Annotated in this window: 53 protein-coding genes (1 of these 53 running past the window's edge); 7 read left to right on the top strand and 46 right to left on the bottom strand. The window is 42.8% G+C overall.

The window, feature by feature from the left end; all coding sequences use genetic code 11:
• From BUA14_RS08245 to BUA14_RS08160, 17 genes are all read right to left on the bottom strand, one after another.
• On the bottom strand, positions 1 to 3,192 hold a 3,192-nt coding region (locus BUA14_RS08245), incomplete at its 3' end, for an InlB B-repeat-containing protein (RefSeq protein ID WP_143153439.1).
• A gap of 20 nt (positions 3,193 to 3,212) precedes the next feature.
• A complete protein-coding gene (locus tag BUA14_RS08240) occupies positions 3,213 to 3,653 on the bottom strand; it encodes a hypothetical protein (protein WP_072772148.1) in 441 nt (146 codons plus the stop codon).
• Positions 3,654 to 3,884: 231 nt separating this feature from the next.
• Positions 3,885 to 4,109: a hypothetical protein gene (locus BUA14_RS08230; RefSeq protein WP_018213679.1), complete on the bottom strand. Its 225-nt coding sequence runs from the start codon at positions 4,107 to 4,109 to the stop codon at positions 3,885 to 3,887.
• A 43-nt stretch (positions 4,110 to 4,152) separates the two neighbouring features.
• Positions 4,153 to 5,061 carry a hypothetical protein gene (locus BUA14_RS08225; RefSeq protein ID WP_018213680.1) on the bottom strand — a complete coding sequence of 303 codons (909 nt, stop codon included), beginning with the start codon at positions 5,059 to 5,061 and terminating at the stop codon, positions 4,153 to 4,155.
• Between the two features lie 181 nt (positions 5,062 to 5,242).
• Entirely contained in the window at positions 5,243 to 6,136 is an 894-nt protein-coding gene (locus BUA14_RS08220) for a type II secretion system F family protein (protein ID WP_207649539.1), read from the bottom strand.
• Positions 6,130 to 7,707 carry a TadA family conjugal transfer-associated ATPase gene (locus BUA14_RS08215; protein WP_072772146.1) on the bottom strand — a complete coding sequence of 526 codons (1,578 nt, stop codon included), beginning with the start codon at positions 7,705 to 7,707 and terminating at the stop codon, positions 6,130 to 6,132. Before BUA14_RS08215 ends, BUA14_RS08220 begins: the two co-directional genes overlap by 7 nt.
• Before the next feature lie 3 nt (positions 7,708 to 7,710).
• Positions 7,711 to 9,039, bottom strand: coding sequence for a CpaE/TadZ family protein (locus BUA14_RS08210; protein WP_072772145.1), 1,329 nt, complete (start codon positions 9,037 to 9,039; stop codon positions 7,711 to 7,713).
• Positions 9,040 to 9,065: 26 nt separating this feature from the next.
• Positions 9,066 to 10,562, bottom strand: a complete 1,497-nt coding sequence (locus BUA14_RS08205; protein ID WP_072772144.1) for an RcpC/CpaB family pilus assembly protein — start codon at positions 10,560 to 10,562, stop codon at positions 9,066 to 9,068.
• A complete protein-coding gene (locus BUA14_RS08200; protein ID WP_072772143.1) occupies positions 10,562 to 11,086 on the bottom strand; it encodes a hypothetical protein in 525 nt (174 codons plus the stop codon). Before BUA14_RS08200 ends, BUA14_RS08205 begins: the two co-directional genes overlap by 1 nt.
• 27 nt (positions 11,087 to 11,113) lie before the next feature.
• On the bottom strand, positions 11,114 to 12,604 hold the full coding sequence (locus BUA14_RS08195) for a hypothetical protein (RefSeq protein ID WP_207649538.1): 1,491 nt from the start codon (positions 12,602 to 12,604) through the stop codon (positions 11,114 to 11,116).
• Positions 12,601 to 13,755: a hypothetical protein gene (locus BUA14_RS08190; RefSeq protein ID WP_072772141.1), complete on the bottom strand. Its 1,155-nt coding sequence runs from the start codon at positions 13,753 to 13,755 to the stop codon at positions 12,601 to 12,603. The genes BUA14_RS08195 and BUA14_RS08190 overlap by 4 nt, the downstream gene beginning before the upstream one ends.
• Positions 13,756 to 13,957: 202 nt before the next feature.
• On the bottom strand, positions 13,958 to 14,248 hold the full coding sequence (locus BUA14_RS08185; protein WP_018213689.1) for a hypothetical protein: 291 nt from the start codon (positions 14,246 to 14,248) through the stop codon (positions 13,958 to 13,960).
• Between the two features lie 26 nt (positions 14,249 to 14,274).
• Positions 14,275 to 14,757, bottom strand: coding sequence for a hypothetical protein (locus tag BUA14_RS08180; protein ID WP_072772140.1), 483 nt, complete (start codon positions 14,755 to 14,757; stop codon positions 14,275 to 14,277).
• Entirely contained in the window at positions 14,745 to 15,575 is an 831-nt protein-coding gene (locus BUA14_RS08175) for a CpaE/TadZ family protein (RefSeq protein ID WP_018213691.1), read from the bottom strand. Before BUA14_RS08175 ends, BUA14_RS08180 begins: the two co-directional genes overlap by 13 nt.
• A 69-nt stretch (positions 15,576 to 15,644) precedes the next feature.
• Positions 15,645 to 16,673 (bottom strand): RRXRR domain-containing protein, encoded by a 1,029-nt coding sequence (locus BUA14_RS08170; protein ID WP_242954593.1) that lies wholly within the window; start codon positions 16,671 to 16,673, stop codon positions 15,645 to 15,647.
• A 255-nt stretch (positions 16,674 to 16,928) separates the two neighbouring features.
• Entirely contained in the window at positions 16,929 to 18,347 is a 1,419-nt protein-coding gene (locus BUA14_RS08165; RefSeq protein WP_072772139.1) for a CpaE/TadZ family protein, read from the bottom strand.
• A 75-nt stretch (positions 18,348 to 18,422) separates the two neighbouring features.
• Complete coding sequence (locus BUA14_RS08160; protein ID WP_072772138.1) at positions 18,423 to 19,658, bottom strand: ATP-binding protein; 1,236 nt, start codon at positions 19,656 to 19,658, stop codon at positions 18,423 to 18,425.
• Between the two features lie 227 nt (positions 19,659 to 19,885).
• Between BUA14_RS08160 and BUA14_RS08155 the strand changes: the two genes are divergently transcribed.
• Together BUA14_RS08155 and BUA14_RS08150 are read left to right on the top strand one after the other, a co-directional pair.
• Positions 19,886 to 20,233: a type II toxin-antitoxin system RelE/ParE family toxin gene (locus tag BUA14_RS08155; protein ID WP_084078516.1), complete on the top strand. Its 348-nt coding sequence runs from the start codon at positions 19,886 to 19,888 to the stop codon at positions 20,231 to 20,233.
• Positions 20,230 to 20,502 carry a helix-turn-helix domain-containing protein gene (locus BUA14_RS08150; protein ID WP_072772136.1) on the top strand — a complete coding sequence of 91 codons (273 nt, stop codon included), beginning with the start codon at positions 20,230 to 20,232 and terminating at the stop codon, positions 20,500 to 20,502. Before BUA14_RS08155 ends, BUA14_RS08150 begins: the two co-directional genes overlap by 4 nt.
• Positions 20,503 to 20,674: 172 nt before the next feature.
• Here BUA14_RS08150 and BUA14_RS08145 read toward each other — a convergent pair whose 3' ends face one another.
• From BUA14_RS08145 to BUA14_RS08055, 18 genes are all read right to left on the bottom strand, one after another.
• Positions 20,675 to 20,992: a helix-turn-helix domain-containing protein gene (locus tag BUA14_RS08145; RefSeq protein WP_072772167.1), complete on the bottom strand. Its 318-nt coding sequence runs from the start codon at positions 20,990 to 20,992 to the stop codon at positions 20,675 to 20,677.
• Positions 20,993 to 21,637: 645 nt separating this feature from the next.
• Complete coding sequence (locus BUA14_RS08140; protein WP_072772135.1) at positions 21,638 to 22,090, bottom strand: hypothetical protein; 453 nt, start codon at positions 22,088 to 22,090, stop codon at positions 21,638 to 21,640.
• 24 nt (positions 22,091 to 22,114) lie between these two features.
• Positions 22,115 to 23,473 (bottom strand): C39 family peptidase, encoded by a 1,359-nt coding sequence (locus BUA14_RS27185; protein WP_084078512.1) that lies wholly within the window; start codon positions 23,471 to 23,473, stop codon positions 22,115 to 22,117.
• 1 nt (position 23,474) lies between these two features.
• Complete coding sequence (locus BUA14_RS08130) at positions 23,475 to 25,655, bottom strand: hypothetical protein (RefSeq protein WP_072772134.1); 2,181 nt, start codon at positions 25,653 to 25,655, stop codon at positions 23,475 to 23,477.
• Between the two features lie 3 nt (positions 25,656 to 25,658).
• The gene (locus BUA14_RS08125; RefSeq protein WP_072772133.1) at positions 25,659 to 27,698 is read right to left on the bottom strand and encodes a VirB4 family type IV secretion system protein; all 2,040 of its coding nucleotides are present in this window, start codon (positions 27,696 to 27,698) and stop codon (positions 25,659 to 25,661) included.
• A complete protein-coding gene (locus BUA14_RS08120) occupies positions 27,688 to 28,494 on the bottom strand; it encodes a hypothetical protein (protein WP_207649537.1) in 807 nt (268 codons plus the stop codon). Before BUA14_RS08120 ends, BUA14_RS08125 begins: the two co-directional genes overlap by 11 nt.
• Positions 28,495 to 28,540: 46 nt before the next feature.
• Positions 28,541 to 28,894: a hypothetical protein gene (locus BUA14_RS08115; protein WP_072772131.1), complete on the bottom strand. Its 354-nt coding sequence runs from the start codon at positions 28,892 to 28,894 to the stop codon at positions 28,541 to 28,543.
• Between the two features lie 23 nt (positions 28,895 to 28,917).
• The gene (locus BUA14_RS08110; RefSeq protein WP_072772130.1) at positions 28,918 to 29,337 is read right to left on the bottom strand and encodes a TrbC/VirB2 family protein; all 420 of its coding nucleotides are present in this window, start codon (positions 29,335 to 29,337) and stop codon (positions 28,918 to 28,920) included.
• 89 nt (positions 29,338 to 29,426) lie between these two features.
• Positions 29,427 to 29,903, bottom strand: coding sequence for a 3D domain-containing protein (locus BUA14_RS08105; RefSeq protein ID WP_242954592.1), 477 nt, complete (start codon positions 29,901 to 29,903; stop codon positions 29,427 to 29,429).
• Between the two features lie 213 nt (positions 29,904 to 30,116).
• The gene (locus BUA14_RS08100) at positions 30,117 to 31,016 is read right to left on the bottom strand and encodes a DNA adenine methylase (protein WP_072772128.1); all 900 of its coding nucleotides are present in this window, start codon (positions 31,014 to 31,016) and stop codon (positions 30,117 to 30,119) included.
• 45 nt (positions 31,017 to 31,061) lie between these two features.
• Complete coding sequence (locus tag BUA14_RS08095) at positions 31,062 to 31,706, bottom strand: metal-dependent hydrolase (protein WP_072772127.1); 645 nt, start codon at positions 31,704 to 31,706, stop codon at positions 31,062 to 31,064.
• Entirely contained in the window at positions 31,703 to 31,906 is a 204-nt protein-coding gene (locus tag BUA14_RS08090; RefSeq protein ID WP_072772126.1) for a hypothetical protein, read from the bottom strand. Before BUA14_RS08090 ends, BUA14_RS08095 begins: the two co-directional genes overlap by 4 nt.
• Before the next feature lie 89 nt (positions 31,907 to 31,995).
• Positions 31,996 to 33,204 (bottom strand): DnaD domain protein, encoded by a 1,209-nt coding sequence (locus BUA14_RS08085; RefSeq protein WP_072772125.1) that lies wholly within the window; start codon positions 33,202 to 33,204, stop codon positions 31,996 to 31,998.
• Positions 33,205 to 33,451: 247 nt separating this feature from the next.
• Entirely contained in the window at positions 33,452 to 35,752 is a 2,301-nt protein-coding gene (gene recD2, locus BUA14_RS08075; RefSeq protein ID WP_072772124.1) for an SF1B family DNA helicase RecD2, read from the bottom strand.
• Positions 35,740 to 36,474 (bottom strand): transcription termination/antitermination NusG family protein, encoded by a 735-nt coding sequence (locus BUA14_RS08070; protein ID WP_072772123.1) that lies wholly within the window; start codon positions 36,472 to 36,474, stop codon positions 35,740 to 35,742. The genes recD2 and BUA14_RS08070 overlap by 13 nt, the downstream gene beginning before the upstream one ends.
• An 85-nt stretch (positions 36,475 to 36,559) precedes the next feature.
• Entirely contained in the window at positions 36,560 to 37,528 is a 969-nt protein-coding gene (locus tag BUA14_RS08065) for a DUF5131 family protein (RefSeq protein WP_084078519.1), read from the bottom strand.
• A 5-nt stretch (positions 37,529 to 37,533) separates the two neighbouring features.
• Positions 37,534 to 37,740, bottom strand: coding sequence for a transcriptional regulator (locus BUA14_RS08060; protein ID WP_072772121.1), 207 nt, complete (start codon positions 37,738 to 37,740; stop codon positions 37,534 to 37,536).
• Positions 37,741 to 37,843: 103 nt separating this feature from the next.
• On the bottom strand, positions 37,844 to 38,107 hold the full coding sequence (locus tag BUA14_RS08055) for a helix-turn-helix transcriptional regulator (RefSeq protein WP_018213717.1): 264 nt from the start codon (positions 38,105 to 38,107) through the stop codon (positions 37,844 to 37,846).
• Between the two features lie 169 nt (positions 38,108 to 38,276).
• Here BUA14_RS08055 and BUA14_RS08050 point away from each other — a divergent pair, with 169 nt between their 5' ends.
• From BUA14_RS08050 to BUA14_RS08030, 5 genes are all read left to right on the top strand, one after another.
• On the top strand, positions 38,277 to 38,675 hold the full coding sequence (locus BUA14_RS08050) for a helix-turn-helix domain-containing protein (protein WP_072772120.1): 399 nt from the start codon (positions 38,277 to 38,279) through the stop codon (positions 38,673 to 38,675).
• A gap of 88 nt (positions 38,676 to 38,763) precedes the next feature.
• The gene (locus tag BUA14_RS08045; RefSeq protein ID WP_072772119.1) at positions 38,764 to 39,087 is read left to right on the top strand and encodes a hypothetical protein; all 324 of its coding nucleotides are present in this window, start codon (positions 38,764 to 38,766) and stop codon (positions 39,085 to 39,087) included.
• Complete coding sequence (locus BUA14_RS08040) at positions 39,077 to 42,214, top strand: DEAD/DEAH box helicase (protein ID WP_072772118.1); 3,138 nt, start codon at positions 39,077 to 39,079, stop codon at positions 42,212 to 42,214. The genes BUA14_RS08045 and BUA14_RS08040 overlap by 11 nt, the downstream gene beginning before the upstream one ends.
• 94 nt (positions 42,215 to 42,308) lie before the next feature.
• Positions 42,309 to 42,854, top strand: coding sequence for a hypothetical protein (locus tag BUA14_RS08035; RefSeq protein ID WP_072772117.1), 546 nt, complete (start codon positions 42,309 to 42,311; stop codon positions 42,852 to 42,854).
• A 116-nt stretch (positions 42,855 to 42,970) separates the two neighbouring features.
• Positions 42,971 to 44,152 carry a site-specific integrase gene (locus BUA14_RS08030; RefSeq protein WP_072772116.1) on the top strand — a complete coding sequence of 394 codons (1,182 nt, stop codon included), beginning with the start codon at positions 42,971 to 42,973 and terminating at the stop codon, positions 44,150 to 44,152.
• Positions 44,153 to 44,234: 82 nt separating this feature from the next.
• Here the strand turns inward: BUA14_RS08030 and guaA are convergent, their stop codons facing one another.
• The 11 genes from guaA to BUA14_RS28465 form a co-directional block, all read right to left on the bottom strand.
• Complete coding sequence (gene guaA, locus BUA14_RS08025) at positions 44,235 to 45,767, bottom strand: glutamine-hydrolyzing GMP synthase (RefSeq protein ID WP_072772115.1); 1,533 nt, start codon at positions 45,765 to 45,767, stop codon at positions 44,235 to 44,237.
• 111 nt (positions 45,768 to 45,878) lie between these two features.
• Positions 45,879 to 46,424: a hypoxanthine phosphoribosyltransferase gene (gene hpt, locus BUA14_RS08020; RefSeq protein WP_072772114.1), complete on the bottom strand. Its 546-nt coding sequence runs from the start codon at positions 46,422 to 46,424 to the stop codon at positions 45,879 to 45,881.
• Positions 46,425 to 46,644: 220 nt separating this feature from the next.
• Positions 46,645 to 47,310: a hypothetical protein gene (locus BUA14_RS08015; RefSeq protein ID WP_018306674.1), complete on the bottom strand. Its 666-nt coding sequence runs from the start codon at positions 47,308 to 47,310 to the stop codon at positions 46,645 to 46,647.
• A gap of 803 nt (positions 47,311 to 48,113) precedes the next feature.
• Positions 48,114 to 48,653 (bottom strand): DUF3231 family protein, encoded by a 540-nt coding sequence (locus BUA14_RS08005; RefSeq protein ID WP_072772112.1) that lies wholly within the window; start codon positions 48,651 to 48,653, stop codon positions 48,114 to 48,116.
• Between the two features lie 384 nt (positions 48,654 to 49,037).
• The gene (locus BUA14_RS08000) at positions 49,038 to 49,241 is read right to left on the bottom strand and encodes a hypothetical protein (protein WP_015943421.1); all 204 of its coding nucleotides are present in this window, start codon (positions 49,239 to 49,241) and stop codon (positions 49,038 to 49,040) included.
• A gap of 521 nt (positions 49,242 to 49,762) precedes the next feature.
• A complete protein-coding gene (locus BUA14_RS07995) occupies positions 49,763 to 50,113 on the bottom strand; it encodes a hypothetical protein (RefSeq protein WP_072772111.1) in 351 nt (116 codons plus the stop codon).
• 14 nt (positions 50,114 to 50,127) lie between these two features.
• A complete protein-coding gene (locus BUA14_RS07990; RefSeq protein WP_072772110.1) occupies positions 50,128 to 50,829 on the bottom strand; it encodes an N-acetylmuramoyl-L-alanine amidase in 702 nt (233 codons plus the stop codon).
• A gap of 14 nt (positions 50,830 to 50,843) precedes the next feature.
• Positions 50,844 to 51,140 carry a hypothetical protein gene (locus tag BUA14_RS07985; protein WP_015943419.1) on the bottom strand — a complete coding sequence of 99 codons (297 nt, stop codon included), beginning with the start codon at positions 51,138 to 51,140 and terminating at the stop codon, positions 50,844 to 50,846.
• Between the two features lie 129 nt (positions 51,141 to 51,269).
• Positions 51,270 to 51,377: a CD1375 family protein gene (locus BUA14_RS28970; protein ID WP_427846683.1), complete on the bottom strand. Its 108-nt coding sequence runs from the start codon at positions 51,375 to 51,377 to the stop codon at positions 51,270 to 51,272.
• Positions 51,377 to 51,805, bottom strand: coding sequence for a hypothetical protein (locus BUA14_RS07980; protein WP_072772109.1), 429 nt, complete (start codon positions 51,803 to 51,805; stop codon positions 51,377 to 51,379). The genes BUA14_RS28970 and BUA14_RS07980 overlap by 1 nt, the downstream gene beginning before the upstream one ends.
• Before the next feature lie 20 nt (positions 51,806 to 51,825).
• Positions 51,826 to 52,507: the 3' portion of a hypothetical protein gene (locus BUA14_RS28465; RefSeq protein WP_242954591.1), read on the bottom strand. It continues 329 nt past the right edge of the window; the window shows 682 of its 1,011 coding nt (coding positions 330-1,011); the start codon falls outside the window, past its right edge; the stop codon is at positions 51,826 to 51,828.

Genomic DNA, 52,507 nt, shown 5'->3' with positions numbered 1-52,507 from the left:
CTCGACTGCTGCTTTCGCATTACCCTTCCACTTCACCTGGTATGTCCCATATTGGGTTTTCTCAAAGGTCACATCAGTGGGGTTGTTTGCACCGGGGTTTGTCGGTTGGTCCGGCTTATTCTCAGTTTCAATAGTCACCGTCTGGACCTCCACCCCGTCAATGAATAAGTCATAGTCTCCTGGTGCTGTAGTCGCTTGGAATACTGCTTTGTTCAGTGAGCCGTTAGCTTTGTATGCTGTTACTCCGCTCTGCTTTAGCTCGACTGCTGCTTTCGCATTACCCTTCCACTTCACCTGGTATGTCCCATATTGGGTTTTCTCAAAGGTCACATCAGTGGGATTCTTGGTATCGGGTGACTCCCCTTCCCCCGGAACGCTCGTTGAATTTGAAGCGGTTAACATTACGCCAGATCCAATTCCTGAAACAAATATTTCATATGATCCAGAACTAATGCTGCTTGCGAACACCGCCGCATTTAGAAATCCATTTGCTTTATAGGCAATAGCCGCCCCGTTCTGTAGCGTTACGCTCGCGAGCGAAGGTCCCTGCCAAGTCACCCTGTACGTCCCGTATTGGGTCTTTTCCCAGCTTATATTAGTTGGGATATTGGTGGTAGAAGTGAAGTTTGCCTTTAAGGTTATATTTTGTGTTACGGAAAATGTGTATGATGGATCGGTAGATAAAATAATGGTGCCATCACTATTCGTCCAGTTTAAAAAGGCATATCCTGATTTAGGAGTTGCAACTACTGTTGCCTGGGTATTGATACCGAATGTTCCCCCACCCGTTGCTGTTCCGCCTGTAGAAACCTCGACTTTGACAATGTAGCCATTCTTGACGAATTGAGCCGTAATTGTGCGGTTAGAGGTTGCCGTGAAAGTTAAGGAAGGATCTGTTGATAGAGTTGTGCCTCCTTCTACCCATTTTACGAAACTATATTCGGGATCTGGAGTTGCTGTTAAGGTGACTGTATCTCCGGGGTTATAAATTCCTCCTCCGGTTACTGTTCCATTACCGTTTTTGTTTACCGTTATTGAGTAAGAAGTAGGTATACTCCCCCCCACAGTTACCATACAAGAAGCCGTAAAGTTTCCGTCTTGCGTTGTGACCACAATGGTTGTTGTCCCATTACCAACGGCCTCAACTAATCCTGATGTCGAAACCGTTGCTACGCTGGGATTGCTGCTTGAATACGATACATTTCTGTTGCTTGCATCCGCTGGAGTTATTGTTGGAGTTAATTGTTGGGTTTCATCTATTTCTAGCTCTATTGTCGATGGAGCAAGTGCGATTCCAGTAACACCTATATAACTAGAACTAAAACTATCTCCGTATAAAGCCCAAATAGCATTAGCTCCTCCAAGAAAAACATCACCGTTTTGGAGAGTTGTGACAGCATTGATGTTAGCTGTCCCTCCAGGCCATGCCCCACTGGCTACACTCTCACCTGTTGGTGTCAGGACCTGCCAATTACCACTATCTCCTCCCAAAAATATATTGCCATTTGAAAGAGTTGTAGCAGTATTGATGTGAAGTGCCGATCCCGCATACCATACTCCATTTAATTTATTTTCGCCCGTTGGTGTCAGGATCTGCCAGTTGCCCTTATCCCCTCCAAGGAAAATATCGCCATTTTTGAGAGTTGTAGCTGCATTGATGTCATTTGTCCCTCCAGGCCATGTCCCACTGGCTACATTTTCACCGGTTGGTGTCAGGGTCTGCCAGTTGCCATTTGCCCCTCCAAGTAACACATTATTATTTTCGAGAGTTATGGCAACATTGATGGCAGATGCCCCTCCGGGCCATGTCCCACTAGCTACATTCTTACCAGTTGGTGTCAGTATCTGCCAGATTCCTTTGCCTCCTCCAATATACACATTGCCATTTTCGAGAACTGTGGCAGTATAGAGGGTAGACGTCGACCCTCCAGGCCATGTCCCACCAGCTATACTCTCACCAATTAGTGTCATGATCTGCCATTTACCACTACTTCCCACAAGTAACATATTACCATTTTCGAGAGCTGTAGCAGCATTGATGCCATATGTCCCTCCGGGCCATGTCCCACTGGCTATATTCTCACCCGTTGGTGTCAGGACCTGCCATCTGCCGCTGTTCCCTCCAATGAATACATTGCCATTTTCGAGGGTTGTGGCAGCATTGATGGTAGACATCACCCCTCCGGACCATGCACCTATTGACTCACTTGTTGTTTTTGTAATTTGGTATTTGCCGTCGACTCCACCAAAGATTATATTATCATTTTGTAGAGTTGTGATAAATTTGATCTCAACTCCTCCGAACCAAACGCCATTTGATACATTTCCACCAACAAACGTCACAATTTGCCACTTACCACCTGCCCCTCCAAGGAAAATATTACCGTTACCGAGAGTTGTGACAGCATTGATGTCATTTGTCCCTCCCGACCATGTCCCATTCGTTACATTCTCACCTGCTGGTGTCAGGATCTGCCAGTTGCCATTTTTCCCTCCAAGTAACACATTACCATTCTGGAGAGTTGTTACAGCATAAATGTGAGATGTTCCCATATTCCCATTGGTTACATTCTCACCGGTTGGTGTCAGGGTCTGCCAGTAGCCATTAGCCCCTCCAAAAAAAACATTGCCATTCTGGAGAGTTGTGACAGCATAAATGTGAGATGTCCCTCCGGGCCATGTCCCACTGGCTACATTCTCACCTGTTGGTGTAATAATCTGCCATCTGCCACAATACCCTCCAATGAATACATTGCCATTTTCGAGAGTTGTGACAGCATAGATGTGAGATGTTCCACTATTCCCATTGATTACATTTTTACCTGCTGGTGTTAGGATCTGCCAGTTGCCATTTTCTCCTCCAAGAAAAACATCGCCATTTTTGAGGGTTGTAGCTGCATTGATGTCATTTGTCCCTCCCGACCATGCCCCATTGGTTACATTTTCACCGGTTGGTGTCAGGGTCTGCCAGTTGCCATTTGCCCCTCCAAGTAACACATTACCATTCTGGAGAGTTGTTACAGCATTGATGGCAGATGCCGGCCCTCCGGACCACATATTACTCTTCATCCATGATATCGGCTCCTCGGCTGCCTTAGCTATAGGTACATTTACCAACGGAACGATTACATTAATCAATAGAAAGACTATCAAAAATAATGACAATCGACTTGCTTGGGCCTTTCTTTTCATAAATCATTCTCCTTTCAAACTTAGCTCCGTACATAAACCGTTGAGGCATCAACCTTCTTAACAATAACCTTCAGCTTACTAGGAATGAAACTCAGAATATCTGGCATTTGCATTAAATGAATAGTGGTTACCAGATTGACCTCAACCGGCTGCCCGTAGGGAACAAACTCACTCGAGGGGCTTCCATAAATTTCATAGTCACCTATTCCGTAGGTTGCAAACTTCGATTTTAAATCATTGGCAATCGTGCTGTTCATTTGCCCATGCTCAGCGACTTTTTGAATCCCATAACTTGCAATCTGCTGTGTGTGAAAAACATTTTGCCCTATAATGATGATGTTCGGCAGGATAAAGGAAAGAATGATAATCGTAACAATAAGTAGATAGCTCCATTCAATAGACTGAAAACTGCCCGTTTCATCATTTAGGAAACGCTTAATAGAACCTTTCGAGTGCCGCATTGACCTCTACCTCGTTTCCAATTGTCGCATTGCCTATCTTTATATACTCGAATGATGTTAACGCCAAAACAATAGTTCCAACAAACAATGCGAGCACCACACCGCCAATTGTAAGTGTCGATGCTTCAAAAACCTCAAAACCAGACTCATCAAAAAACCAACTTGCTATCTGACGCATAATCATGGCAGCACATTTATGACATTAATGTGCTGCCGCCCCTCCCCCTCGAATTATTGAATCCACCCTTGAGATTGATAATCACCAATGTTAGATGGACTAAAATCGGCAACCCCACCAAGAGAATCCCCCGCTGAACTCCAAAGAGAACTCATAAAGAAAACCCCAACTGCAGTGACCCCAAGGGCTAACAATACACCGCCCTGAGTTAATCCAAACTTTTCAAATACCTCGAATCCATCTTCATTTCTTAACCAGTTACCAACTTTTTTCAACATCTAATTTTCCTCCTTAAGATACCTATTTTTTAATCTTTAGGTTCTACATCAACATCACAAAGCTTGAGCCGATAATCACTGTCATATAAACAGCTATCATACCTACTGAGACGAATACCGGTATCCTTGCCTCGACCTTAAGCCTGTTTATTTTTTCATCAACAACCTGTTCGGACATTTCTGTTAAGGATTCACGTAATCGAAGGTTTAGGGTTGTTTGGTCGCTTCCAGCGTGTTTGATAGCAAGCTGCACGTTATTAACAAACCGATCCACATAAGATTTTTCCATAGTCTTGCCAAGCTCATGCAACGCCCGTGTTGTGCCTTTCGTCTCTATATCAGAGTCGAATTTGTTCAAGTAGTATGATAGTGCCTTAGCTCTGCTAGAGCTATTACTTATTGCCTTTTTTAAGGCTTCATCAGGGGTTAAGTTTCCTGACACTTGCATGAGGTATACCGTTGTAAAACGAGTGAATTCTGCTAGTAACTGCTCATCTTGCTTTTTTTGCTTCGCCTTTAGATTTGATAAAGGAGCACGGTACATATATAGTCCTGCGGCTACCCCTGCAAAAGTTATAATATGCTGTTTATCACCTCCTATTATCAGTCCAATTACCATAAAAAAAAGAGGATAAAGGACTGCGTTAGTTAGTTGCGCGATCTGTACATCCTCTGGACGCGAATCATATTCCCCCGCCTTTATCAACTGGTCCTGGATATCATCATAATGGCTCTTGCTTGTCGGCCTAATTTGTTGAAGCCGAGAATACAAAGGATACATCAATTGATGAACTATGGACTTGCTGATAATCCTGTCAGCTTTAGCCGAAAGCTTTCCTTGCTCTAAGAAATCTCTGGCGGCAAACTCAGTCTTAGGAGGGTTTATAATACGATTGAACATCCAAAAAAGAATACCCGCCAAAACAACGATCAGATACTTTAATTCCGGCATTTTTCTCCTCCTTTGTTTCCATCTCTAAAAATAAAAACAAATAAAAAGGGAACCACAGCAAAACTAAAGCAGACTAATCGGCTTTGGTTTGCACTGTAGTTCCCCTACCTATGCAGACTATGAACTTTGTTCAATATCTACATTATCAAATACTTCCTCTTGTGTCAAGATTAAAATTGTGTTAAAATAAATTTTTTGCCTGTATTTTTTTGAGCGTTGCCCATGTTGTCCAACCACTGATCCCAATGACAGCAATATTTAAGCCTTTTTGTATTATTGTCCCTTTTATCGGAACGGTATCAGGTAGCATAAACGAGAAAGAAGCGACCATAACCAGAACCAGTACAAACATCATTTTCATTTCAGATTTGCTCATCGCAATTTCTCTCTTAAGACGATTAGCCTGTTTCTGTTGCCGCCGAATCGTATCTGAAGCATCAGAAATGATCTCCCGGGCCTTTTCTTCAGTCTCTTCGGCAACCTCTAAAATGATATGAAAATACTCAAGTTGTGCAAGTCCTAATTCTTCCGGTATCCCCTCTAACGCCCGTTTAAGAGGCATTCCGGTCTTTTCAACTTTCTCAGTGACCTTCTCATACTTCTGTCTTAAGGGCTGCTGCATGTATGGCACAGCTTGTTTTAATGCGTCAAATATCGGTATATCGGAATCAATCTGCTGCTCCACAGCTCCAAGGGCTTGATCAGCGCGCGTCGGCAATTCGTCAAAGTACAATTCTTCTTTCTGAGAGAGTTTGTAGTAAGGATAGAACATCCCGGCGGCAATACCAGCAACAAGTGGAACCCAAGTCTTAAAATAGAATGCGGCAACTCCCCCTATAACGACTCCTACCATTAGCATAAACTCAAGATAGTTGCGTCCTACTGTCCAGCCGACCCTCTCTGCTCTCTTGTTAAAGCTGTTTTCTTTTTTAGTTACATCAACTTTCGGCGGGGCATTTTCCTGTCGAGCAACAAGTATTGCGAGTGGAGTCTTTTTGGTCCGTTTATAGATTTCATAGAACACATAAGCCAGTACTATGCCGCCTAATATGAAGAAGATCTGATAGCTCAACACGCTTTATCACCGCCAACTTGTTCAGTATCGTCTTCATCTTCATCAAGTTCAAGCTCGAATTCCCATTTTGGAGGCGTTTCTGGTTTTCTCATAAATCGTTTTACATCTATCGGATTAGCCCCTTCGTCTATACATAATTCGGCAATGTCGCGAGATATTTTGCCTGTCCGATAGTGCCGCCCACGAAACGTTCCGTCCTCATTACGTCCCTCAATAATATACTTAAACAAATAGTTAAATACTGGCTGGCCATCCTTATAATCAATTAATTCAATGATCTCTTTAGTCCGCCGCTTTTTATCGGCATATTCTTTCTGAAACACAATGATGTCAATACTTTCAGCAATCCATCGTCCAATGGCATCCGGAGGCATTTTTGAACCATGTTCTAACACCATGTTAATAAGCCTCTGAACAGCCTTTGGTGCAGAGCGTGAGTGCACAGTAGAAAATACCCTATGTCCTGTATTTGCGCCGTTCAGCATGTCATAAGCGGCCTTATCCCGTACTTCTCCATAGATCATGTAGATTGGCGTTTGACGTAATCCATTAATAGTAAGGCGGGATAAATCAAAGTTTTTACTTTCATCCATTGAGTTGAACTTGCACTCTTCTGTAATAATGTGTTTATGGGGGAATTTATGCCTTAAACGCATTTCTTCGGTATCCTCCATGACAAGGATACGCTTATCATCAGGGATAAAATCCGCATATGCCGTTAAAGCGGTTGTTTTGCCACTACCAGTTGGCCCCACAAATAAAATGTTTAAGCCAGAGCGAACTGCGAGTTGTATAAAAAGGTAGATTTCTTCGTCTATACTGCCTGATCGCAAGAGATCCTTCGGCATGAATGTATCTTTTGGGAAAAGGCGGAAGGAGATATATGGACCTCCTCCGCCTGTTGCGATAGGTTCTCTAACCATGTTCACACGGCCATCAGGGTATCGGACATTCGCCAGAGGTACACTTGTTCCAAACTGCTGGCTTCCGTTTCGTGCAATCTTTGTCGTTATTTCCATAACATGTTCTTGGGAACGAAAAGATATATCGGTCTCTTTGACTGAATCCCCGCCTTTTTTATAATACACATCAATAAGTCCCGTTATAGGGTTCAATCCATTAACCCATATTTCACTGATGCCAGGAACTTTATTTATGAGTTCATCAATAGGACCTAACCCTACGATTTCGTTAAGCATATACTCAGCTAACTGCTCATCTGAATCAAATCCTGAAATAACCCTCTTCTCTTTACGAATATAACTAAGAATGATGGGATAAAGGGTCTTGCGCATATTATGGTCAAACATAGATCCTTTAAGCTCAGTGGAATGATTCTCTGTTAAAAAATTGGCTATATCATCCCGTAGCTTTTCGATTTTTTGACGCTGCAGGTTTTCCTCATATTCGAGTTCATGGTCAGGAATAAGTTCTCGCCGTTTAGCCTCTTCTTCTTTTTGCTGTTGGTAGGCTATCTTATCAATACTGCCGGCCTTATCTTTTACCTGTATGGCTTTCTGAAATGCTTTTTGTCTTAATGCCAATACGTTGTCTTCTAAATCTATTGCCATTTTTTATCCTCTTCCTTTCATGAATAGTAATCCTGATTTTTTCTCTTTTTTCTCTTCGCCAACTAGGCCATATCGCCTAATAAAACTTCGGATTGGCTTCATGTAATCTTCTTGGTACTCCATTTTTAGATCTAATTGCAAAATACCAATGTCGTCACTGTATGGTAAGGCAAGACTGGGGGTTTTATCATAAAACTCTGAAATGTCTTGTGCACTTATAAGTTTTACTTTATTGACAATCAGCTCAAAGCTGTCGGCTGAGAGCTGGATGGCTCCAAAAGCTTGTGTAGCGATCTTAAAAAATCCTGATGTGGCAAAAGAATCATCAACAACCGCAAACCTTTCATCGGCTGCGAGTAGTGTAAGCATCGTATATAAATTATTGGGATTCGAGTTCAGATCCACGATTATGTGTTGGAAGCCAGCTCTTTTGCACTCAAAAAAAAGGCGGTCAATCGCTCTTTCATCAGGCAATTCCGGCTCTTCCTCATAACGTGCCGTAGCCTCTCTACATAAGACAAAAAGATTTGCCGGGACCTTCTTAAGCCGTTGTTTAGCCTGTTTATGCGTGTGTGGCAGATCGTCCTCCGCCATCTTAGCATTGGTAACAAAGTCCTCAATGTTTGCATCTTTCCCCAGCCTGGTAAGGTTTCTTAATAGGTTTTTTAGATTCCGTTCTGAGTGAGTTAAGGCCGTAGTTCTAGCAAGTTTGCTATATTCCCAATCAAATTCGATAAGCAACGTTTTCCGGTTGTGTTTCGCTAGCGTTACGGCTAAAGCACGGGCAAATGTACTGGCTCCGACATTCGGAATAGGTGACCATATTGCTGTTACGGTTGACCTAGAATCATCGACGTATTGGACAGGAACAAGCCCGGCTTTGATGGGCAGATCAAGATCATTGCCATTGGAATTACTGGCAGTAGGGGCGGTTGGAATATCTATATCCATAGCCTTGAGAAGCTTTTCTGATGCCGCCTTGTTATTTTTAGGAACATCCAAGGGATTTTCCTTATCCGCAAACCTAAAAAATCCTTTGTCTAAAAGCTTACGGATCAAAGGAGCATTTGTTTGATAGTCAGTGACATAGATGATGTCAAATGTATCTTTGAGAGCAAGAATTGTATGATAGATTAGTAACTCTAAACGGGCGTTAGTTTTGCCTTCAATATCATCACCTATAATAATTTTCTGGGTACTCGTTTCCCATGCTTTTTCCTCGACATCCTCTATATTCTCGATCTCTAACACTTCATCCGGCGATAGTCCTAGCTGTTCGATAATTTTGTTATTCAATCGTATATCCAATGTCGCAAATAGAACCTTTACCACCTAGTTCACCTCTCAAACTAAATTTGTTATTCCTTTTTTGGAGTTTCGGATTGGCTTTCTGTACCCGCATCAGTATCTTTATTCGCGTTTTTTGTCGATTGATCATTCTGTCCTTTATTCCTGGCCGTTTCGCTTAAAAGTTCTTGAAGTAATGCTTCGTTTTCTTTACTTAAATGACCATTCTTTTCTTTAATGGCTGTGAGCGTTGAAATAACTTCACTCTCAGCATAAAATTTCACCTTCTCATCAATAATTTGAAATAGCTCACCTTTGCTGGTTTGGAAATATTGTGGTTCAATAACCGAGTTTTCTTGGCTTTTTAAGGCTTCGAGCTGTGCGTCTGTCAATTTACCATCTTGTTTGAGCTGGGCAATTTCCTCTGGTGAAAACTGACTTAAAGCATAAATGCTGCCCTCATATTCTGATTTGTCCTTGAAATATCTTATCTGTCCAGTGGGGGCATCATAATAAACAATTTCACCGTTTGCAGTGGCAAGAATCCCGTTCTCTTCAAATAATGATTTAACTGAATAGCTCAGACTATCAATAAGAATCTGAGCAGCATTTTTTTGATACAAGTGACCTTCTTTTGTGGCTGGTTTTTCAAGCAGTGCATTTTGCAAGACATTCATTTGATCTTCAGTCAGCTTGCTACTAACCGCTGAGAGAACATCTTTAATGCTTTGGTCACTAATATCTTGATCTTTAGCAGCTTCCGTTTGGTCAGTTGCATCTGTGGAGTCTGCTGCAGACTCTTCATCCTCAATGCTATCTGCTGCTTTCACATTTTTGGGTAATGCCACAAGGTTTAGTGACCCCATAGCTTGAGCACGAATTAGGTAGCTTACCTGCTCCTCGTTGGCCTCAAAAACGAGAATTGTTGGCACTTGGTTTTTAGGCGTTGTGGCTGTTCCTTTTTTATTATCTTTATCCTCGCTTGAAGAGGCTGCATTTTTATCAATATTTACGACATCAGTACCTGTGCTGCTTCTCAGGGCTAAGATTTTCATCCGGTCGAACAAAACCCCCTCAAAAGGCTGATTAGACGGCGTTTTGGTCGTAAAGAAACGCACTTGCACGTCTTGATTAACTTCCAAGGAGTTTGCTACAGATTTTTCTAAATCAAGTTCTAGTGTAATCCCTAATTGGTTTGGCCCCAGCAGCATAGACACTTTTGTCGGAATATCATCAAGTTCTGAGACGGCCCCTTTCATGAAATATCCATTTTTAAGAATAGTAAACTGAGTGCCAACGTATTTCCCTATGATTTCGTTAGGATCTGTAATGACACCAGGAGGAATACCTTTAATTGGTATTGTTACCATTGCTATATCTGCCTCTTGTATTTGGGTGTGCTGAAACAAGTCTACTTTTGCAATGGGGACGGGTGTCGGCATTACTTCCGCTAACGTCTTCTTTTGTATACCCAGGTAAAACAAAAGTGTCACCAATATTGCTAATACTAGCGGGATGATAAACCCCGGAGCCTTTTTGCGCTTAACCACTGATTGTTTTGAAGCCATTACTTTACCTCCAAAATGGCAATTTTTTCGTTTTGTATTCCGTAATATTCTTCTACTGGGGCAAATTTACTGAGCAAGTTATATAAAAAGTATTGCCGCACGACTGTTGAGCGAATTGCAAGCATTGGGGGAACGCCTCCACGTCCTCCGGGTTGATACCCCGCTATTCCTGTTGGGTACGGAACGGAAAGTTCATTAATCTCCCTGCCGGATTGGCCATCGCCTACGGCAACCGTAATATACCCCTTGGTCCCATCGATTTCCTCAACTTTTCTTGTAACGGATTCGTCGAAAGTGGGCTGAATCGCTTCCGGATTGTATTGCACGACTGCATTATCCCTATAGATATCCAAATCCCGGAGAGAGTTCTTAACAACATTCGCCTTAATGGCAGCCTGTGCTGCGTCCCTTGTTGCTATATCTGCATCAGCAACGACCGTAGCATTAGCCATGTAATCACCTGTTAGCAAAAACAACGGGAACACAATAAATAAAAAAATTAATGACCACTTTACTGCAGCCATCTTAGAGCACCACCTTTGGTATTATGTTTAGCTATTAGAGAAGAAAATCTTATAGAAAAAATTAGAAAGAAGCTGCAGAGGTTTTTGATTTCTCCACTGTTCCAACTTTCGTTGATATCGAATCTCTGATTCGTAATACCAGTCTGTAAGATCCGTAATAAACGCTTCAAACCCTTGCCATTCCGGCGATACTCCTCCGGGAAACGGGTTTCTCGGATCGACCGTACGAACAACGAGATCATCATAAGGACTGCCCATGATAGTAATTTGCTGAGTTATGACATTCCCAAGTCTGCCGGTTACGCCCCCATGAGATGAGAATTTCAAATCAAATTGCTGGTTATCCGGGATATCAAAGCCAAAATACCAACGATTGAGTCCACCAAAAACATATCTGTTATCAATATCTGAAGGGGGCGTTTGGTGCCTGGTCCATCCGTTGGAATCAAATCTTGCATATGGAATAATCCAAGTCTGTCTTACTACCGGGACGTTGTATCCGACATAGAAATACTCTGTCCATGTTGATACGTTACCGTCTGGACTCACAAATACAAATGTTTTTTGGTACGTCTGTTCGTAGTAGTTCTCGTAAGCAACCTCGGTATCTACTAGAACCATATCATCGGTTGCCTGCGTGTTAAACGATTTATAAGCCTTCCAATCATCGGTAAGTGGACCGTCAATGTTCACACCCCTTATTCCAGTTGAGTATCGGCTACCATTCCAGGCTGATGGGTTGTTGTTTTCGTAATAAGTTGTTACTATCACAGAGGTTCCCTGTCCTGCCTTTACTACTTCTGGCTCTGGAATAGTTACGGTCATCCAAGTTCGTTCATAATAAGCTCCGCTATACTCATACCACGTCCAATGCCCGGATATATCCTCACTAATATTCGGAGGAGGCGGCGGTGGGGGCGGTGGTGGAGGAGGAATAAACTGATCCAAGCTCGCATAACGTGTTTTCATGTCTTGGATATCTTTCGAACCAAACCCAATGCTGCCAGCCTTTTGATCGATTACCGGATATATAGTCGTGGGAGTGCTTGATTTATCCCCAAATGTTTCTAAAACATCCCCGGTGTTTGCATTATAGATCTCAATCGTGGCACTAAGGCTTATGCTTTTAAAATTAGACATAAGCAGGCTTGACTCAGAAAAACCCGCATCTAAGAGATCTTGTGCAGTCACTGTATACATATCAATTATTGTTTCCCCTGGTGGAGGAGCAGTCAGGGACGGCTTAAACTGGAAGGTTGCAATAGGGTTTCCAGCTGTATCCCGGAGAGTGATATAGTAAAATGTTGTTCTATACCTGATCCCGCTTGTAGCACCTGTTGACGAGATGAAGTAGTTTATCTCGGTAAGAGATCCGTCTTCAACATAAATCTTTATTGGATCGTCTGGCATCGGGCCGGGCCAAATAACATTGGAAAATGCTATCACTTGAGAAGGGAACCATAAAAAATTAAGCACCCCTAAAAGGAGTGCAAAAATAACTATTGTTTTTTTCATCATTCTTTCCCCCAGCCGCTCAGTATAACAAAGCTGCCAAGAATCGTTCGTGGGATTCTATCTTGCGCGTTATTGGTAAAAAAAGCGACAGTACTTAGTCCAATCTCTGCGTCCCCCTGGTACCAAGTGTTTGGTTCCAGCTTAAAGGGATTATCCGAAGTGCTGTAACGAACCTTAAGCTTACCCCTTATAATAGTCTTCCCGTACAACGATGCAAAGCGGGCGGAATAGCTTGCCGTGGGAGCCGGGGTAAACTCCCACTCGTTTGTCCTTAACTTTCTCTCAATATGCGGCCCCATATTCTCGATGTAGCCATCAACGACTCGCTTAAAAGAGGCATCTTGATCATAGGTTCCTGTTGGCTTCTCTACAATATCGTTAGATTCGACCACATTTGTATATTTGTAACCAATCAGCCGGTCAATATCTGCTTGACTCAAGTTATCTGAAGGATGAATAGTCCCTTCATAAGGCGAGCCATCAGCAATAATGGGGTATGAACTTTCATTTTGCATGGCACCCAAAGCGGGTTGACCAGCTTTTGTGTACTGTAAGGACTCTCCAAAAGAAAGACCTTTTGAACTTGGCGGCGTTACCGCTGGAGTTGAGTTTTGAGGAGGCGGAGTATAAGCCTGTTGTCCTTCACTAGACCCAGAGTTTGCAGATCCGCTATCTGGTTTCTTTTCGTTTGAATTTTGGTTACTCGAAGGCTTATTAGTTGAAGGTGTTGCAGGAGTTTCAGGGCTTTGTTCCGGCGTTTTTTCTTGCCCCGAGGGGTTTTCCTTAACAACGTCATCCTTGACGCTTGTACCATTGTTTTGGGACGTATCATTATTGTTATTCAGAGGTTGGGAAGGCAGGATAATCGGCCCAGGTTTGTATTCGTCTTCCGGTTTCTTATCATTTTTTGTATCTGTTACGGGCGGTTCAGGCTGCTTAATCTCTTCTTGCTTATTTTCTTCCAATCCTTTCTCATCCTTCTCTGATGGAGATGGCTCTGGCGTTGATCCCTCTTCATTCCAGGAATAATTAAGGGTGGCAATATTATTTTTTTGTTGGTATTCCTGGTATTTTAGGATACCAAAGTTCACTGCTACCAAACCAATTACTGATGCCAACACAACAATGCCAATTAGTTTTAGTTTGTTTTGCATTAAGTATTCACTCCTTGATACTTATTCCTCACAATTACGCCGTGGAGATCACTACTTTTTAGGGTAGAAACGGCACTGCTCCCTTTCTGCGATGTGTTTCCCTTGCTCCTCCGACTTAACTGTAGGGGTATGACTTTGACCTACTGCCTGCTTATTTCCATTATTACACAAAAAAAATAGTTATTGAAGAGGCTTTTTCGGCCTAAGAGACAAGTGTGATCTTTTTGCCCCGGTAAGGAACGGCTCTTACAAATCGTTCAACCTCTTCTTGTTTCACTAAATATTCTACTTGCACATTCATCCGGGATTCTTGGGTCTTGCACCACTGCTGGGAAAAAGGCCATTCTTTGTCCAGATCGTCAAGGAATTTTGATATGGCCTCAGGTGGCCCAGCAAGACTATATTCCACGGTCACTCGGGCGATCCTCTTTTTCCCATTGCTTACTTCGTATTTGACGTCTGGGTAATTTACGGCTAATTGGCTAAAAGTCATATCCCCTCCTCCTCTCTGTCACAGCATTAAAGTACGAAAATAACAATTGCAATAACATTACTAATTGCGATAGGCAAGGCTCCAGGCATTCTTCCAATTTCTCCTCCTGCCTTAAGATTTACTAGGTATGCAAGCGGCTTAAATCCACTTTTATAAAAGGTAAAGGCGTGTCCGGCAAACAGGTAGATTATCATGTTAATGCCAAGATAGAAGACTACGAAAAGAGGATTAGCGGAATTCAGGAGAACTGCTGAGAGTAAGCTTGAAGCGATGAATAGCTTAGAGTCTCCAGGAGACCAAGTCCTCAGCTTTTCTGGCAGAATTCCGAAGAAAAATGTGCAGAGAAGATAAATTAAATTTGTCTTTATATCAATTGCCCACAGCATGAGTCCAAGAGCAATTAAAAAGGCCGGTATCGTGACGATGATTTTTATTTTGTTCCACTTTAAATCTGTGTAAATAGTGATCCCGTGTAGGAGAACTATTAAAACAAGTGCTATCTGCTCCATGGTATCAATCCCTTCAACCACCCCACTACGCCAGGCGATGCGGCATTTGTTTTACTCGGCTTTGCTTCTTGTGAAAAAATCGGGTTAGCTAACCCAAGCTTTTGTAGCACTTGGTCTATCCCGCTTCTAAAGCTCGGGCAGTTATTATAAGCAAATCCGTGTGCCTCTCTTATTTGAGCAACCTTCTCATCATAATGAACCTCGGCTACTGTTTGCGTCGAGGAACCTGTCTCACCGAATGTAGTAACAATGTTTTTTACTATCTGGCCAGCGGTCTTTTGCTCTGGAATCATATTGATAAAGAGAAGTAATTTATCTCTGTCAATTCCTAATGAAACCAAGTCTTCTTTGTAACGATAATTGTTTTGTGCAGAAACATGATTCGCTGTAGTTACAATGATAATTTTATCCGATATTTGTAGAGCTGCTTTGGTCGGTTCACTTAGATCAACACCGCTATCAATGATAATAATGTCGTATAGAGTGTTCAGAGAATTGATGATTCTTTGTACAACCTGACCATCCAAGCGGTCAAGGTCGGAAGTGCTTGCTATGGCTGGGATGTAATGAAGGCCGTTCTCTTCATTAACCGCAACAAGGCTCTTTAGTGCTTTTGTGCTAATCGAACGATTTGTTTTAATCCAGTCCGTTACTGAAATTTCTTTTGTCTGCCCTAAGGCTTGAGCTACCCCGCCATATGGAATATCTAGATCTAAAAGAATCACGCTACGCCCTGTTTTTTTTGCTGCAATAGCTAAATTCAAGGCTGTTTCGGTTTTGCCAACTCCGCCTTTCATGCTTGAAATTACTACAATCATCAAACATGGCGCATTCCTCCCCCATCCTCTATAGGAGGGGGAGGAATGCGCCCGTCCCCCCTTTCGTTTTTAAACTACTTTCTTTTGAAACCAATTCTGCACAAATAATGCTCTGCAGTCTTCTGACTTAGCATTCTGAGTGATTCGCCGATTGTCGTAGTCAAAACGGTGCAGACTTAATCGTCCTTTTGTCGTACCGCCGGTGCGATAGAACTTGCCGCGATACTCAACAACCGTGTTTTTCTTGTAGCCCAATGCGACACTGCCTCCGTAAGGTGGTCTGATACCTTCTTTCTGCGGCTCTAACCGGTGCAATTGCCGTCTTGGGTTCTCCGGCCTGCGCCATACGCTGAAGCTGGTTACGCTTTTGTCTTGGGTTCCAAGCGCGGAGATACATAAGGCTAATCCATCTACCGCCTGGGACTCGAAAACATGGGCTTTCTTTTCACCTATCTTGGTTAACCCATATTCTGCCCGCACTTGGGCGGTGTCCTCCGGATCACATAGGCTCAGCTCTGTTTTGCTCTCTAACCAGCGATAGAGCTTTGTTTTCCCTACCATGGCCCAGGTCCAGTATTGACGGCCTTTTTGTCCTTTGAGACGGTTGCCGTCGATTTTGACATCCTCCACAACAGCTTGACTGATTGGATAGATGGCCAGGAGCTGCTTTAGAAACGTTATCCGCATTTCCACCTTAGCTTTAATGCTGGGTGGCAGCCAATCTTTCCGGTTCTTTCGGTTATTAAACCGGGCCGGTCGCCGCCTAGTCTTACGGAACCGTCTGGCTCTTCTCATATTACGCCGCTGTTCCAGTTTCTTCTTGATTCTATTTTCAACCACCAGCATCCCGGATGTTTGCATTTGCTTTTCGCTGGCTACACAAAACCCATCGTATTTAGCTCCGGGGTCATATCCCAATACCAGCGGTTGTGTATGTTTACTGGTTGACGTAGTGAGTTGGATATAGAAGATTCCTATCTTGGTCCATTTCTTGACAGCTCCACCGTTTTGCAATAGCTTCCGGGCTTTGACCGGTGAGCATGGCATCAGCGGGGTGCCGTCTTGATGTATGACCGGTATTTTTGCGCTTATTTGCACGGTATTCGTGCCTCCTTTTACAGAGTTGAGTGTCCCTCGACAAAGCAAGCCAGGCTTAGATTAGGTTAAAACCTATCGTGGCATTTAGCGGTTCTGCCGAATTTCCCCAGGCTGGGACATGTACCTAGGAGGTTCTTTTAGCCCGATTCGCGTAGCCCCCTAAGAGGCTGAGTCTAGTCAACTTGTTACCCTTGCCCCCGCCGGAGCAAGCCCCTAACTTTAGTCAGGGGTTATTGACGCTTGAAATTATTACAATCATCTCATTTTCCTCCTTTTCCTTTTTTCTGTATTTAACACAGAAGTTAAGTTACTAAGTAATCCGCCTGTTTTATTTCTCAGTTTGTCCATGGGGTTTATCGGCGTGGCTGGATCGAGTCCAAATGAACGCATGATCATATTTATCCCTTGAGAAAATTTATGTTCTGGTCTTTCCTCATAAAGGATTGCACTTTTATTCCGGCACTGCCGGACCAGATCATCATAAGGGGCGTATCCGATTATAGGTACTCCTGTTTGGGGGTTATCCTCAAACACTTCGGCTATGTGCTGCTTGGATATATCTTCATGCCCCGGAACCATATTGAGGAAAAGCGACATCTTATCCGGGTTTACTCCATATAATTTGCATAGATCTTCTTTGTAGGCGTGTGTTGCGGAAATACTAACAATGTCATGGGTACAAACAAAAATAACCTCAGAGGCTATAGTTATCGCCGCCAAGGCTGACTCAGTAAAATTTGAAGTATCCACAATAATTATGTCATAGTATTTTCTTAAAGCGTCGAGCATAATTTCCGCTTGCCTTCGCTGAAACTCCAGACCATCTTTAATTTTCAATGCCATAGGAACAAAATCAATGCCATAAGCCTGAACTGTCTTGCTTCTCACAGCTTCTTCGGTAATTACTTTGCTTTGTGTAAGCCAGTCACCCAAGTGGGCATCCGGAGCAATATTCAACATACGGGCTATACCACCATAAGGGAAATCAAAATCCAACAAACATATTTTGGCACTCTGAATATGCTTACGGAAGGCCATTGCCAGGTTAATTGCAATATCTGTCTTACCTATTCCTCCTTTTGAACCACTGATAACTATAATTTTTGCGGCAAATACTCTGTATTCTGTCCGCACTTTTCGCTCCCTGCCATTCCAAGGAGGAGAAGCAAGGGACGCTGATGCTGTCGGTGTTACCCGGTCCGATTCGGTAGACGGCTCAATACCGCTAATCTTTGGTTTTTCTGCTTCATTCAGATTTCCTTTGATATCGTTAACCTCTACATTGTAGTCCGCATAACTTTTCGAAATTCTTAGCCAGTTTTGTAAATCGTCAAGATCGTATTCATCACGGAAATACATATCGTAAATTGATAGTGTCAGCAGTTTAGATATAAAGTTTTCGTCCTTCTCTAAGGGCTTTTGAAAGATAATAATAAGGCGAAGGTTGGGTAAATTCTTTCGGACAACACCAAGTGATTCGATGATTTCTCTTTTTTCCATTACACCGGCTTGCCCATCTACGATGGCCACTTCTGCGTCCGTTTGCTTTTTCTCTGAATAGTCCGCAAACTGAGAAAGCGAATAATCCCATTGCTCAACGGTATGCCCAACGCTTTCTAAAATGTATTTCAACTGTTCGACGTATTCTTGTTCATAAACAAGATGAATTTTCAAGATTGACTGCCCCCTTTCTTTTTCTAACAAAAAAAGCAGTCCATTTCAGACTGCTTTTTTCTCTATTTCTATATTTTAAGGATGCATTGCCATGTCGTTAGTCGCGATCAAGTAATCCTCATGCATTATTTTTTCATCCCGACCGGTGTCTATTGACCGCCTCACTGCTCTTTTAGCTGCGCTATTGGTTAATCCCTCAAGATAAGCGCCGGTTAAGCCTTCAGTTCTTTTAGCAATCTCCCTTAAGTCCACATCCATACCAAGAGGTTTCTTCCTCGCGAAGAATTCCAACAGGTCCAGCCGTTCCTTTCCATTAGGAGCCGTAATTTCGATTTTTACATCAAATCTTCCCGGTCGCAAAAGAGCATCGTCGAGAACATCAAGCCGGTTGGTAGCTGCTAAAACAAAGACCCCTTCGCGTTTTTCAAAACCATCCAGCTCAGTGAGTAGGAGGTTAAGGATTATATCGCTGGGTCTGTTCATATTTCTACCATCTCGCTTAGCTCCGATTGCATCAATTTCATCAAAAAAAATAATTGATGGTGTCTTACTCCGAGCCTTTTTAAAAACGTCTTTTACGGCTGCTTCGGTGGTTCCTACAAATTCTCCGACTAGAGAAGTTGCATTTACCAAGAAAAACTCTGCACCAAAATACGAAGCGGCTGCACGGGCAAGAGCCGTTTTACCTGTTCCGGGTGGACCATAAAGGATTAATCCCGAAGCTGGTTTAAGGTCATATTTCTTAATTTTATCGGGATATATCAAAGGCATTTCAATAGCGTCTCTCAATTCACTTTTAGCTTTTTCCATCCCAACAATGCTATCAAGTGCATTGAGGTCTCTTTTCTTGGTCTTAGAATCCTGGTTAATATGGCTAAAGGCGTTTGAATGTTCGTATGTATCGCCTTGTGCCTGCTTAGCCCTAGCACCTTGAACGCCACTAACTCTGTTATCCTGCTCCTCAGCTATCTTTTTCATTAGCTTGGGATTCTTTCTCTGAATGGGTATCCATGCGAACTTATATATCAAATAGGATAAAACCGTTGCAAGTAAGATTAACTGCCATAGGGGCAAGGCTAAATATTCTCGAACCTGTTGAAAGAAAAGTAGCACATAGGGAAGCAAAAACCAAGGATTAAGGGTAAGTATTTTAGCTAAGGGAGAAATAGCTATTAAAAACATAGATACATAATATAAGATAACCACAGCAATAATGACTTTAATACCAATCGTAAACACTGCAAGTCCAAGATCTAGCGTCCCGAATATAAACTCTTCAGAAGTAAAAAAATCAAAGACCTTATCAAACAACCTTTACCCCTCCTTATACCATATTTTCCCAAATAAAAAGGGTAGGCTTCGCCCACCACTTATTTGTGTTCATTTTAACCTCTATTCTGGGATTAGTCAATATTTGACTTGAAACTTTCTAAAAAATTTTTTTCGCTCAGCTGTGTTCTCCTCCTATTGCCATTAAAACCATTGACAATTATATCATATACGATATAATAAGGATGTGCAAAAGGAGGGTGCGAAGTATGTGGAATATTATCTTTTATGAAAAAGAGGACGGCACAACACCTATTCAGGAATTTTTAGATAAGCTACCCGTAAAACACCACGCTAAAGCTCTCCGTGATATTGACCTATTAGAGAAGTACGGTACTTCGCTTACCGAACCGCATGTAAAGCATATCAAAGACAAGCTTTGGGAACTTCGTATTAAGTCAGCCAGCGACATTTCCCGTATTTTTTACTTTGTACCTGTTGGCAAAAACATCGTCTTGCTTCATGGCTTTGTGAAAAAAACACAAAAAACGCCGAATAGGGAAATTGAGACGGCAAACAATTATTTAGAGGACTACCAAAGGAGGAACAAGCAATGACTTACAAGGAATATAAAAAGGCTGCCCTTGCTGAGAATCCCGAACTCCTCAGGGAGTATGAGGCCCTTGCACCCCAGTATGATATCATTGACGCCGTTATTGCTGCACGTATCGAAAAACAGATGACACAGGCTGAGCTTGCAGAGCGTGCCGACACAAAGCAAAGCAATATCAGTCGTTTTGAAAGCGGAAATTATAACCCATCTGTTGAGTTCTTACGAAAAATAGCCGGGGCACTGGACAAGCAACTTGAAATAACACTTAAGTGACGCTCAGCGGGCCGTTGAAAGGCGGCCCGCTTTAACAAGATGAAATTTTTCCTTTTCCCGCCTTGAGCATGTAACCCGTGACCTTTTTGTTTTCAGTATCGCGTCAGTTTCTAGCACCCAAAAAAGACAGCCTTATAAGCTGCCTTTATGGTTGAATATCCTAACTTAGCACTTACCGTCTTATAATATTAAAACGTTCAGGTAGATTTGGATCAGCCTGTATCATACTCAAAACTCTTCTTGCAGGGCCATCTGGTGTGTTTCTACCACGTTCCCAAGCCTCCACAGTTTTGGGAGACACACCCATAAAACTTGCAAATACTGCTTGAGTCATATCCAGACTTCTTCGAATTGTCCTTATTTCTTCAGCCTTAAAAATCGGAAGTGGAGTTACTGAAAGTTTATTCCTACGAGCGTTAATCTTGCCATCAGTGTAATCAACTGCCTCTTGCAATCCTTTTATGATTCCTTTAGCCCCATTCTCTTCCATCACATTTGCGCCGTGGGGACCCCTGACTTCAGCCATGGGGAGGAAACAGCGCTTCCCCCCTTCTGATTTTAGAGTAGTGGTTTTTAATGCCGGTATACGGCCCGGAACCACTAAAACCGGTTGAGCGTCCCTCGACAAGGCAAGTCGGGCTTAGATAGGCTAAGCCTATCGTGACATTAAGCGGTTCTGTCGAATTTCCCCAGGCTGGGACATGTACCCAGGAGGTTCTTTTAGCCAGATTCGCGTAGCCCTCTAAGGGCTGAGTCTAGTCAACGTGTTTCCCTTGCCTCCGCCAGGACAAGCCCCTGCCTTTAGGCATGGGGTATTGACTCAAGTTTTGAAACAAGAATTTTACGACTGATTCTATTATATCGGAATATTCTACCAAATACTAGGGGTTTTGAATGCCCATAAAGCCATCCCCCGCCTGTGGAGGATGAATCGGCTCTCTACTTACCTCCGATAAACGAAAATAGACCGCTTCCCCTGCAAAAGTGATGCGGTCTATCCATCTAAACTTTTAAACTTTTAAGCCGACCGCTCTTCAAGCGGCTGTTACGAGGAACTATATTGACGCATGGTTCCTCTTTTGATTTTAGTATACCACATTTCTTTTAAAAAATAGCTACTGCCAGAGTTTTTCTATTAATTCACGCCACTTCCTCCCCAGGCTTTTATAGTTATTGCAATTTGCGGCAGGTGATTTAAAAACCAAATCACACCAAAGGAAATGAACACACCGACAATACCTAATCCCAATATCTTCTTACCAAAGAAGATCCCTAACATGATCAATACAAGTGACAAACCTATAGCCCATACAAAAAGCGGAACACTTCCATTAAGAAAAAGGCTATAACTATCGTTACCAAATTTCACAGCCTTTTCCCCTAACGCCTTAAAGTCAATTGGTTCAATTTTTTGTACTCCTGCTCCATTATTCTCTACCAAGGCCGAAAATGGGCCTGATGAAGATTCTGCTTCTGCTGGCCCCTCTGACTGGCTCTGTTCTTCTATTTGTATATCAGCCAATACTGGTAAACCTGTAAGAGTTAGTGAAAGGACAAGTAAGATTGCATATGTGAATTTTTTAAGCATTTTTTTGCACCACCTTTTTGTTTTTTATCGACTGAATGCCCAGAAAGGGCTGCCTTGTACCCCTCCGTTTGTTGATGACTCTCTAAGGATCAAACTTAAGTCCCATTCTTGCTCAGATCTCACGACAGAGATCGGATCATGAACCAATACCTTTCCCGCCTCTGTTATCCCCCTTAGAACGATGAAGTGTCCTCCGTTAGTGAAACTCCCTTTACCCATGCTGGCGACTATAGGACGGCCCTCTGAAAGGGCTTGTGCTATACTTGCGCCATCCATCCGGCTAATCGGTTGGACCCTAAGCCCCCAGTTTACACCGCCTGCTGTCATTAAGGCCCAAGCAGAACCGTTTCCTTCAATGCGATAGCCATTCCTTACAGACCAATTGGCTACGATATCCGGCGTAATGGCTTGCCCTGTCAGTCCGGACACGACCATAGCGAGACTTGTTGGGCCGCAGCCGCTGGAATAAATTGTTCCGACTTTCCCGTAAGGGAGCGATCCCCAACGTTTATCTGCTTGGCTATAGTACGGTATATTGGCATTTCCAGGCGGATATTCTTGCAGATCCCCCATGTCCATCACTGTGTCATAGATCTGAAGGTATTCTTCGGGGGAGTAAGCTATAGCAAGCTGTTGAACTAATTCAAACGTATCCTCGTCTTTTATCCCCCTCTTTTCACGCAAGTAATCCTTTAATGGAATATAGTAAGTATCCGGCGGGGTGGTATCCTTTAGCACCTCGCGGGTTACTGTTGCGTCTCCTGACGTGGTTGTGTCCCATTCGTACACAGGGATGTATGTCCCCTCAAATGTTTCTGCCATGGTAAGCAGTTGGACTTTTTCTTCAGATGTACTGGTTGATACGCCTCCTTTCCCATCAACTGACACAGTTACAGTAGTGATGATTGATTCCCGCCAGTAAAAGATTGGTTTTAAGGAATCAAATACCTTTTGCGGCTGGGGCTGGACATTCTGCTTGCTGTCCCATATCGCTTCGTCATTCACTACACGATCAACGGCCATTAAGATAGTATAAGGGAATTTGTAACGCTGAACCTGCTTCTTTTGTTCATCTGTCAAGCCATTGTCCCACGAGTTCGCTATTTTTTTATACCTAGTAAGCAATTCGGCATCTACCAAGGAACCTTCTTCTGCATAATCTGTTATTGTCAGCCCTAAAAAGGATTGGGTTTTCGCTAACTGCCCAAGTTGAGAGTCTGCGAGTGCTTCTCTTGGCAGCTCAAAGAGGATGATAAATGCAGAGTAGGCCAGAAGCAGGATGATCAATACCGGCACCCATAAGGGTGCCGTAGATTTTAATATCCTTTTTACAACTGCTTTCCCGGCTCTAATTGCCCGCTTTTTAGCATATTTCCCCAGCATCTTAGGCCCTCCCTCTGGACATGGAATATCTCTCTGTATGGGCCTTTAGTTCGGATGGGGTTTTCAATCGAGTTTGGGCAAGATTTAAGTCGGACTCGTGCCTCGAATAAGCTTTTTTAAGGCCTAAGTACTGCTCCTTATGTTCAATCGTCGTTTGAAAATCATCCCCATATTTTGACCGGCTCTGTTCATATTGAGCTTTGGCAAAGTTCATGTCTGGTCTAAGTTCATTCATTTTACTTTGGGTTTCTCTAATTTTCAACTGGTTTTCCTTTACGAAGCTGGGAGCTGCAAACGGTCCTTCGTGCCCCGCCATCCTAAATGCAGTATTTACTTTGTCTTGCATGCCAACGACCGTTTGTGCAAGACCATTGCCTTCTTCTAATGATTGATTCTTTATACGCTGAGTAGCATCAGCAAGTCCTGCTCTAACTCCATGGTTCTCCGATATACTTTGTGCGACCGTTTGAACACCAGAACCGGTAGCGTTTACTAATGAGCCTCCTGCCTTGGACAGCTTGGCTCCTGCGCCATAGCCGATCATCATCCCTGCTGCAGGATTAGTGCCGGTCATAGTTGCGTAAGTCCCACCTGCCGCTATCGTAGTTCCTTTAACAGCTCCTCCGGCCAAGGCCCTGATTACCCTATTTCCTGCGATTGCACTACCTGTATTGAACGCTCCTTGGGCAAACTTCCCAACACCTGACGTTGCTCCCATCAGCTTACCGCCGCCGTGAGACATACTTTCATCACTTGTTCCAGTATCATGCCCACCACTGCCTCCATCAGTGTATCTGCTTGCGCCTGAACGGCGGGCTAACATCATAAAGCCCAAGCTGCCCAGTGAGGATGCTCCTGTTGCACCAGCCATAGCACTGATAGCTCCACCGCGAAATCCACCTTGCAGCCCTAATAGTTCTCGAATTAGATTCGTGATCGTTGGCAGACCGGCCAAATAGGCCAGCATAAGCCAAAAGGCTACCGATTCCCCCATGCCAGGTGCTTGTAAAGCCATAAAAAACACGCCCAAAGCCAAGGCGTGGGCAAGGGGCAATAGTGCATTAGCAACAAATTCTTTCATCCAAACCTGCAAAGCATGGCGATAGGGCGGGAAAACCGAAAGTGTAGTAACAACGGGAAACAGGAGGATTAATCCCCCCATTATGATGAGCCTCATAACATACTGATAATTTAATGCCAAAACCATCAATGCTGCCAGAAGCAACAGTATACCCAGTGGTAATGACCCAAACTGCATGGCAGCGTTAAATCCTGCCTGCCCATCCCCCCATATCATGTTCATAAAAAAGTTGGGGGTTACTCCGTACTTCAACATATTAGCCCAAATGAGCTTTATGAAAAAATGGATGACTGAGATAATCGCTGACCAAATATACGCCCCAAACCGTAAGGAAAGTAGCGCAACGATGAAGGCTTGTGCGTACTCCTTTATCTTTCCTCTACCTTCGACTGTTCCTGAAGTCAGCATAAATATTATAGCTAGCACGACTAGGGCGATAACAAGAGGTATTGGCAGGAGCTTTGTGAATCCGTCATAGAGAAAGGCGATAGCCTTGAAATAATAACCGGGAAACACCCCTAAAACAACTTGACTGGCCTGTGTCGGGTCACTAATTATTGAACCGTATAGACCATTAGCCAAAAATGAATCGCTTTTGTCTGCACGTGCGTCATACCCAAAAATCAGTATCATGGGATCGTCTAACTTGAAGATATGCATTAACCAATTCGTTGCGTTTGTTATGATTTTTGCAATAAACCTTTCTCCATAGCTTGGTGGATTCTCCTCGTTGAGATCCCGAATATCATTGTTGTTCAACAAGGCGTTGTGTGAGGGTAAAGGTTGCGGTTCACTAGGTACCGATGGGACAGTTTGCTGTTCATCAGGTTCGCCAGAGCCATCAGAGGATATAGGCTGTTGATTACCGGGCACTGAATGAACCGGTCCGGGGATATCAGGAAATGGATTGGGTTGCTCTTCATCAAGATAACCAGGAAGAGGCAACGATGATACCTCAAGCTCGTTGCCACCTCCCAGAGCAAATGCAGCTGAGCTGAGAGCTAAAATAAGCATTGCCGATAATAAAACAACGGTAATTCCTTTGCGTTTGCGTTTGCGTTTGCGTTTTTTGGCTAAGGCTTTTGCTAAAAATTGAGGCATTCTCTACACCTCCTCTTGGCCTACGTCCAGCGGCACCATTTGTAGCGACTCTTGGCCCAGCTTGGCTTTTAACATCTCTTTGCGTTGCCAGAAGGCCGGATCGTTGGGGTTGGTCGTAAACATGACGTGTTCAAGATCTGATGCCTGAATATAGACAATGTCCGATTCATCTTCAATCCGCATGATTACCTCCCCCTTTTTGGCTCGTAGGAGAAATCCGGCCTCTCCTTCCGATAGCCGAAGTTCATCTGAGATAACCTGGATATCAATATCTTCTTGCTTACCAATAATCTTAATCGGTGAATTCTTAATTGCCGCTATTCCGGCGTTGGACCGTCTCAAGACTTCTAAGCCTTGCGTAACAGCGCACATTCCGGTATTTGTTGCTCTAAACTCTCGATAGGCAGCCTCAGCAAAGGGGCCGCCTACGTCTGGATCATCAAGAATGTTCTGTGCCTCCTCAATCACAATGATCTTTTCCTGACTGACATCCGCTTTAGCAAAATTCTCATTAAGCCACATAGCGATTGCAGTTAAACCGATAGGTCTCATAATGTCCTTGTCCAGCCGGTTGACTGCGAAACCATACCCAGGGAAGCCTTTAAGCTCAACTGTACTTTGGCCGTCAAAAATGGAGTAAGAAGGGCTGGTTCCGTGATGAGTAAAAGGTTTCAGCAGTTCGGCAGCCTGTCGTACCTCCTCTAAGTCGCTTTGTTCCATGTGTTTGTATAATCCCCCCAGTTCTGGCATAGCCCTTTTCCGCGTTGTAGAAATGTTGGAGCTGCTGATAGCTGCTTGATATAGACTTTTCGGATCTTTGGTAATCCCTGCATCCGCATATTGCTTACGGATAGCCTCCCCGATATATACTTTTACCCGGCCTGTCAATGCCTTACGGTCATACGTCGCAATCATTTTAAACACAAGAGCTTGTACATTATTGGACGCACTTTCAATGTCGATATAACGTGTACCATCCACATCAGTGCTTATCTCTACGTCATAGGGATTGATTCTGTTTGGTGATTTTTCGCTGAATTCGATATAAGGCAAACCGCAGAGCATGAACCATTCCTTATGCTCACCCTTCCAGTCCACTACAGCAATGTGTCGGCCAATGTGCATACTACGGTGCATAATCACTTGGGTTGTATAGGTTTTTCCGGCTCCGCTTCGACCCAGAATAATCATATGCTGGCAAGGTAGTGCTGGATGCCATTGGTCGAAATAGACCGGTCGGCCCAGGCCATCTATGCCCAGGATTACCCCTGTTTTATGCGTAATGCCCCCTTGGGCGAAAGGAAAAAGATCCGCCAAGTTTGATGATTCCAGAGTAACGAAATGCTCCTTATATATCTGCTGTGGTGGTGATATCGGAATAATGGTTTGTAGAGCCTCTAACTGTTTTCCATCAGCTGGACGAAGATAGATGGATTTACCTGCAAACCGCTTAATCAAGGCATTACAATACATTTTAAAGCTTTTAAGATCGGTCCCGCTAGCGATAACCTGAATAGATGTTTTAAATGAGCGTTCAATCTCCCTCCTCAGTTTCTTTTGTCGGATTTTAATATCATTGACTTCATCTCTCATAGTGTCTACTTTAGATGGATCACCTTCTAACGCCATATCTGAGAGCAGCCCTTTTAACCGGCGACCAAGTTCCTGCAACTCTATATCATTTGAAGATGGTCGCACATGGATTGCGATATCTATATCCCCGTCACCGAAATTACCCCTTGCCAGGTCATCCAGCATCCCGGCCCATGTGTTACCACTCATAATCTCAGCGAAAAATGAGCGATAGTATCTCTTGAATGTTGATGTCCCTCCAATCTCGACCATGTATTCACCAACTACTACCCCATCCGAAATATCCGCAGGCAGGAGTTCTTTTACCACTGAAGGGGCAACAAAGTCGATGGGTTCGGGTTTACCATCCCATAACCCCGGTTGTTTTTTGTTGTTTATCGTGCGTTTTTCTTTTTCCGCTGGTTCTTGTGGTGTTTTGGTTTCAGACCGTTCTTTTACCTTAAATGGCATTATCAAAATCCTCCTGTAAATCTTCCGCAAGTGCTCTTGCTGTCTTGCTTTCATAAAAAGTCGTGAACGCCTGGGCTTCACTGGCTTCTTCAGGACTGGAAAAACTGGCATTGTCTTTCATCAGGATTTTATGAGTCAACCCGTAAACTTGGCCACGCTTTAACATCCAACATGAAATCCCCATCTGTTCGGCATAACTTCTTGTTATGTTGATCGCCTCGCTTAGAATCATTCGTGACAAGTTTTTTCGTTCTTCGCTAGACATAGGTTTTTTACCGGAAATTTTATTAATTAATCCATCAAGAGTGGCATTTCCTGTGGCAACTCCGGAGTCAATGGAATCAGATTCCGGGTCGTATTGAAAAACTATATAGCCATGATAGTCCCTGGAATTCTTATCCTCATCCATGCCTTTTATAAAATCTACCACTCCCTGCCCGCTTGCTTGAAGCTCCGGTGTGAGGCGGCCCTTTTCAATCTTCTCTTGATACATTTGGGCATACTCACGGACATCCACAAATTGAGACAACTGAACAAATGAATAGGGCAAACCAATCTCATTAAGATAGCCACGAAACGATATCCATCGTTGCGCCATCTCAGACTCCGACGTGGTTCTCATATTGGCCTGAGTTACGTATAAGCAAGCTCTAAAGATCCCTCCAACCTCAATGATTCCATTTGAGGACACAATAGTGTCTTTGCTCTGACTAAAAAGGGCTTGTGTCGTGATCGGTTCTTTGTTCCTCCCCGTTTTGCCGCCCGTAGACTTATTTTTTGCCTTTGATAGTGCCATGAGAATTAAAAAGACTGCTCCAAGGGTTGCTATTAACATATATACATTAGATATGTCGATCTCCTCCCTTCACCGTGTTAACTTTGCGATAATAAAACACCCTCTGTCTGACTCTGATTTGAATCCATCTGATTGCATATTGCACAAGGGTTTTCCCGGTCGCTGGATGTTTCGCTCGTGCGAAAAAGGCTGCTAAGAGCGTAGGTATAAAATAATGCACATATCCCCATGGAAAAGTTAAAAAACCTATCGGTGGAATATACTCGGTCATTTGATAACTTATTGTCACCCCGGCAGCTATCCATATGGACTCATCCAATGAAAAAGAAAAAGGGCCTAAGGAGAAAAATTTCTCTTTCAGGCCCGATTGATAGGGTAATTCGTGAGTTTCTCTATACATCTAGTCTCCCTGCTTTCCCGGTTCTAAATTGTTATACCAAGCCAATTAAATAAAGTCCCAACAATTTTTTCCGCCATAAAGGCTATGACTATAGCAAGCACCAATGCCCCTACACGCCCTTTCATATCGGCGATGGTCTTGACGTTGGGACTAATCAATAGTCCATAACCAACAAAGATAAACATGATGACGGCGACAACTACAGCTATTATTCTTAACGAAGTAACGACATTATCCCCGGCTTTTGTTACATTTTCTGTCACCGCATCAACAGCACCGGCCCCCTGTGCAGATTTAACATCTGTTAGAATATCCGCAACCATTATCTGACCTGAAACTGGAATTGATTGCTGAGGGACAGCTAGAACCGATAGTGGCATCAGCATCAAGATGGTAAGGACAAGCATACCTAACGCATTGATTTTTCTAAGTGTAAAAAACATAATATTTTCCTCCTCGTTGTGTAAAGTTCTATTGGGTTTTTTAATGATTAATGGATTGGAGATTCTCTTCGAGTGTTTGATCGTTTGTTTTATTGGTTCACATCTCCCCTTTCATACCTAACGACCACTTCAAGCGTCTGTTTTCCGAATTGAAGGGCATCTTCTCGGTTTTCCATAAACAGATCCAGCCTGTTTCCCTTAATGGCTCCGCCTCTATCTGTTACTGTGAGTGTTTTTCCCAGCTCCGGTACATATATCTGTGCCCCAAAAGGTATCTCAGGCGGTGCCGCGATTGTCCTCCCTTCAACGGTCTTTTCGCCGCTCGCTGTTATCCCGAGCCCATCCATGCCGGGATCATGGTTTGTATACGCTGTGATGACCATAACCCGCCGTTCAATTTTGGGGATGTCCCCCCTACTGATTTCGTTTTTTGTATCCGGCTGATGGTAATCTGTGTTTGAGCCTTGTGCTTCAGAAATCATTGCAACAACGATTGAGTCTGACCGGACCTGTTTTGCCGATATATTCGTGGTCATAACCGTTGTAGATGAAAGCAGTAGGACCAAGCACGCTATGGCAGCTATATTGCGATTCAGTTATGACCACCACTTTTCGTGGCTTTTTTCCTGGCAAGACCTACAAGATTTACCCACCTACACAGGTCAAAGACCGGATAGTGACAGGTGTTTTTAGATTTGCAGTTATCGCAAATACACTTTTGCGCCCTACAGACACGGCAATAACACATTCTTCGATCCTTCCTTTCTTTTTGTAATTCTTTAGAAGTTTGTTATAAGTAGTTCGCTTATTTTCCCTCGTCCTGTAGCACTTGAGTTAATCATTCGGGTTGCAGAAATTCTATTAATATTAAACTTGGCGTACAGCTCATCAAAAAAATTATCCTCAGCATTAACATTTTTGGGATCAGAATTACTTACCACGGTTTTTGTTCCTTTACCCACAAGGATACTCACAAACTTAGCCAGCTCTATCTGCTTTTCATCAGGGAAGCCTTCTTCAGTATACGAGTTGAAGTTTGCCGTTTTATTTAAAGGGCGAAAAGGCGGGTCAAAGTACACGAAGGTATTTCCATCAATAAATTGCTCGGACTGCTTATAATCACCACACACTATTGTCACCCTTTTCAGCAATGCACTTGCTTCTCTCAGATTTTCCTCATCACATATTGCAGGATTCTTATACGAACCCATAGGGACATTAAATTCGCCCCTGCGATTAACCCGATATAGGCCATTAAAACAGGTCTTGTTAAGAAATATAAACAGTGCCGCTTTCTCGATATTTGTATGCGTATCACTCTTTACCTTTAGCGCATTAAAGGTTTCTCTTTTTTGATAGAAGTATTTCTTTTGCTCCACTGTACCCCCTGGTGTACTCATGAATTCACCTTTTAAAACCTTGAGACTATCTATTAATTCTTCACAGTTATCACGAGCGACCTTATATGTATTGATCAACTCTGGGTTCATATCGCTAATATATGCCTCTTTAATCCCATCATAGTTGGACAGAATATCGAAGAGTACCGCACCACCCCCTACAAAAGGTTCGGCATATTTTGTAATGCTTTTACCTAATTCCATCGGGTAAGACTTCCTTATTTCTGACAATAATTGGCCTTTTCCACCTGCCCATTTTACAAATGGTTTTGCACCCATACTGCTCTCCCCTTTGTTTTCCTTAATATAAAATATAACGCTCGTTCAGTTACCGAACATCCGAAACGCCGCTCCTAAAAAGGCCATGACACCGATTACTCCATCAAAAATACTACCCGTTTCAATACTAATAGGCGGTTTAATCCTTTTTTCTACAAATGGATATAAAGGTGGTATTCCTCCAGCAACAAAGTCCGCTAAAAGGTGCGACGTATAGCCGATAAGAAATGGCATAACGATAGGGATACCAATGTATTGCTGGTATCCCCCCGTGTTCTCGACAGCAGAAACCATAAGACCCGCAATGGCCACTCCTATTAACGAGTGTGTCACTCCCCTGTGCCTTATAAAGGCCATAATAAGTAAGCTAATTCCTATCAAAATAAGAATTGTGCTCAGTTCTACACTTCCGATTACGCCCTTAGTTTTTCCGCTAAGATAGATTGCCATAGCTCCTCCAAGCATGGCCATGATACGGTTTTTCCCAAATGGACCAGCTATTTGGGTTATTTTGCTACCCGGCTGGTCAATATCGGGAGCAAGGCTCCCTGCAACTACTGCGGTTAGCGAAACTACAAAAGGGAATAGGCTGTTAAATCCCGGCCAATGTAGGACTGTCCCGGATGCCCCAGAAGTCGGTACAAAGGTCGCTGCGAGTAAACCGATGGCAATATGCGTTTTTCCCATCATATGCTTATCCAGTTGGCCGGAACCGCTATCCCGACATATCTTCCGGAATCATTTAATTCATACTGGAACTCGACTCGGTTTGTTTTCACGAAATGAGTGCAGGCAATATCTGTGATCGTGTAAGAATCTCCGCTTTTTTCGTCGCGGATCTTATCTCCGATTTCAAAGGGGCAATGAGCCTTAAATGTCGCATACTGCATATTATTTCTCCTTTCCATCTTCAGAAAATCCTAAAATAAGGAAAAAACACTATTCTTAAACCTCCTCCTTTGGTGCATTTTCACCGGAGTTAACTAAGATAAAAGTCCTCGTATTTCCCGGGCTTAGGCTTGCCATCACCCTGTTTGTCCCCGACCATACCATATACTTTCAGGTGTTGTTTTTGCTTAATGTGTCTGTTTTGACGCCATGCTTCCCGTGCCTGTTTGCGCTCGTTGCGGTATTTTGCGAGGTGAACTGCTATTTTTTCCGGTGTATTGGCCCCGGCCCGAGCTAGATTTTCGATCACGTTATCGATATAGGTTATCGATCTTGCATTATTGCTGGCAGCATAATCAATCACGGCAATCATGAAATCCTTGCCATGCTCTTTGCAATACGTCATCAGCTTATCCAGTGAGACTGGGTTAAGCTGCCCGATGTTATCCTCGTAGAGTTTTACGATCTCGTTATCATCTTGATCTTGAACCTCCTCCGCCCCAGCCGATATTGTGGGATGGAGATTGGCGGCTGGAGGGGAGATACCAGGAGTGATTTTGTCTGACAAAAATTGGCTGTCCCCCGCAAGGGTACTACTACTACTAATCTCAGTATTACTATACTCAGTATTAATAGGGTAAAAATTTTTTACCTCAATTGAGGTTAACTTTTTTAACCTCAGAGTACTTTCTGAGGTTAATTTTTTTGACTTCAGACCCTCTGTTTCTGAAGTCAATTTTTTTGACCTTAGGGCTTCTGTTTCTGAAGTTAATTTTTCTGACTTCAGCTTTTCATTTTCTGAAGTTAATTTTCTTGACTTCAGCTTTTTCTTTTTATCCGATGCATGCAAAATTGCCTCCGTTTCCTCGATCTCTTTAATTGCTTCCTCTTTCGTCATGTATCTCACCTTGCAAACATATATTCTGTTTGCTCTGCGATTCCCCATCCTCCGTTCATAGATTAAACCTACTAAACTTAGTTTCTTAAATGAGGCGACCACAGTAGGCTTAGATATCCCAAGCCTATCCATTACCTCTTCTCTAGAAAAAACAAGGAAGATATATCCATTTTCGTCAACAAAGGTCGGATCTCCGTCAGCGGTTGTTTTTTGGGAGAGAAACATCCTGTCTTTTAAAAAAGAATACAGCTCCCTGTCTGTGGGGGTCAGATACCGCCTATAAAATTCGCACTCATAAAATTGACGTGGTAGCTGCAGAAACTGTTCCTTCAGTTCTTCCTCTTTACGGTAAAATTCAAGGGATCGTTTGCTTAGCTCATCAAAAAAACCGGTATGTTTCATTCTTCCTCAGCCCCTATCCCCTTTCTATCACGGGGTTTGATGTTATTTGATGGTAAAGGTCTGCATCTGGTCCCTCTCCGTACATTTCTCCACATCTCTTTGAATTTGGAACCAAGAATACACAATCGCAACCAGATACAGCACATTGATATCTATTAGTGTCTTCGTCATATGACTCTGCGCAACTACAACCCATCATATCTTTACACCTCCAATTCTTTTGAGAGTTTTTTGAAACAGTGGATCACTAAAAAAGGCTTCCCACAACACCTTTATGCTGCTTTTCCTGCTCTTCTCCAACGCATTTCCGTATTCTTTCCGATAGATAGGTCCGGCGAAGATTCGGAGTATCGTTCTTAATCGCCATTGCCACAGCTTTCTTTTGTCCGACCAAAATCATCATTTCTTCTGCTCTTGTCATGGACGTAAGCAAATTGTTTCTGGTTAACATGATAAAATGATTCGTCAAAATCGGTGAAATAACAACTTTTGCCTGTCCTCCTTGAGATTTGTGAATTGTGATGCTATACCCGGTAGTAAAGTCAAACTCTGTTATGTCTTCCCTTGTCAAAAAAACTTCTTCTCCCCATAAGTCACAAAGCAGTCCTTCCTCCTTGCTCTCTGGATCATCTGGATTGGAACAGATTGCTTTGATTGTTCCCATGGTTCCGTTATATAAATTCTTGGCTACCGAGTTTCGCTGGTTTTGAATGATCACATCCCCAACACGGAAAAGTTTACTACCTATCGCTAGTTCTTTTTTTCTCCTATCTGCCGGGTTCACGAGTGCTCTTGTTGCATCGTTCAAGGCTTCCACCCCTGCCGTTCCTTTCTTTATCGGAGACAGCACGAGTATATCTTCAGGGCGATATCCTTTCTCCAGCAATCTTTTCACACAGGCTAAAATCATTTGCTGCGTTGAAGCAGCATCCGGTCGTTCAATAAATATAAAATCTTTTCGGCTGGAGTCAAGATCTATCATCCGGCCTTCTTTGACTCGATAGGCATTTTCCGTTATTTGACTATTTTTAGCCTGCCGATACACCTCATCAAGATGGACTCGATGAACGCACTGACTGTTTATCATGTCACGTAAAACAGCTCCAGGACCAACGGAAGGGAGTTGATCGGGATCGCCGACTACGAGCACTTTTCCCCCTTTTGGTATAGCACGAAGGGTACTGCTGGCTAATTCAATGTCTGCCATAGACCATTCGTCCACGATTAAGTCCTCTTCAAGAGGATTTAGTTCGTCTTTTAGTGCTTTGTCAGGCGTTATTTCATTCTCAGCTGTGGTCTTAATTCCCCAGTTTAATACACGATGAACTGTTTTCGCTCCAAATCCAGAGGTTTTGTGCAAATTCTGGCTGGCCCGCCCAGTAGGAGCGCAAAGAATAAGTTCTTTATCGTTGGGAAACACTTGCCTATAAATATGGGCTATCGCTTTGATAACAGCCGTTTTTCCCGTTCCGGGACCACCAGTAAGGATCATTATATTCTTAGAGAAAAAGGTATAGATTGCTTCTTGTTGTTTTGCGTTTAGGATAATGCGGTTTTGAGTTTGATACTTTACTATTTCGTGGGCGATTCGTGCTTTGCTTATATTTACAGCAGAGCTTGTAACCATTTCCGCTATTTTCCTAGCCGCTGTACACTCATGATGATAAAGAGCCTTTAGATAAATCCTGTTGAAATCAATAACTATCTTTGAAGCCTTAGAAAGAAAATAAAGAGCGCTCTCAACATCTTCTTTACCAAGGGTTTTTACTAACGAGCGTTTGTTCAATAGGTTGAGAACATCCGTGATTAAATCGCCTTTTTCCGTGTAGCAATGCCCTTCATATTGCCGCAGAACATAGAGTATTGCAGCTTGGCACCGAAATGATGAGTCCTCACTTATTTCCATTTTCTTAGCGATACTGTCTGCTGCATCAAAGCCAACCATACTAAGGTTTGTTAACTCATAGGGATTCGCTTGGATTACAGGAACTGCATTTCCCTTGTAGAGATGATGTAGCTTTATCGCCATCTTTACCGTGACTCCGTATTGCCCCAGGTTTTTGATTATGTTTTGCACATTGAAATTCTCAGAAAGGCTTTCCACGATTCTTGTGGCGTTTTTCTTACCTACGCCCTTAATTGGAAAAAGGCATGCTGCGCCATCTCTCATGATGACTTCAATCGCGTTGTCACCGAGAGTTTCTACGATCAAATTTGCAGTTTTTGGTCCACAGCCTTTAATAATACTTGAACTAAGGAGCGTTATAGCTTGTGCTTTTGTTGTTGGTACGGGCTTTTCCCAGCCGGACAACTCGATTTGTAACCCGTGTTTTTTATCATTCACCCAATGGCCTTCGATGAGCAATTCGTCTTTTTCATGTACTCCGCACATTTTCCCTTTGATTGTTATCTCAATGTCACTTGGCCCGGCAAGAATAGCAATCATAAAATCTGTATCCGGTTTAACTGGCCGGGGAAAAAGTATCTTTTTGATGGTTCCTTTTAATCGAACAGTTTCAGTTTTTTGCGGGCTGCTTAGTACCGCCATGTTTCCACCACCCTTAACAAACCATTTTTAACACCGGCAGCTACAGTTTGAACGATGGTTGGTTTTTTAGCTGATGGACTTTCCGTGTCGGGCGGACTCTCCCGCCGATCTTCAAATAATATTTGGTATAGGCTGAGTGGCATTTTAGTAACCGTCCTGATTGTCCGCACAATAGAGTCAATGGTTTTATTAGCAAGGACATCTTGTGAGACATAAACTGTTTGCTTTTGTCGCTGTTCTTGTGTTTCGTCTTCTTTAACATCGACCTCAAGAGATTCCATCAGCGTGAACTCTCGGAACTCCTTGCCTTTTCCCTTATTTCGGTTTAATTCGGAGTTTTCGTAAACCTCTTCCTTAACCTCTGTGATTTTAACCTCTGGCTCAATATCCTCTATCACGTTAAAGAATGTATCCCAGTCTTTAGGATTAATATAAGCATCTAAAATATTAACCACTAAAGGGATACGCTTGATTAACTGCCATACCTTGTTGGGCATCCGAAGTGCATTAGAATCCTCTACCGTCACAAATATGTATCCCGCCACCTTTGCTTTCCATCGGTGATAAGACTTACCGGTTTGGGATATAGTCTGCTCAAAGGTTTCTAATGCGTGGATTGCCACTATCCCGGGATTTCCCATAGTTTTCATAAGATATATTAGTCCTTCTTTTACTTTCAGCTCACAACCTGATCGGACCTGAATGGCATACGTGTACCCCATCTTTTTTCCTCCTTATAAACCGCTATAAAGAATAAAGAAAGTTCTGTTGAGTGCTAACGAAACCTATTCGTGAGCACAGAATTACCTATTTAGCTTGGGCAAGCTTACTGAAACATTTCGGACATGCGTATCCCAATCGTTTTGCACTTTCACCACGCTTTTTCCGGTAAAGCAAGGCGATCATTTCTTTTTTAGGATTCTCTACTCCACAGAACTTGCAGGTTTCCCACAACTTTTTCTTTAGTTTCAGGCTGGGTTCTTTGCGGAGCAGACCGACAGGAAACTCCTGGAGGAATTCTTCCCCCATCAACTCCCGGAGAGATTCTTTCATGAATACCGGGGTCCCGACTTCCCGGCAATGATTGACGATGTCCCTTATCCACGCTTTTTCCGGGACGACCTTGCCTTCTCGCCTTCCCGTCTCTGCCCCAACAATTACCCAGGGCGAACTAAACTTGAAAGATAGGTCTCCCGATACAGTGAAGCTAATCGGCTCCAAAAGCGGCTCTATCGAGAGGAACGTGTTTATTCCAACTGGCGTGTAGACATCGTCCCCCTCATGCGTGAGCGTAGTCCCGTACCAGAAGTTATCTGCGCTCGGCAACTTCCTGGCCCGTGCAAGCGCGGAGTACCGTTTTGGATTCTTAGTTAGGAAAAGGTAATTATGCTGTGGAAACCTCTCGCAGGCGGTGAAAACCAACTGAATCCACTCATCCGGCACCCAGTATCCGAATAGGTCTGTCATGCTTCCTACAAAGATGTTGGCTCCGTTTTTGACCTTCCCCGGCCAATCAAAACGGTACTCATGCAGCGTAGGCGCGAATCCAAAAGGATAGCTGATAGAACGCTCGTTGCGCGTTATGAATGGCTCATGTAGGATATAAAAGCCTTCTTGGCCTTGATACCGCTCGCAGCGCGGGTCCGCCAAGTTCAGGCGTACATCCCCTGCGAATCGGGCCGATTGCCGTCTCGCATAACAATAGGGGCAAGTATGGTAACAGCCGGTAACTGGATTCCATGTATAATCGGTCCAGTCAATTTTGCTTTTGTTCAAAACAATCACCTCGCAGCCTTTAGCTTCTGTGAATTCTTGCTTGAACCTGAGCAATATAACCTTTCCTCAAAATAAATCTTGGGAACTTTACCATTGATGATTATGTAGCCCTTCGCTTTCAGCTCTTTATTTAGATCTCGAATGATTCCATAAGCCTTTGATTGAGAAATCCCAAGCATTTTCATAACATCGTCGACCTGATAGAATTCCATTTTCCTCCTCCTTTTTATCTGTAACGCGTCCTTTCTTATGTTGAGCATTTGATCATTTGTGCGTAAATCGACAGAGTTCGTGAATAATCTGGTCATCGATGTGTTAAGATATGGACAAGTGTTGATTTTTGTAAGAAGCATTTTCTATTGTTTCTATTCGCTTCATTCTGAAGCAATCCAAATCAAAAAAAATAGACTCCATATTTGCATCAAATAATTCTGATATTTTGCGTGCTAACCCATAACTTGGGTTTCTTGTGCCATTTTCAATGTGTCCATAGAAACTCCGCGAAATACCAACTTTATCTGCGACCTCCTGTTGCGTTATACCTGCTGCTTCTCTTAATTGAATTAATACATTTCGCATCTTTTCACCCCCTGAACAGCTTCATAATGTAGCATTTTTGTTTATATTATATTGCTACGCTATGAAGCTGTCAATAGTTTTTACTACTATTCGTAGCATTAACTTTATTTGCTACATTTTGTAGAGTAGTATAGTAAATACAACAAACCTTATTATTGGTGGTGGTATTGTGACGTTTTCGGAAAGACTGATCTACTTAAGAAAAAGACATGCATTAACGCAAAATGAGTTAGCTGATCTGGTTCAGATTTCAAGATCTGCCTTATCTTTGTACGAGATAGGAAAACGCGAACCTGATTTTGTAACTCTTTCTAGACTATCAGGATATTTCGGCGTTACTACTGATTACCTTCTTGGCAACTCTGACATTCCAAACCCCATCAGCTCGAATGATAAAATTAAAGCCGCCATCACTGACGACCCGGAACTGGCTAATTTTTGGGATGAGCTTTCTGAGCGCGAAGATTTACAGCTCATGTTTAAACAAGTAAAGGACCTCTCGCCACAGTCCATCCGAAAGATTGTTAAGGTTATCAAAGCCATTGAAGACGAAGAGTCCGGAGAATAGAATAGAAAAAAGAACTACTGTCGCTAACCCGATAGTAGTTTTTGTCATTCATAGCATGTTCGACAAAATGAGACAGGAAGTGATGCTTATGAGTCCTTTAGTACAATATGTTTACGAAAGTGATAATCCCGCTGATGCCCTTTTATCCCATAATATCTTGGTACATCAGGTAGAGCTTTGCCCAGAGGTCGCTGCATTTGTCTATAAATCACGTCAGAACATCTATCATATTGTCATTAATTCTAGCTTAAACTGGTCGGCTCAGGTCAGGGTTTTCCTGCATGAGATTAAACATATTGAAAAAGATCTTCCACGGGCCGGATATGTCGTTGGGCTGGATATGCAACATGAAGAAGCTGAAATAAACGCTGATTGGTTTGCCAAAGAAACGGTGAGGGCTTATGGATATTGAAAATAATTCATACAAAGGTAATCAAATATCATCATTACAAATTTTGGACTACTGGTACCAGCTAGAATTTTATAATCCCTGCTGGCCGGTTAAGCCACAAGATATTGACTTATCTAAAAATGCTACACCCTGGCTTCAACCTCAACGCAATCCAAAAATCAGGGCAAGCTATGATATTTATGTTGGTAAAACCTTCTCCCGAGACCTCATTCAATGGATGTTAAAAGAGCTTAACCTTCAATCAAAAAATAACCATGTTGAGCGTGATACTTCGAAATCTTGTCTCTTCGCCCTTAAAGTAGACGAAACCGGGAAATATGTTGTAGGCTCCTTTGCCCTTTCCAGCTTTGTTTGGGCTATCTGCCAGCTAGTTAGTGCAGGATCATTTAATAAAAAATTATCTCTGGCCGAATTAGACACACTACAACAAGAGCTGGATAACAAGCTTTCGCAAGCTTATACAGGTGAAGAGGCTCCACAGATATCAAAAAACTCCTTAATTACACTTTATTCTTCGGTCTGTACAGTGCTTAAGATCAAAGACCATTTGCATACCTCTGCTCTATGGGCACGAAAAAAGATTCAGTACGCCAATCAAAAAGGTGAATTTCCACCACTCGATCCCTCCACTGAATTGCTACCAAGCTTTTTGCTAAATGATATATTAAAAATCCAAAAGTCTCCAACACAAAAAATCAATACTTATGTACAAGCTATGTTGGAAAAAAAAGACTCTGAAACGCAGCGCATACAAATTGATACCGATGTTGAGCAGATGCAACGATGGCTGAGTGCAGATTCTTTTCCACTTGGAGTATGGCCTTCTCCATACACCCCAAGCTTAATGCAGCAGCTAGGAATCAATCTTGCTATCTCCAATGAACAAAATATCTTTTCAATCAATGGCCCTCCTGGGACAGGGAAAACTACCTTAGTCAAAGAAATCGTGGTTTCAAACGTCATCCAAAGAGCTATCTTAATGTCTGAATATGATAACCCCGAAAAAGCATTCAAAAAGGATGTTTTTAAAAACCCTCCTGATCAATATTCTAAAACATTCTATAAGCTTGATAAGAATCTATCTGCCTATGGCATGATCGTAGCATCTCATGGGAACACAGCAGTTGAAAACATCTCTAAAGAGCTGCCTAGGTCCATTGAAAAAGATCGAACCGGACGCTTCTCCAGAACAGGCCCGTGTGCAATTGAGGATACTTATTTTGCCGATATTGCCACCCAATATATGAACGAGCCAGCATGGGGATTGATTTCGGCCAGGTTAGGCAAAAAAGAAAATCTCAAAGAACTTAAGACGCACCTTTGGACAGGGCAAAGGGGCGCAGATAACAATGTGACTCTTAAACAATACTTTGATGAGGCAGCAAAAGGGAAGCGCCCAGATTGGCAAAGTGCTCGACAGAAATTTGCCACGGCATTACAGGCTGTCTATGATGCACAAAAAGATATTGCATGCGCGCAAACGTTGTTAGTCGAAGAAAATAATGCAAGAACGGTTAAAATGGATGCACAAGTTAAGGTGGACAAGGCATCTGTTGAGCATAGCCGCGAAAAGGAGACCTTAGAGGCCCAAAAAGAAGCCTTGACTAAGCTAGAAAAAAAACTGGCTTTGCAGCGACAAAACATTGAAACATTGCAATCCAGTCTATCGTTTTGGAAACGGATACTTTGGAGATTATTTAAAAATAATTCCGTCATCAAGGAATGGTTGAAAACACAACAAAACGCTGACGAAACAATCATTCAGATTACCCGACAAAGAACTCTTTGCCAAACACAAAAGGATGCTGTAGATAAAGCAGGCACACGTCTTAAGTCAGCTGAACATGACTTAAGGCTCGCAAACCAGAGATTACAAGACATCTGTGAATCCATTATCCCCTACAAGTCTCTATTCGGTAAAAATTGGGCGGACATCTTTTTCTGGGAAAACATTACCGAAAATGAATCCTCGCAGATAGCTTGCCCCTGGACTCATGCTGAATACGATAAATTAAGAGAAGAGCTGTTTTATCAAGCACTCATGTTACATAAAGCATTTGTGTTATCCAGCAATTCCGTTAAACAAAATCTGAGGCGGCTTCTTTCTATGTGGGATGGTAATTTTATTAAAAGTGATTGCCAAGCAGCCCATGGAGATCTGCTCAACACATTACTTCTGGTGATTCCAGTCGTTTCAACGACCTTTTCCTCAGTACAAACCTTTTTAGAGGACATCCCAGCTGAAGAACTAGGATTCCTAATCATCGATGAAGCGGGACAAGCTACCCCTCAAAGTGCTTTGGGTGCAATATGGCGGACTCGAAAAGCCATTGTTGTAGGTGATCCGTTACAAATCGAGCCGATTGTTACTATTCCTAAGGAACTGAGCAAACGTTTTGCCGATGAAAATAACATTCCGCCCGACTATCGGATACCAGAGTTGTCGGTGCAAAGTCTGGCAGATCAGTTAAACCCTTATGGTGGTTTTCGGGACATAAATGGAGAAAGTGTATGGCTAGGATGTCCGTTGATCGTACATCGTCGTTGCCTTTATCCCATGTTCCAAATTTCCAATAATGTGGCGTATAACGGCAGAATGTTCAACCAAACTGAAGCTCCAGCTCCTGAGATAAAATTCTTGCTTGAGCAATCAGCGTGGTTTGATATCAAAGGAGCAGAAAAAGGCGATTCAAATCATACTGTTCCTCAACAAATTCGCTTTGTGGCTAATCTGGTCAGACAATCTTTAGATGTTTATGAGGGGCTGCCTGATCTGTATATTATTACACCCTTTACTACAGTAGATTGGGCATTGAAAGCTGCCATTCGTCTGATAATTAAAAATACACTGCCCCAAACAGATGCTGAAGACATTACAGCTTGGATTTCTAAACATTGTGGTACCATTCATACTTTTCAGGGCAAAGAAGCAAACGAGGTCTTATTGGTTCTCGGCTGCGATGCACAAAGCGGTGAAGGAGCTATGAGGTGGGTAGGCAAAAAACCAAACATCATCAATGTCGCTGTCTCCCGTGCGAGATACCGTTTGGGCATTATTGGAGATTACGATATATGGAGAAACATCTCTTATGTTCAGGAGACATGTAAATACTTGGAACTCCAGTGATAAAGTAATTTTTTTGGTTACAAAGATATTGCTGTTTTTTATAAGCTTAAGGTAGTTTTTTTATTATTCCATTTTTGTTAAAGGAGGAAAATTCATGGGTAAACTTACTAATGCTGATTTTTATTATGGAGCCGTATTGTCACATTTATTAACAAGTAATAAAGAACATAGACCCTCTCTTATCGAGGATTCTGAAGAAAAAAGAGTTTTTATGATCACGACTGATAAATATTCATATATACTTCGCACTCATAAGTCTGAAGGAAAACGAGACATAAAGGAGAATGCGTCTAGCTGGAGTTTCAACTTATCTGTAAAAATTGTTCAGAGATTGCAGTCAAATTTCAAAAATGGAATACTTAATGTCATTGCCTTAATTCTCGTTGATTCCCAAAAGCTTTCAGACAGTAAAATCATATACTTCACTGACAAGCATTTACAAGCAAAGGGAGCATATGAGCAATTACCTCAATCAATTAGCTTTACCGTTAGAAAATATGCAAATAAAAACGACTATTTACTATTTATTGATAAGAAAAAAGAAAACGCCATTCCTGTAAAGCAGAACTTAAATCTAGAAAATGTAGAGGACTTTGCTCTTATATTGCCCACGACTAGCTATACCTCCCCTCATATTTGATCACACTTCTTACATCCTTAAACACATAGCAATAAACGGTCTTTATTCTAAGCCTAAAATATGGTGGCTTCTAAATGCCATGATGAGCAATAAGAACATATATGGAGGAGATGTCCTTGCCTGCATATAAAGATAAAGAGCGCGGCACCTGGTATGCTAAATTTTATTATACGGACTGGAAAGGTGAGTATAAGCAAAAACTAAAAAGAGGATTCAGACTGGAGAGAGAGGCCAAGGAATTCGAACGACAATTTCTACTTAAAGCCAGCGGCAGCCCCAACATGACATTTCAGTCCCTGGTCGAGCTTTACTATGAAGACTTCGAGCACCGGGTCAGAGGCTCCACCCAGGGTACAAAGAAAAGCATGATCGAAACACACGTCCTGCCGGTCTTTAAGTCTATGATAATTTCCGAAATCACAAACGCCGACATCCGGCGCTGGCAAAACCTTATGCTGAAAAAGAAAAATCCCAAAACCGGAAAATCATACAAACCAACGTATCTTCGCTCCATCAACAGCCAGCTGAGTGCCATAATGAATTTTGCAGTAGAATTTTACAATCTACCAAAAAATCCATGTACCCGAGTGAAAGCAATCGGAAAAAAACGTGCTGATGAAATGAAGTTCTGGACGTTAGATCAGTTCAATGAGGTTATAGCCTGCGAGGATTCACCAGCCTATCATGCCGCTTTCATGACATTATTTTGGACAGGCATCCGCTCGGGAGAAGCCCTAGCCCTCAGCCCCAAAAAGGTGCTTAACGAGATACAATCTCTTAATATCACCGAAACATTCAAGCGCGAGGACGGTGAAGACGTTTTTGACGACACCAAAACTGCAAATAGTGTTCGCGTCGTATCAATACCAGATTTTCTCTACAGAGAACTCAAGCAATACATGGATGCCCTTTATGGTCTAACTCCAGATGATAGAATCTTCTACTTCACTAAGACGGCGCTTAATAAAGAATTGGACCGAATTTCTGAAAAGGCTGGTGTGGAAAGAATCCGGGTGCACGACCTTCGGCACTCTCATGTGGCTCTGCTGATCGAGTTGGGATACCGCACCCACGCTATCGCCAAACGAATCGGAGATACTCCAGAGGAAGTAAACCGCACCTATGCTCACCTCTACCCAAATAAAGGGCAAGACATTGCTCGCGAACTCAGTAAGCATCAGAACGGAATTGTCCAAAATGGAATACCGATAGATGATGACGGAGAAGTATATAATGAACAGGAAGTTGCTGAGAGCTTGCAAGCTGAACGCATTTTTCATGATACAAAGATGATTTAAATTTATAGTATCAAAATAGTATCACGGACAAAATAAAAAGCCGGAAACCAGCATGAATGCTTGGTTTCCGGCTTTTCCATTCTTACTCCCACTCGATGGTCCCAGGAGGTTTTGAGGTAATGTCATACACTACCCTATTGACACCCTTCACTTCGTTGACAATGCGGGTGGAGATCTTCTCCATCAGATCGTAGGGAAGTCTTGCCCAGTCCGCTGTCATAGCATCCTCGCTGGTCACGGCGCGGACAACGATGGGATAGGCGTAAGTCCGGCCATCTCCCATGACGCCAACGCTTTTTATGGTAGGAAGTACAGCGAAGGATTGCCATACCTCTTTGTAGAGTCCTGCATTACGGATTTCTTCCACGATGACGGCATCAGCTTCCCGAAGGATGTCCAGCTTTTCTTCCGTAACCTCGCCGATAATGCGAATCGCCAGTCCCGGTCCGGGGAAAGGCTGCCGCCAGACGATCTCGTCGGGGATACCTAATTCAGCACCTACTTCACGAACCTCATCCTTAAAAAGCATATCCAAAGGCTCAATCAGCTCAAACTGCATATCTTCAGGAAGTCCGCCCACATTATGATGGCTCTTGATGGTTTCGGCGGTATCCGTACCACTCTCCACAATATCCGGATAGAGGGTGCCTTGAACCAAGAAATCAATCTGCCCTAATTTGCGGGCTTCATCTTCAAAAAGGCGGATGAACTCATTGCCGATGCCGATCCGTTTGGTCTCAGGATCGGATACTCCGCCGATCTTGGCCATAAAACGCTCCCGGGCATCCACAAAAATCAGCTTAAGATGGAACTGCTCCGTAAAAATCTTCTTGACCTGTTCCGGCTCATTCTTACGCATAAAGCCATGATCCACAAAGACGCAGGTCAGTTGGTCGCCGATGGCCTTATGAACAAGAACGGCTGCTACAGAGGAGTCTACACCGCCGCTGAGGGCGCAGAGAACTTGCCGATCTCCCACTTTCTCCCGAATGGCTTTGACTTGAGCATCGATAAAGGATTCCATAGTCCAATCCCCATGACATCCGCAGATATCAAATAAAAAGTGCTCAAGCATGGCCTGTCCTTCTGGGGTATGCTTTACTTCCGGATGGAACTGTACTCCGTAAAAATGACGTGTTTCATCCAGCATAGCAGCTACTGGGGTGTGGTCTGTATGAGCGGCGATAACGAAGCCTTCAGGAAGCTCAGTGACTGAGTCCCCGTGGCTCATCCAACATTGGCGTTCTCCCCCCAGGCCTTTCCACAGACCCTTGGCCTGATCCACATGGAGCATGGCTTTGCCATATTCCCGAACTTCGGGATGCATTACCTTTCCACCTAGCTGAACCGTCATCAACTGCATACCATAGCAAATACCGAAAATGGGAATGCCTAATGCATAGATGGCCTCATCCACCTTGGGGGCCCCTTCTTGATTGACACTGGCTGGTCCGCCGGAAAAAATAATTCCTTTGGGGTTTCTTGCTTTAATTTCCTCCACAGGTGTTTTATATGATATCATCTCCGAGTACACATGAGCTTCTCTGACACGCCGGGCAATCAGCTGATTATATTGGCCACCAAAATCCAGAACCAACACGAGTTCTTGAGCCATCTTTAGACCTCCATCCTTTTTATCAAAAATTCACAAAAACAAACAGTATGCTTAAAAGAGCTCGGCAAATCTGCCGAAGCTCTATTCTTGTTCATGCTTCAACTTCTTCTTTTAGCCTTCGGCGCTATAAGCTTCCGGCTTTAGAATACCAACATAGGGCAAATTGCGATAGTGCTCATCAAAATCAAGACCATATCCTACCACAAATTCATCGGGAATCGTAAAACCATTATAATCCGGTACTACCTCAGCTTTGCGGCGATCCGGCTTGTCCAGCAAAGTAACCACCTTAATACTGAGCGGATTCCGGGCAGCCAGATTCTCTTTTAAGTACTTCAGAGTCAAGCCAGTATCAATGATATCTTCCACAATCAATATATGGTGATCTTCTACACTTCGCTCCAAATCCTTGAGAATTCGTACTACACCAGAAGAATGTGTAGAAGCGCCGTAACTGGAAACAGCCATAAAGTCATACTTTAAAGGAATTTTAATCTCCCTGATCAAATCCGCCATGAAGGGAACTGCCCCTTTAAGAATCGCTAGAACTAATAAATTCTGGCCTTTATAATCACGGGTGATTTCTTCACCCAGCTCCGCGACACGTTTTTGAATTTCTTCACGGCTGAGCAATACTTTGCCAATCTTTTCTTCCACCCTAATAACACCTCCGCCAACTAAAAGTCATTCTAGAAATAAAATTATAACAGAGGCCTTCCATCCAGTCAAACGAAAAGCGAACGATTTGTGGAATCTAAACCCAAAAGTCCGGGGAGAGAAAGTTAAAAGAAAGAGGCCTTCCAAATTCTCAGAAGCCTCTTTCCGCTGACACAAATTAAACCTTTCTCATCTGATTTTCTCAGGAAATTATCCATCGTTAATTATTTATGGGTACAGAAATATTCATCGTTTCACCGTAATCTTTAAACTCCATCATCAAGGACATCATTTGACCATCAGTCTTGCTCTTAGCTTCGATAATGACGCGGTGAATCAGTTTATCTCGTTTTCCAATGAACATAATATAGGCGAAATCGGTCCAACCATCTTCCATGATTTGATTTTGAATTGTGGGGTTAAATTTCAATACCCAAGTATTTACCTTATCCAGCTTCTCTTGTCCCTGAAGCACCACCTCACCATACTCTTTAAATTGCAGAGATGATAATGGATTGAGCTCCGCCAGAAAGGCTTCATGGGCAGCCGGGACACTGGGATACCGAATCCACCGTTTTGTAAATGGGTCTTGCATGTAGAGACCTTCACTGGTGAGAATCATTTCCGTTTTTGTGCCCACAACCTCCCCTGAGATTCGAGTGTTCCCACCGTCCTTTTCTCCTAAAATCTGATTGAGTATGCGATCCTTTCCTTCTACCGTTTGATGTTGGATCATAGTGTAGCGAAAAGAGGTCGCCTGGGTCAATTCTTCTAGGCCGTGTGTAAGCAACTCTATGGGGTCGGGTTTCCATAAAAGTTTCCCCGCAATTCCCCCTAGTAACACGGTACTGATTAAGATGAGTAACAGTATGCCTCTTTTCTTCATATGCTGGCCCCCCTGGCGGAGTTCTTATCACACTCTATGTATTTTCAGGTTGCCTTATTCCATGGTAAATTTTACAGGGCGGCAATAACAATCTCTCGACAAGCTGTAACCTCTTGTCATCCATGTACATATATTAAATCAAGGAATAACAAAAAATCTCCCCTGTTTCTCACTCTTATGAAGCCACTGTGGCGTGGCAAGAACTCGAAAGGGGATCAATCTTTATGTTATTCCGTAAAAGAAACACTTGGCTTTGCCAGGAAAATGTGCAATTGCCTAATAACAGTCCTCAGTTATGTCAAAGTGATGTGCAATTGCCTAATAACACTCCTCAGTTTCGTCAAGGTGATGTGCGATTGCGTAAAAACAATCCTCGCTTTTGTCAAAGTAATGTACCATTACGCCAAAATAATACCTCTATCATGGCTTTATTCTGCAGCCTTCCTTTGGGAACCAAGCTAGACGTGAGAGCTGGAGATCGCATATGGAGCGGCAACTTTTCCGGAGTTTCGAACTGCGTTATCACTTTAGCAGAAGCACAGCTCCTCTCCGATTCGTTCAAACCGATTATTGGAACTAAGCACAGTATTCGGATTCCCGTCTCAGATATTAGCTTCGTCAGGGAAGGATGTATTCAAAGATGGCCGTGCGTAGTGAAAAGAAACTGCAATTGCCACTGCATCTCTTGACCATTTGAAAGATTGGACACTCATGTGTAGATTAGATACACATGTGTGCCAATCTTTTTTCTATAAAAAAACTGAGAATCACGAAATACGTGATCCTCAGTACCTTTTTAGGTTTTAATGTGTAATTTTAGCAACGTGAGGCAGCCAGCCGCGATTGATCATCAATTGCAGGAGACGATAGTTCCAATCCAGGCTTTCATCCAGGAATTTGCGGAACATAATTCCAATATGCAATTGATAGGAGTTTTGCAAAGCAGCCAGGATATTAACCTGAGCCGCCTTGGCCATAGTTCCAACGGCAGCCGCAATTTCCATATCTGTCATTCGAGCATCTTCAGGAATATTCAACTTCTCCTTATGCTTTTTATGATTGGTGAAATGGAATTGAGGAACCTGAGCATTGCTTTCTTTCAAAAGTCCTTCACACTCTTCAATTAAAGGGCGTGTAAGCTTTTCCATGGCTTCTTCGATACGTTCTTTCAGTTCAGAATCCTGGGCATGGTTATACATAATCTCCAGAGTACATAAATTATGTCGTCCTTGAGAGATTATACCATAAATACCCCCGCCTTCAAGATAGTTAACAGGTTCCCGGTCGACAATACCTTGCACTGTCGCCCGTGTAGCGGATTGAACTTTATCCATTATGGTCATAGAGCCACCTCCTTGAAATAACTTCACATAGCTATTAATGTACATTTTTAAAGTATTTATTCTTTATTAAAAATACTTGCTTGTTCTTATTTCACTTATTGTTCTTATTCTCTTATTGCTCTTGTCACAAAATCTTTTATTTAAGGCCAATTATTACACAAGCGGACTTTACCTATGTGAAAGAGAAAAAGACCCCACAGAAGTTCTTTCTGAACCCTGTGAGGTCTGGTCTGGTTTGTCGTATAAATTATATGTTCAAAAGGAAGTAAGGTTCCATGGGTGTTAGTGTGATGTTAGTGCACTGAAACATGCCGCCCAGTCGGCAATATAAAGCCTATTGTTAATTTATGCTATAATGATTTTCATGACTGGGTTACCCTTATGTTATTTCTCACGTACTGTTAAATCATTAAGTGTTTTAAAATCATCAAGTCCTTTTCTCATTTGCTCACACGCATCTACAAAGCCATTATAATTAACGCTTCTATCTTCCTCATTTAGCAGCCTGATTCTTTCATTAAACACAAACAAACAATTTTCTAAGCGTGTATATATTTTATCATAGTAATAAACCTCAAATTCCTTCATAAATTAATTACCTCACTTATACAGTCATTTCTTGTTGCCTTCATTGGCATAAATAGGTATAATTCAGTTGGGCATTACCCTTTAGGGTAATTCTATAAGAAGCCAAATGCTCTGGGGAGGGTAGCTGGCTTCTTATTTTTGATTCTTTGATTTCTTTGATCTGATTTATTTGGTTTCTTCGCCTTCAAAGATTTAACTTTCTAGTCCATCATCCTTCCAAAACGTCGCATTTCATTCCGACTCATAGTCATACCTTTAATCGTAATCCTGCTCAGCATAAATCCTATCTCTTCATCCCAATATTACTCCCCTTTAAGAACGTATATTTCTTATATATTAGAACATATGTTCTGATATTGTTCAAGGGGTAATTTGTCGAATATACTCTACGTTCAGTTTTCGCCAGCTGCCAAGATCTTCTGTAATTTTTGCTTGTATGTCTATAGACGGAATTTCCTGATGTTTGTCGGAAAAACGAAAAACATCTCTATTAAGGGCTGGTTTTAAGTCTTATCCATGATCTATTCCTTACGATTCTTAATCTGTACCGGGATCGACTTTTTGTCCAGGTTCATCAAATAACTTTTTGCTTCCTCATATAATTCATTGGCCAACTCAACAAACATCCTATAGGTGATAAACATCTTTATATATTTAGGCAGCAGTTGGTACCCTCTCTCGACCACGAATCTAAACTTCTCTTCACCCGTCTGCAACGCATATTCTTCTGCTTGCTTTTCCAATCTTAACATCAGCGAGAGTAAAATCTTTCCCGCTTTCGCTCTTCCCTGGCTGACCAGATAAATAATAAAGGCTGCCACAACAAGCAGCAGCCCCCAAAAATCCTGGACATAACCTAATGCAGTTTCCATAACTCATTCCCTCCTTATAATCCTAACTTCGCCGTCTCGATTCGATCACTGCCGGCATAGTAGTAGTTCCCATTACCGTTTGTCCCCAATATCCCAATCCAGTGCTTATTCTTGGCATGAACTTCATCGGCAAAGGCCTTATGGATCATCGGGCATTTCAGTTTAAAGCTGAGCAAAAGCGCGGCTCCCACATCTCCGTCGTCATAAACCACAAGATTATCCACCTCATTCTCTCCTTTCAAATCCGCAAATAATCTTACCCACGGAAATTTAGTTCCCGGACAATTCGGCCTATTGACACTGTCAATGCGATAATGGCCGATTATATGATTTATGTCCGGTTCTATTGCCGGATACTTAGCCAGCAGTTCCCCATAAAGCCATAATGTGGACTGATACTGGACCTCTGTCAGCCCGACCGCAGGCATTCCTTCATGTTCAACCCCAATGGTATAGTAATTCGGGTTCGTTCCGTCATATAAACTCCAATTAGGCTTTGTTACAGCACCTGCATGCCATGCTATATCATCATCTTTGACCAGCCGTAATATACGACTGTTTCTTAGGACCAAATAATGTGCACTTACTTGGGATCTTGAGTTCTGCATCCAGCTTAAGCAGCCAGGATAATAACCGGCAGTGGTATGGGCCACAATGGCCAGCGGCTTGCGGCCATTGCGCCCGGATCTAAAGTTCGGTGTACCTACCCATTCAATTTGTGGCGTTTGACTTACTCTCCTTTCTGCTCGATGCGGTCAATCCTCTTGTGAGCTTGTTTGGATGATTCTTCAACTCGGCTAAGGCGTTCGCCCATGGTATCCATGCGTTGCCCTTGTGCCCGCTGCTCTATCCGGATATCGTCTACCCCACGTTTTAAATATTCCATGTCCGTCCGGATTACTGTATCTATTTCTGCATCTTTTCTTACTTCGTTTTTAGCTTCCTTTGCCCTTGCTGACCAGCCTAAGATGATTCCGGACAAAGTTGCCGCAATCCCAATTAGTGCTGTAATAAGTGTAAAGTCCAAAAGCATCACCTCTTTCAAGCCTGTACATTATATGAATTTCGCATCAGTATTGTGACTGACCTATTTTAGAGCATAAAAAATACGCCCTGTGTGGCGTTATTCTTGGTACTGCTGCGCATAATTCCTCTATTACGTAGCAGCGTCTATCATGGCCCGAACTTCTGCTCTCCACCGGATTGGCACATTTTCTACTTGCCAAAGCCCTGCTTGGATCAAATCAAAATAGATTTTTGCCATTATTCAGCACCTCCGATCATGCTGCCCAGTTCTGCCAAGGCAAGCTGAATCTCCATTTTGTCCATCTCTTGTGTCGATGCTAACTCAGCAATGGCTAGTTTAATGCTTAGGCTTTCCTGCTTAAGACTATTGTTTTCAGCCTCCAGTCTGTCTACCTTTACAGATAAAGGCTGCTCAAAAATGGGGTAATTAAACACCAGATTCCCGGTCGCTAAGTCAACCCTCCAAGAGTTCGCTGTCAGGAAGTCGCTGGAGTACTGCCCGTATTCGAGTTGAATTACACCTATCGATTCTGGACTATAAGCTTGTAAAGCCTGATACATAGCAAGATCCTGCTCTTTGGTTGTATCGATCCCGTTTAATTTTTCTAATGTGGTCAATACCACATTACCTGTGGGTAATTCGTAGTATATTTTTCTTCCTATCACAAAAATGCATCCTCCTTATTTTATGCTAATATAAAGAAAATTGTCCCTGAAGAATATCCGCTTACTGAAGATGAATCTTTATAATGTGCAAACCTTCCTGTTACTTGCCCAGGACTAAACACAACATCAGAAAATTCAACCCAACCTCCATATGAACCATTCACTCTAGCAGTTAAATAATCACCGTAAGCTAAATGTCCAGATTTTTCATTAACTCCTTGACGATGCGTAGCTGAAGCGAATATTTGTCTTGGTGTAAAATTTAAATTATCTATAGTGAAATATTCGCTATAAGTGTATCCATAGGAAGAAGTACTCGCAGAAATAGAAAAACTAACGTTTTTTGCCGCATAAGAAATAGGTACAAGAGTCCCAATCTTACCAAAAATATTTACACCTTCTTTAATATTAGCCGGAATTAAATTCGGACTCCCCAAAATCGTCTGCACTCCACTCAAATACTGCCCTGTCGCAATGGTCTGATTCGTTGTGGTGGGGGTGTAGGTCTGCGCCCCCTTACTGGGGATAGTGCCAGTCAGCTTTGTTTTAGCGTTGTCACGGTAAAAGGTTTTCCCGCTTAAGACATCGGCTGCAACAGCAGTTCCAGTGAGCTTAACACCCCCTTTACCCTGTAAGATAAAATTTGTGCCATCATACCGTAGAGTAAAGACTCCGCCTACTGCCAAATCTCCTGATTCAACA

The sequence above is a fragment of the Desulfitobacterium chlororespirans DSM 11544 genome (assembly GCF_900143285.1).
GTDB lineage: Bacteria > Bacillota > Desulfitobacteriia > Desulfitobacteriales > Desulfitobacteriaceae > Desulfitobacterium > Desulfitobacterium chlororespirans.
The sequence above is the reverse complement of the archived record's forward strand: the minus strand, read 5'-3'. Positions and strand labels throughout refer to the sequence as shown.

Coding starts and splice junctions, on each gene's coding strand:
- BUA14_RS07995 (WP_072772111.1), bottom strand. CDS start 50,113: ATGGAAACTGCATTAGGTTATGTCCAGGATTTTTGGGGGCTGCTGCTT.
- BUA14_RS08035 (WP_072772117.1), top strand. CDS start 42,309: ATGGGTAAACTTACTAATGCTGATTTTTATTATGGAGCCGTATTGTCA.
- BUA14_RS08085 (WP_072772125.1), bottom strand. CDS start 33,204: ATGAAACATACCGGTTTTTTTGATGAGCTAAGCAAACGATCCCTTGAA.
- BUA14_RS08125 (WP_072772133.1), bottom strand. CDS start 27,698: ATGCCATTTAAGGTAAAAGAACGGTCTGAAACCAAAACACCACAAGAA.
- BUA14_RS08150 (WP_072772136.1), top strand. CDS start 20,230: ATGACTTACAAGGAATATAAAAAGGCTGCCCTTGCTGAGAATCCCGAA.
- BUA14_RS08000 (WP_015943421.1), bottom strand. CDS start 49,241: ATGAAGGAATTTGAGGTTTATTACTATGATAAAATATATACACGCTTA.
- BUA14_RS08180 (WP_072772140.1), bottom strand. CDS start 14,757: ATGGAGCAGATAGCACTTGTTTTAATAGTTCTCCTACACGGGATCACT.
- BUA14_RS08115 (WP_072772131.1), bottom strand. CDS start 28,894: ATGTATAGAGAAACTCACGAATTACCCTATCAATCGGGCCTGAAAGAG.
- BUA14_RS08060 (WP_072772121.1), bottom strand. CDS start 37,740: ATGGAATTCTATCAGGTCGACGATGTTATGAAAATGCTTGGGATTTCT.
- BUA14_RS08070 (WP_072772123.1), bottom strand. CDS start 36,474: ATGGGGTACACGTATGCCATTCAGGTCCGATCAGGTTGTGAGCTGAAA.
- BUA14_RS08185 (WP_018213689.1), bottom strand. CDS start 14,248: ATGACTTTTAGCCAATTAGCCGTAAATTACCCAGACGTCAAATACGAA.
- BUA14_RS08015 (WP_018306674.1), bottom strand. CDS start 47,310: ATGAAGAAAAGAGGCATACTGTTACTCATCTTAATCAGTACCGTGTTA.
- guaA (WP_072772115.1), bottom strand. CDS start 45,767: ATGGCTCAAGAACTCGTGTTGGTTCTGGATTTTGGTGGCCAATATAAT.
- BUA14_RS08045 (WP_072772119.1), top strand. CDS start 38,764: ATGAGTCCTTTAGTACAATATGTTTACGAAAGTGATAATCCCGCTGAT.
- BUA14_RS08130 (WP_072772134.1), bottom strand. CDS start 25,655: ATGCCTCAATTTTTAGCAAAAGCCTTAGCCAAAAAACGCAAACGCAAA.
- BUA14_RS08140 (WP_072772135.1), bottom strand. CDS start 22,090: ATGCTTAAAAAATTCACATATGCAATCTTACTTGTCCTTTCACTAACT.
- BUA14_RS08145 (WP_072772167.1), bottom strand. CDS start 20,992: ATGGAAGAGAATGGGGCTAAAGGAATCATAAAAGGATTGCAAGAGGCA.
- BUA14_RS08175 (WP_018213691.1), bottom strand. CDS start 15,575: ATGATTGTAGTAATTTCAAGCATGAAAGGCGGAGTTGGCAAAACCGAA.
- BUA14_RS08055 (WP_018213717.1), bottom strand. CDS start 38,107: ATGCGAAATGTATTAATTCAATTAAGAGAAGCAGCAGGTATAACGCAA.
- BUA14_RS08040 (WP_072772118.1), top strand. CDS start 39,077: ATGGATATTGAAAATAATTCATACAAAGGTAATCAAATATCATCATTA.
- BUA14_RS08215 (WP_072772146.1), bottom strand. CDS start 7,707: ATGGCAATAGATTTAGAAGACAACGTATTGGCATTAAGACAAAAAGCA.
- BUA14_RS08155 (WP_084078516.1), top strand. CDS start 19,886: ATGTGGAATATTATCTTTTATGAAAAAGAGGACGGCACAACACCTATT.
- BUA14_RS08190 (WP_072772141.1), bottom strand. CDS start 13,755: ATGCAAAACAAACTAAAACTAATTGGCATTGTTGTGTTGGCATCAGTA.
- BUA14_RS27185 (WP_084078512.1), bottom strand. CDS start 23,473: ATGCTGGGGAAATATGCTAAAAAGCGGGCAATTAGAGCCGGGAAAGCA.
- BUA14_RS08110 (WP_072772130.1), bottom strand. CDS start 29,337: ATGTTTTTTACACTTAGAAAAATCAATGCGTTAGGTATGCTTGTCCTT.
- BUA14_RS08100 (WP_072772128.1), bottom strand. CDS start 31,016: ATGGGTGCAAAACCATTTGTAAAATGGGCAGGTGGAAAAGGCCAATTA.
- BUA14_RS08090 (WP_072772126.1), bottom strand. CDS start 31,906: ATGCAGTATGCGACATTTAAGGCTCATTGCCCCTTTGAAATCGGAGAT.
- BUA14_RS08005 (WP_072772112.1), bottom strand. CDS start 48,653: ATGACCATAATGGATAAAGTTCAATCCGCTACACGGGCGACAGTGCAA.
- BUA14_RS28970 (WP_427846683.1), bottom strand. CDS start 51,377: ATGGCAAAAATCTATTTTGATTTGATCCAAGCAGGGCTTTGGCAAGTA.
- recD2 (WP_072772124.1), bottom strand. CDS start 35,752: ATGGCGGTACTAAGCAGCCCGCAAAAAACTGAAACTGTTCGATTAAAA.
- BUA14_RS08200 (WP_072772143.1), bottom strand. CDS start 11,086: ATGGCTGCAGTAAAGTGGTCATTAATTTTTTTATTTATTGTGTTCCCG.
- BUA14_RS08120 (WP_207649537.1), bottom strand. CDS start 28,494: ATGGCACTATCAAAGGCAAAAAATAAGTCTACGGGCGGCAAAACGGGG.
- BUA14_RS08240 (WP_072772148.1), bottom strand. CDS start 3,653: ATGCGGCACTCGAAAGGTTCTATTAAGCGTTTCCTAAATGATGAAACG.
- BUA14_RS08195 (WP_207649538.1), bottom strand. CDS start 12,604: ATGATGAAAAAAACAATAGTTATTTTTGCACTCCTTTTAGGGGTGCTT.
- BUA14_RS08225 (WP_018213680.1), bottom strand. CDS start 5,061: ATGCCGGAATTAAAGTATCTGATCGTTGTTTTGGCGGGTATTCTTTTT.
- BUA14_RS08095 (WP_072772127.1), bottom strand. CDS start 31,706: ATGATGGGAAAAACGCATATTGCCATCGGTTTACTCGCAGCGACCTTT.
- BUA14_RS08205 (WP_072772144.1), bottom strand. CDS start 10,562: ATGGCTTCAAAACAATCAGTGGTTAAGCGCAAAAAGGCTCCGGGGTTT.
- BUA14_RS08230 (WP_018213679.1), bottom strand. CDS start 4,109: ATGTTGAAAAAAGTTGGTAACTGGTTAAGAAATGAAGATGGATTCGAG.